Consider the following 56,976-nt stretch of genomic DNA (forward strand, 5'->3'; position numbering starts at 1 on the left):
GCGCAGCCGCGGATTGTCATCACGCCCGGAATGGATTTGATGTTCGATTTGACGTCGCATTCGGAAAGGCCCTTGTCCTCCCCTTCGGCCTCGTCCTTGCTCGTTGCGACACTGAGGTGCTTCTTGCGACGCTTCGCCGCCTTGTCTGGATATTGGGACAGCACGTCTTCGATAAGCTTCGCATGCAAAGCGCCGTCATTCTCATAGTCGAGGCCCATGGGACCTGCCCCTTTCAAGGTTCCGGTAACGCCTCGCCAACGAGGCCTTGTTTCGTAAGAAAGGGGCGCCAGGTCACGGTCGGCGCCCCCTGTCGGTAGCGGCAGTTACTGAGCGACGGCCAATTTCGCTTCCTTGGCCTGAAGCTCGGCAAGCATCTGCTCGTCCGTCTTCATGATGCCGAAGTCGAGCAGCATGTCCTCGAGCTCCTCCATGGTGATTGGGGTCGGGATGGTGCCCTGGCCCGAATTGACATGGATCTTCTCGGCCAACGCGCGGTACTCCCCTGCCTGTTTGGAGTCCGGCGCATACTGGATTACCGTCATCTTCCTCAGTTCGGCGTGCTGGACGATGTTGTCGCGCGGCACGAAGTGGATGAGCTTGGAATTGAGCCTGGCGGCCAGCGCCTCGGAGAGGTCGAGCTCGCGGTCGGTCTGGCGCTCGTTGCAGATCAGCCCGCCGAGCCGCACGCCGCCCGAATGGGCGTATTTCAGGATACCCTTGGCGATGTTGTTGGCGGCATAGAGCGCCATCATCTCGCCGGACATGACGATGTAGATTTCCTGGGCCTTGTTTTCGCGGATCGGCATCGCAAAGCCACCGCACACCACGTCGCCCAGCACGTCGTAGGAGACATAGTCGACATTGTCATAGGCGCCGTTTTCCTCGAGGAAGTTGATCGAGGTGATGACGCCACGGCCGGCGCAGCCGACACCCGGCTCGGGGCCGCCGGACTCCACGCACTTGATGTCTTTGTAGCCGATCTTGAGCACGTCCTGGAGTTCAAGGTCTTCCACAGAACCTTCCTGGGCGGCGAGATGCAGAACCGTATCCTGCGCCTTTGCGTTCAGGATCAGCCGGGTGGAGTCGGCTTTGGGGTCGCAGCCGACGATCAGGATTTTCTGTCCGAGGTCGACCAGGGCGGCTAGCGTATTTTGAGAGGTGGTGGACTTGCCGATGCCTCCCTTTCCGTAGAATGCGATCTGACGCAGACCTGACATGTTGCTTTCCTTCCTTCTTCCATCCATAGCGGCTACCCGCGACTTCAATGCCGGTCGGCAGATCCCGCCGCCTCGCACCGATCGTTTCAAAACTCGTGCCAATTTGGCCGGTTGGATCGAAGAAGAAATTTTATGATTGCTTTTCAGCTATTTAACATTTGGCAAAAATATTAAATTGGCTAAATAAACTTGTGTCGCGGGCCCGACAAAGGCGACAGGAGATGTCGGATGGTGTTGATTGTGACCTGTATACCTCGCAGACCGGAGAGGGTTGGGGATGTCAGGCAGCGAGTCTGAGCCGATTTTGATCGGAAGACCGCGCAACATCGATCCTGGCGGTTCTTTGTCCGGCTGCCTCGATCTCGAGACGATGGGGCAGGATCGGCCATGGTCAAAAAGGTTCCATCGTATGACTTTCAGAGCGCGGTTGTATCGACGGAAACGTGTTTCAGCATCGAGATCGCCAAGGTCGAGCGTGTGATAGTCAGGGTTCGATAGCCATTTGAAGCGCCGGTTGAGGTGAACCAATCCAGCCAGTGCTCTGCCACTCACAGTCATACGGCATAGCGTCTTCGCCATCCGACACGATGTAAGGCTCGTCGCCGGGCTTGCCTCGCGAAAAGCGGATCGCACTTTCCCGGGCAAAACCGTCGAGATCGCGGGCGGCGGCGAAAACCTCGCTATTGCCATTAGCTGCCTCGATCCGGCCGAGCGCAATTTCAACCGTGACTATCGGAGGAAGCGTTTCTCGTCGGCCTTGGCTTTTTCCATACCCTGAAGCCGGAAAATTTCCTCGACGGGGATGATGTCCTTATGGACGTTGTGCACGCCACCGTCGGCGATGATGCGGCGGAAGGTGTCCTGCATGGCGGTCGTGGCGGCGCGGATGCCGTAATTCCCGTAGATCACCATGCGGATATTGCCGAGCGCCTGGATGCGGGGCGCGTCGAGCTCCGGATAGGCATTCGGCACGATGGTGAGCGGCACATCGCCATCCCAGGCGCGCGCGAAGCTTTCAATCTCGGACGGATCCTTTTTCTTGGAATGAATCAGGATCATGTCCGCCCCGGCTTGCGTATAAGCCTTGGCGCGTGCGAGAGCTTCCTCCTCACCGAGACCGGCGATCAAGGCCTCGGTGCGGGCGATGACGAGGAAGTCAGGATCGGGGCGGGTGCTGATGGCCGCCTCGATCTTGCCCCGGAATTCCGCGACCGGGAGCAATTCTTGCCGTCCGCCCGCGGCGAGGCTGGTAACCTTCGGGAAGGTCTTGTCCTCGATCACGACGGCCGAGGCGCCGGCGTGCTCATATTCGGAGATGGCATGGATCACATTGATCGCATTGCCGTAGCCGGTGTCGATATCGGCGACGATCGGCAGCGACGACCGGCTGGCGATCGCACGCAGCATGTCGAGATGCTGCGTCATCGAAATGAGGCTCATGTCCGGCAGGCCGTAAAGGGCGGAGAGCTCGAAGCCCGAGGCCCAGAGACCGTCAAAGCCCGCTTCCTCAGCCAAGACGGCCGAAAGCGGGCTGTGGGCGGCCATGATATGGACGAGGCCCCGTTCGGCTATGCGGTCACGCAGCTGCTTCGCTTTGCTCATGGGTCTTCTCGCTTTCGGAAAGGGCGGTGCAGGCTGCGAGGATGCGGCCGCAGGCGCGCTTCAACTCGTCCTCGGATGCGGCATAGGAAATGCGGATATAGGGTGAGGCCATGAAGCCGCTGCCGGGCACGACCGCGACGCCGAACTCTTCCAGAAGATGCATGGCGAAATCCATGTCACTCTCGATCACCTTGCCCTTGCCGGTCACCTTGCCGATGACGCCGGCGCAGGAGACGAAGATATAGAAAGCGCCGTTCGGAACGCGACACTTCAGGCCCTCGGCATGATTGATCTGCTCGACAACGAGATCGCGGCGCTTGCGTAAGGCGGATACGAAATCGGCGATGTGGTCTTGGTTGCCAGCAATGGCTTCGATCGCTGCATATTGCGAGATCGAGCTGGTATGCGACGAGGTCTGGCCCTCGATCGTGTTCATCGCCTTGACGAGATCCTTTGGACCGGCACCGTAGCCAAGGCGCCAGCCGGTCATGGCGCTGGACTTGGAAACCCCGTTGACCGTCAGCACCCGGTCGATGAGGTCCGGCGCGGCCTCGGCCATCGTGGCGAAAGGCACGCCATAGACGAGCTTTTCATAGATATCGTCGGAAAGGACGTGGACATGGCTGTGTCGGCGCAGGACCTCAGCCAGAGTGGCCAGACAGGCCTTGGAATAGACCGCGCCGGTCGGATTGTTCGGCGAGTTCAGCATCAGCCACTTGGTGCGCGGCGTGATCGCCGCTTCCAGGTCCTGCGGCTTCAGCTTGAAACCCAACCGCTCGGGGCAGGGGACGAGCACCGGCTCGCCGCCGGCGAGCCGTACCATGTCCGGATAGGAGACCCAGCAGGGTGTCGGGATGATGACCTCGTCCCCGGCATCGAGGCTGGCGAAGAGTGCATTGAAGACCACCTGCTTGGCGCCACAGCCGACGGTAATCTGATCGATGTCGTAATCGAGCCCGTTGTCCCGTGAGAGCTTCTCCCGGATCGCCTCGCGCAGCGGCTTGACTCCGGCAACCGGCGTATAGCGCGTCTTGCCATTGAGGATGGCGGCGATGCCGGCCTGCTGGACGGGTTCTGGCGTGTCGAAATCCGGCTCACCTTGGCTCAGCGTGACGATATCGGCACCTTGTTCGCGCAAGGCGGTCGCCTTGGCGGTCATGTCTTTTGTCTGGGAGGGGCGGACGGCCTGGAGTCTTTTGGCTAGTAGGGGCAAATGGATATTCCTCAAACCAGGGGAGTTTATGCCCAGAGCTAGATGAGGCGCCCTTTGCTCGCCAGTTTTTGCATCGCGGAATGCGGGCAAAATGATCGCGTTTTGCGATGCAATTGCGCCAGGAAAATTATTTCGCTGTGCTCTCCTCCTCGGTCTTTTTCCGGCAGAGCCTTGTGAGCCAACGACAGAAGGCGCGGGCGAGATCCGGATTGCCGCTGCGATCGACCGCATAGGCCCGGTACTGCATGCCGCTCGGCGCGCGCGAGTCGGGAAGGACCTCAAGAAGCCCCTGTTTGATCAGGTCCGCGACGACGATATGCGGCGTCACCAGCAAGGTCTGGCCGGTCGTTACCGCCGGCAGCGCCAGGTAGTGATGGTCGTAGCGTGCCCCGGAGATGATGTCCGACGTCTTCAGATCCATGCCGCGGAGCCAGGTCGGCAGGATGTCCGGCCGCGCGGTGACGGCAATCAGCGGTGTGGTTCGCAGCGCTTCGAGGCCGCGGCCGGCGACACAGTCGGGCGACCCGACGCAGACGAGTTGTTCATCATAGAAATCCCAGCGATCTCCCGGTTCGGTCAGCGTCAGGTCACGGGTCAGGAGGACATCGAAGCTGTCGTTTGAGGCGGGGGCCGACAGGGTGCTGATGACGTCGACCGTGACGCCGCCCATTTCCTTCGAGAAGTCGTTCAAATTGGGAATCAGCAGCGTATAGGCGAACGTCGAGAGCGACGTCCTTACGACGAGCCGGTTGGCATCTTTCCTGTCACCACGGCGCATCCGCTTTGCCGTAAAGAAAATCGTGTCGAGCGGCTCGGCAACGGCGTCGGCGAATAGCCGCCCGAAATCCGTCAACTGACTCAGGCGTCCGTGCCGTTCGAGCAGCTTGGCGCCGAAATACTCTTCCAATACCGCGAGGTGGCGGCTCACCGAGCTTTGGGTGATGCCAAGGGTTTTCGAGGCCCGAGTAACGCTGTTGTCTCGTGCGACCTGCACGAAAGCCCGAACAGCATTGAGCGAAAGATCCTTTTCCTCGTCCAAAATCTCACCCCTACCCGCGCCCTCATCCATCCCGATTCGTAGGCCAATTATCGCAATATTCGATACATGTCACGCGCCTGTAACAAAACGCTTTGATCTTCTGCCGCGGTAATAGTTCAGTAAGGGGGTGGGTTTCCGCCGCGCTCGGCTGAAGAGGTAAAGTACTATGGCAGCCATCACTATCGAAAAAATAGAAAAATCCTTCGGCGCCACGCCTGTGTTGCGTGATGTCTCGCTCAAGATCGCCGACGGCGAGTTCCTGACGCTGCTTGGTCCCTCGGGCTGCGGGAAGTCGACGCTGCTGCGGATCCTGGCAGGGCTCGAGGTGCAGACCGGCGGTTCGGTCGCGATCGGTGAACGCGTGGTTGACGGCGTGCGGCCGAATTGGCGCGACGTGGCGATGGTGTTCCAGTCCTACGCGCTTTACCCGCATATGACGGTTCAGGAGAACATGGCAGTGCCGCTCCGGATGCGCCGGCTTTCCGCCTGGCAGCGCCTGCCGCTGGTCGGGCGTTTCCGGCCGGGAACGAAGGCGGTTGCCGCCGAGATCGAGACCGAGGTGATGCGAACAGCCAAGGCGCTCGGCATCGGCCATCTTCTGGCGCGCAAGCCGGGCCAGCTTTCCGGCGGCCAACGCCAGCGTGTCGCCGTCGGGCGCGCCATGGTGCGCCAGCCGGCTGTCTTCCTGATGGACGAGCCGCTCTCCAATCTGGATGCCAAGCTGCGGGTGCAGATGCGCGCCGAAATCAAGGAATTGCACGACCGCCTCGGCGTCACCTTCGTCTATGTGACCCATGATCAGTCCGAGGCCATGACCATGTCCGACCGGGTCGCGGTCATGCTCGACGGCGAGCTTCTACAGGTCGCTGCGCCGCAGGAGATTTATGCCAATCCCGATGACCTGCGCGTGGCCGAGTTCATCGGCTCGCCAAAGATCAACAAGCTCCAGGCACGCGTGCGCGATGGCGGACTGGCCGAAACGGCGGGTACGAGCTTCACCATTCCTGCGGATATTGCGTTGGGGACCGATGTTGCTCTTGGAATCCGGCCCGAGGCCTTCCATCTCGTCGAGGCCGGCGGCCACAACATCCTGACCGGTGCCGTACGCCTGGTCGAGCACATGGGCTCCGACCTTTACGTGCATCTCGACGTTCCGGGGACACACCATCCCGTCATCGCCCGCCTGCTTGCCGAGCGTGCGCCGCAGATAACATTCGGCCGGACGCTGCATCTCGGCGTCAAACCGGAAAGGCTGCTCCTCTTTGCCGGGGACGGGCGGCGCCTGCGTCCTCACGACCATAAAAGCGCCAGCCTCGTGAAGATGAAGGAGCGCGTGCAATGAGAAGCGCCTCGTCCGCCACAGCGGAAGCGATCACATCCCCAGCTGATCGCGGCGCTTCACAGAAGGCACTGCGCCGTCACCAGATTGCGGAGATGCTGGCAGCCTGGTCGCTCGCCGGCCCGGCGCTCCTACTGCTTATCGTCCTGTTCTTCCTGCCGGTCTTCGCCGTCATTGCCGTCGCGCTTACCGATTGGCAGTTCGGGGCAAGTTCGTTCACCTTCGTTGGCCTCGCCAATTTCCGCGAACTCTTAGCCGACGAGGTGTTCCGCGCCTCCTTCGTCAACAGCATCCTTTATGTCGTGATCGTCGTGCCCGGGACCATCGTTCTGGGTCTCGCCATCGCGCTGCTCATCGAAAGCGGCAAGTCGTTCCGCGCCTTCTATCGCGCGATTCACTTCCTGCCATTCATGGCAACGCTGACGGCCACGGCGATCGCCTGGGAGGCGTTGCTGCATCCGACCATCGGACTCGTCAACCAAACGTTTGTCAGTCTCGGCCTGCCGACGGCCAATTGGCTGCGCGACGAGAACACGGTCCTGCCGGTGCTCGCCATTATCGGCGTCTGGCAGAACCTCGGCTATGCGATGGTGCTGTTCTTGGCGGGCATGAAGTCCATCCCCCAGGACCTCTATGACGCCGCCGACATCGATGGCGCGGACGCCTTTCTCGACCGTCTGCGCACCGTAACGCTGCCGATGCTCGGGCCCGTCACCATGTTCATCTTCATTGTCGTGGCGCTGAAAGCCTTCGAGACCTTCGACACAGTGCAGATCCTGACCCAGGGCGGGCCCGGCCATGCCTCGGAGATGTTGCTCTACACGCTTTACCGCGAGAGCTTCCAATATCTGCGGACCGGCTACGGCGCCTCGGTCGCGGTTGTCTTTCTCTTCATTGTTGTAGCCCTCACGCTGATCCAGGCGCGTGTGATGGATAAGAAGGTTCACTACCAATGAGGGCGCAACGCCTTGCACCGCCGTCGGCCATCGTTCGCCATGCGGTCCTTTTAATCAGCGGCGCGCTTATCCTCATTCCATTCGTCTGGATGGTGTCGCTGTCGATCAAGTCACCGGGAGAAATCTTCCGCGCGTCCTTCAGCTTTTGGCCTGAGCAGTTCTATGGCATCGAGAACTACACCGAGGCGCTGACGAGTTCACCGCTGCCGCGCTACATGCTTAACGGCGTCGTGGTCTGCGCCGCAATCCTGGCGCTCCAGATCGTGATCTGTGCGCCGGCGGCCTACGCACTCGCCAAGCTGGACTTCCCCGGTCGCAACCTGCTCTTCGCGCTGGTGCTGATCGCCCTTCTTCTGCCGCACGAGATGCTGGCGCTTCCGCTCTTCATCCTCGGTGCCAAGCTCGGGATTCTGAACAGTTATGCGGGGCTGGTCTTCCCTTACGTGGTCTCGCCCTTAGGCATCTTCCTGTTCCGGCAGTTCTTCAAGACGATCCCCGACGACGTCGTCCATGCCGCCAGGCTCGATGGCTTCTCTGAGCTTGGGATAGTCTCGCGCATCATGGTGCCGATGGCGCTGCCCGCGATCATCGCCTTCGGCATCTTCTCCGTCGTCAGCCACTGGAACAGCCTGTTTTGGCCGCTGATCGCTGTGCGTGATCAGAACCTAATGCCGCCGCCGCTCGGTATCATGGTCTTCAAGAACGAGGAGGCTGGGAACGACTACGGTCCCCTTATGGCGGCATCTACCCTAGTCGTCCTTCCACTCATCATCGCCTTCCTCTCTGCTCAAAGGTGGTTCGTTGAAGGGCTGACCGGGGGAGCCGTCAAGTGAAGTTATGGCGATCCCTCAACTGACGCGGATCGAAGGCTACAAACAGATGAACCGAGGAGTTGGTTATGGAAATTAACAGAAGAGAATTGCTTTCAGGTCTCACTGCACTGACAGTCTTGGGAGCTGCGGGACGATCGAGCTATGCAGCGGGCAACGGTATGCAGTTCGGCACCGTATCGTCTGCGTCACTCAAAGGAATCAACGGCACTGCAGAGCAGGAATTCGAAGCTCGCTTCCCCAGCATCGAAGTCCGGCAAGTTCCGCTGGGCGACAATTGGGAACCCGCCGTCCAAACCTTGCTGCGCCAGGCAATTGTTGGTGACAAGCCCCATTTCGTTCAGCAGGCATTGAACTATACCAAGCTCCTTACCAGCCGAAAATTGGCGCAACCGCTCGACGAGTTCATCGAAGCAGACGGAGGATGGGAAGCGCTGGGTCTGCCGGCAGCAATGAAGGAAACCGTCTCGGTGGACGGGAAGGTTTACGCCATCCCCTATGCAACGACGATCCCGGTGCTGTACATCAACCGTGATCTGGTCAAGGCTGCAGGATCTAATCCAAACAGCTTCCCAAATACCTGGGCGGAAATATTCGAAATTTCCAAAAAGATCCATGGTTCGAAAAAGGACGTCATAGGAATCAATCTTGAATATGATTCCTCCTCAGCCTGGATGTTTCAGACTTTCCTGATGGGTTATGGCGGGCGAATGATGAGCCCCGACGACTCAGCGATAATGTTTAACAGCGACGCGGGCGAAAAAGCTCTTGAGCTCATCGCCGAATTTGGTCGCTCCGGTTTCGTCGATATGTCGTCTGCACAAGCAAGGCGGGCATTCAGTGCCGGCACTCTTGGCATCAACATCCGCACCGCCTCCGGTATTCCCGGGGTAGTGAAGGAGAGCGCTGGAAACTTCGACTTCGACATTAAGGCGCTTCCGGTTCTGTCCAAGGAGGGACGAATCCCCGGAGCCGGCAATGGTCTGATGATGCTGACCGACGATCCCGAGAAGCAGAAAGAAGTATGGGAATTCTTCAAGTTTATGTTGAGCGGAGCTGGCCAGAAGATTCTGGTCGAGAACTCCGGATATATGCCAGTCAATCAGAACGTGGCGAAAGCCGGCGGCGCGCTGAGCGACTTCTTTGATGCGCATCCCTTACAGAAAGCTTCGCTCCAACAGCTTGATCGTACTGTCGATTGGTACGCATTCCCAGGCGATAACTCGGTGAAGATTTTCGATGTAATGATCGAGTCTCAGCGCAAGCTCATTGCCGGTCAGACCACTCCAGAAGAGGCCATGGCCACTATGGTCGACGTGACAACAAAGCTGCTTGGCCGGTGAGTTGTTCCAGTGGGAGGCACGATTGCCTCCCAGCCCCAGACCACAGCGAAAATAGATGGGCGGAATGATCTACGATTCGGTGGCGGCACGGCCCCGTTTTCCGGAAGTCTGCTGGCTCATCCGAAACAACGCAATGGACAGAATGCTAGGACGAATGAAATGAATCCCATCAATATGAGCGGAAACCTGCCCCCGCTCGTACCTCACGTTTTCGACGACATCTACCGCGCCGCGATCGCCCAGGTTCTGGATGAGGGCTCCCCTAATTCACTGATAGGTGCCCACCAATTCTGCGGTTCCGAACGCGACCGGACCGCAGGCTCGAGATTTGCGGCTCTGCGGCTACCGGAGATTCCGTCTGAGGATCGGGTGGTTGTCGCCAATGGGACGCAAAGTATTTTGTCCATGCTTTTGCATAGCCTCGTGGGGAAAGGCGGCTGCCTTGCTATCGAAGCATTGAGCTACCCGACGATGCGCCAGTTTGCCGACATCTTCGCGTTTCGCCTGAGCGCCATACCGATGGACAGTGAAGGTATAGAGCCGGAGGCCTTCGAATCGATGTGCCGCAAGGATGCGCCTTCCGCCTATTATGCGCTCCCGACCCTTCAGAATCCGACAACGGCAATCATGAGCATGGAACGGCGACAAGCAGTTGCCGAAATCTGCCGCCGCTATAATGTCGCGATCATTGAGGACGACATCTATAGTCTCTTGCCGCGTGACATTCCGCCGCCGCTCTCGTCTTTCGCACCGGAGCTTTCCTGGTACATCCTTGGCACTGCCAAATCCATGGCAGCCGCACTCAAGGTTGCCTATCTCGTTGCGCCCAAAGCAAAAGACGTACCTAAGCTGTTCTGGCCCGGGGTACGCGCGACCTACTGGATGTGCGCGCCGATCAACGCAGCCGTTGCATCCAGACTGATCGAGGGCGACGGAGCTACCTGCATCATCGATGCTGTGCGCACAGAAACGCGCGAGCGACAGGCCCTTATTGCAGCCTGCTTTACTGGTGCCGATCTCCGTACCATGCCTGAATGCCTACATGTCTGGCTTCATCTTCCGGAAGAGCGCCCGGCGGAAAAGTTCGTCGAGCTGGTGGGCTCCCTGGGGGTCAATATCAGTCCCAGCGCCACCTATGCCTTTGGTAATCGCACACCACCAAATGCGATCCGCTTTGGAACCGGGACAGCCCGCGATCGAGCCACCTTTCAACGCGGCTTGGATACCATCATCCAGGCCTACAATTGCTGAGTAACGGACATGGATACAGCGCCAAATACCTCGATCTGGACGCGGACGGCAAGCAGGTTGGATATGTCCGGCTGCCGCTCGCCGTGCACACCGATCCGGAGACGATGTCGGATACAATTTCGAGGCCATACCCGTGGTCACCATTCGCATCAGCGAGAGCCCCCGCTGTCCTGCTGATGGCAGGTAACACAATTGCTTAGGTATTCCTGTCCTCTGTTATGCTCGCCTCGGCGATCCGATGAAGCCACTCGTGGTCTTCCGGCAGAGGGGGTGCTCGCTCGCATTGTTTATGGCGATCCACAAGGCCGTAGAAGCGACTTGCTTGACTACTGGCTCGAGGAGCAGGGGGGGCGTCTACTCACCCCGAGCTATCCTGGGGATCACCCAGTGTTTCCGGCGCGTTGCTTCACTGCCGAGCGGTTCGTTAATAGCACTCCATTAGTCGCGGTTGCGTGCTCGCCTTGGCGTACCAACTCCCAGGAAGCAACTCCATCACCAAGTCCGGAAATCATTGTCGACAACGAGCCAAGCATAAGATGCACTCCCCGCGGTTCCTCATCATCAGCTTCGATGGCTTACGTCCCGACCTCGTCTCCTCCGAGTTGACGCCGAACCTTTGCCGTTTGCAGTCGCTGGGCGTCACGCTGTCGAACCATCGCACGGTTTATCCCAGCGAAACCCGTTCGGCCTTCCCGAGCCTCGTCACCGGCGCCACCACCGGACGGCACGGCATGGTCGGCAACAAATATTTCGATCGCTCGATTTCGCCGCCGCGCTATATCGATACGTCGGACGCTGTGCTCTTGCGCAAGCTCGATCTCGAAAGCGGCGGCAAACTGATGTGTGTGCCGACGATGGGCGAAATTCTCGCTTCAGCAGGCCGAAGCCTTGCCGTGCTGGCCACGAACACGCCGGGCACGACCCGCTTCTTCCATCATAAGGCGGAGGATTTCGGGCATGTTCGTCTCTCGGGACATTTCCTGGAGGCATGCACACCTGATGATGTGTTGGCGGAAGCTGAAGCCCTTGTGGGTCCGCTAACGCCGGGGCCGCCCAAGATCGAGCCGGACAAGGCTGGGCAGGACTGGATCACGTCGGCCTTTCTCAAGGTGGTCTGGCCGAAGCATCGGCCGGATGTGACGATCCTTTCCTATGGCGAGCCTGACGTAACGTCGCATTTCCATGGAACGGGAGCCGAGGCGACTCGGGGCATCATCGCTCACTGCGACCGGCAGTTTGGCCGTGTTCTCGACTGGTGGGAGGCGGAAGGTCGTGCCGAAGGCGTACAGATCATCGCAGTCTCAGATCACGGTCATATCACCGGCCATACACGTGTCTCGGTGATCGAGAGCCTGCGGGACGCCGGCTTCCGGCCAGGCGTCGCGCCGGCGCCGGAGATAGATGTCGTGGTGGTGCCCGGACAGGTGGGCGCGCTCTATCTCGCCGAACCTACTGACGAACAGATCGTGCGGCTTGTGGCGACGATCACCAGCCAACCGTGGTGTGGACCGGTCTTCACACGTGAGCGAAACGAGATCGACGGAATAGCACCCGGCAGCCTTGGCAACCATCTGGTCCTTGCCGATCACCCGCACGCACCAGACGTCTCGTTTTCCTTCCGGGCGGATAACGGTGTCGACCTCTTTGGCCTTGACGGGAGAACCTTCTATGACAACGACCGCCGCACGGGCCTAGGCGTGCATGGCGGATTGCATCCGAAAGAGCTCGCTGCCGTCGGAATTGTCGCCGGTTCGGCATTCCCAGCGCCGGGTTCCGTCTCCATGGTTCCGTCGGGCATCTGCGATTTTGCTCCGACCATTCTACACCTTCTCGGAATTGCGCAGCCGGGCACTATGAGCGGGCGCGTTATGCGCGAAGTTATTGAGCCGGCATCGCGATCTGGCCAGAATATCCGTGGAGAGGCCTTCGAGGCCACGCTCGGCGGATTCCGCCAGGTTCTTCGGCGTGTCCATGTTGGAAGCACTACCTATATTGAGGGCGGAACGGCGGAAGCGTAAGGCTGTCCTGTTTCGCTGAGTGAGTGGCCGCTTAGCCGTCCCAACTATCCGCCTTTCCAGCCAGACGGACCTTTGGCAACCGGATTGGGATTTCGTCCGTTTGCGCATACTCGCGATTCCCCGAAACGGGCTGTGTTTTTTTGAGTAATGCGCTTTATTCAGACACGGCGTTCAATTTGGTAGTGTGGTTGAACGCCGGGCGGTTTCCGTTCTTCGGCCGCTTGCAAAACCCGTGCCGAAGGTAGAAACCCCATCGCAGTCGATCGGCCGTTGGCCCATAGGAGCGCGGCGTCTCTTCTGCGAAGCGTTCGTAGGCCGTGCTCGAGAACTGCAGATGCCAATCCCTGATTACGAAAGTCGGGATGCGTGGCCGTGGCTCGCAGGCGCCAAGAAGAGCCTTCCAACCGTTTGCTTGTGGCTTGATCCTCGCGCAAGAATGTTGCGACAGAAACGATCATGTCGCCAAGAAAGACGGTCAGGTGAAATTGTTGGGCCGCATAGGAATATACTGGTGCCGGTGCACGAGCGGGCAACAGACCGATCCGTCGGACTTCCTCGCATTCGACTTCCTCGACAAGTCCAACATGAAGCGCATCCTCTGTCATGTACATTCGGGGGAACACGGGTATGAACCAGGCCGCGCTAAGGCGTTGGTATGTGAGATCCGACAGTTCCTCGTTGATGGGCATTTTTTCCCCATGGCCTTTTCTTTTGGCTGGGCGTCATTGAGTTAAATTGCCAACGACCTCAAGGCCGCGTGTTAGAACCGCGCGATCGCTCGGAACCCCAAGACCGACACGAAAGCGCTCGGGACTTGAGTCGAAATCGACTTCGAAATCATTGCCCGACCCGATGCTGACTCCGTGATCTCGACATCCGAGCATCAGTTTGTTCAGCGTCATCCCGGGCGGCACCTGAAGCCACAGGTGATAACTGGAGGGATGGCCGGTGCTTGGCGCGAGATTTAGGATTTCCGTCGCGAGCCTGCGGCGCTCGGCGGTCTCTTGCCGCACGGTTGACAGGAGTTCTTCGCAGGTCGACGTCTCCAGCCATCGGGTCGCGATTTCGGCTACGATCGGTGCAACCATCCAATTGGTGGTGCGTACGCTAGGCCAAAATACCTCAGATAGGGCTTCTCCGCTCGGGCCGACGACGTAGGCAATGCGGAGTTGGGCGGCAAGCGACTTGCTGAGGCCCTGAATATACCAGCTCCGCTCGGGCGCATATGTTGACAGGGGTGGAGGCGCAATTTCCGGAAGCACGCCATAGATGTCGTCCTCGAAAACCTGGAGATCGGTGTCTCGGGCAATCTGCGCGATCGCCGCGCGGCGCTCAGGGGACGTGATTACCGAAGTCGGATTGTGGATCGTCGGCATGCAATATAATGCGCGCGCTTTTCTGCCTTCCTGCCGGCAAACACGCAGAAGGTCGTCGGGGTCAATACCGTCATGGTCGATACTGACACCCCGCAACTGAATGCCGAGAAGCTTCGCAAGGGGCTTGATGGCGGGGTATGTGAGAGATTCTGTCAGCAGAATTCCGCTTGGACCCACGTGTTTGGCCATCAACATGATCAGCGCACTTTGCGATCCGTTGGTGAGTATCGTTGTTTCCAAAGATGGCGGTGCCCCTAACCGTCGAGATAGCCACTTTACGCCTGCGAGACGATCGCGCTCCGATCCCAAGAATCGAGGAAAGCGGATGGCCGTAGCCACATCCGTTTCGACGATCGCGTTTAACGTGGCCTTCAAACGGCCGTTAACAATCGGACACGGCGGGGGGAAGTTTCGGCCGAAGTCGATGAGCTCTGACTCTGACGTATTTCTTGATGGATCCACCAATGGCAGGATTTTGTTCATGGTTTCCTCCGTTGTGTCCTCATCCCGTTTTTCAGCATTTGCCGAAGCCCGTATTCGGCTGGCCGAGGATCGCCAAAGCGACTGACACGCATGCGGCAACAACCGAGGCGACTGGCACTGCCTTGCCGCGTATGGCGGGTACTTGAACGGGTGTTGCCACATGAAGAGCCGCAAGGACGATGAACGCAACGCACAGCAGCGTTGCAAACATGCCATCCGGAACGGCCGGTTTGCCGAGCAAAAAGATAGCCACTAGCGGCGTGTCGTAGGACACGGGAATTCCCTGGAACCGGGCGTTAGACGTTAATCCAACGTTCGCGAAATAGCTAAGCCGGAGCGCGCCGGCCATTACCAAAGAGAGGACGGCGATAAAGGACAGAAGGCTTCCATTGCCGATCAGGACGATAACGGTGGACGGAAATAGGACGCCGTGAAAGAAATCCCCGAACCCATCAAAGGTCTTCCCAAAATCCGCCATGCCTGGCCGCCGACGGTTATCCATCTTGCGGGCGACATGACCGTCCCAGTGGTCAAGGAACCACATCCAGAGCATCGATGCGGTACCAAGCTCGATGCGACCGTTCAGCGCCAGGAAAAGTCCGAGGATCGCGAACACATAGCCCGCTGCTGTAATGGCATTGGCATAGTCTCGAAGGTAGATCAGCATGGGCATACTTCCTTGACAAAGCTCTTGGTGGCGGCACCGGGCGCCGTCGGCCCGCAAGTAGAAAAAGAGGGGGCGTGCGATCCAGGTAGTTCATTCCAGAGAGCGAGTGCCATCCGTAACGTGCCTTGGCCTACTCGGCCTCCAATTGCCTTCAATCAGGATGCCGACTGACGGCTTTTCAGGCCATTGAGTGCAGCGACGACTTTCTCCAAGGCCAGTTCGATTTTTTCCGGTGGCGCTCCGAATGAAAGCCGCAGTCCTGCCTCGTCGCCGAACGTGGTTCCTGCGACCGAAGCGACACATGCTTCCTCAAGAAGGATGCAGGCAATATCATCCACCGTCCGGATTGAGCTCGTCCTCGACAGCCTGGCGAGAAGCAGCGTGAGATCGAGATAGAAGAAAAACGAGCCATCGGCACGCGGTGGTGCGACGTCTTCCAGCTTTGAAAGGATTCTTAGTCCCGCCTTCCGTATGGTGGCGAGGCGCTGATGCATCTCCCGTTCATAGCTACCGTCGCCGAGTTCGAGGTGATGCAGTATGGCGTGTTGAGCAATCACATTCGCATTCGATGTGGTGTGGCTTTGAAGCTTCTTGGCCACAGCGACTATCTCCGGTGGTGCCGCGAAATAGCCGAGGCGCCACCCGGTAATAGCCAGCTCTTTGGAAAAGGCATTGACCAGGATGGTTCGCGAACGAATGCCCGCATGAGCCATGGTGATCGACTGATGACGTTCACCGGTAAAAACAAAACCGGAGTAGCACTCGTCGGAAACGATCCAAAGGTCGTAGTTTATTGCAAGATCACCGATTTCCTGGAGGGTCGCCCGGTCGTACACTGCTCCCGTCGGATTATTCGGCGAGTTGATGATAATCGCCATCGTCTTCGGCGTTACGGCGCCCCGGATGGCGCGGATTTCAGGAATATAAGAAGGCGGTTTGGCATCCACGAAAACAGGCTTTGCGCCGGCCAGGCGAACCTGTGATGGGAATGTCGGCCAGCAGGGACGAATAATGATGACTTCGTCGCCTGGATCGAGGAGCGCCAAGGCGGCGTCAAGCAGGCCCTGTTTCGCACCTGCGGTGATGACGATGTTGTCAGTGTCCCAGGCAAGCCCGGTTTCAATCGACAGTTTTTTGGCAACGGCTCTGCGGAGAGACGCGAGGCCGATGGATTCGGTATAACGGTTTACGCCGGCATTTATGGCGTCGATCGCACCTTCGCGAACCAGTTCCGGTGGTTCGGTGATCACCTCGCCGGCGGCCAGGTCCACAATCTCGCGGCCTTGGGCTGCCGCTGCCTTAACTGCTTCCCGAGCTGCCGCGGTCCCTGGTCCGGAAAGGAGAGAAATTCGTTGCGCCAACATGTCAGTCTCCTGTTGTTCGCCTCTGCCAGGCCTCAGCCTTTAGAACCGCTCGCAACCAGGGGGCGGGCTGCAGTCAGGCCTTCTGGCGCGAAGATCCTTTCGGCGATCAGAAGATCCTCCTCGCTGTCAATCTCGTACCATTTGAGATCGTCGCACCGGGCCGCCGCGATCTGCAGGCCCTTCTGCTGAACCAACTGAGATAGCAGCTCCTCGATGTAGGATTTAACGGCGCCAGCGCCGATGAGAGCATCGAGGTGCGGGATGATCGTTGTGCGCAGATCCTCGCCGGAAAGGCGGATGAGGTTAATGGTCTTGAACAGCTGCGGTGAACCGTCCGTTAGGTTTGCAGCGGTCTGTCCCATCCGCACTTCGGCAATATATCCGTGATCCGTCAGGATCACGGCGGAACCTTCCATCGATGCGCCGAACGGGGCAACGGCTGCTACATTTTTTGCCTCGCTTATTGCGAGGCAGTGAAGCGCGTCCGGCTCAAAAAAGACATCACCTTCGAGAAGATAGGTATCGCCCATCAAGAGGACGTGGCGTGCCAGCCAGAGCGAATAGGCGCTACCGGTTCTGTCGAAAACATCGGATTCGACATAACTGATCTCGAGACTTCCGAAGCAGTTGCCGCAGGAATATTCGATTGCGTCCTTGCGATAGCCGACGACGATAGTGACCGCTTCTACACCAACCATCTCGAGGTTTCGCAGTGCGTTGTGGAGGATCGGAGTGCCATTGACTTCAACCAAGGGCTTTGGCCGCAAGTCGGTCAGCGGTCGCAGACGCGAGCCGAAACCAGCGGCGAGAATAACGGCTTGCCTTGGATAGATGTCGGTCATTGGTTATCCCTTGGTGCGGTGCCTTTGCGGACTATTCGTAGTTCCCATGCGCTGAAGCCGGCAGCGAGACAGCCCAGGCCGGGTTCGGGCTTTTTAGGCGGAATGCCATAAAGCCGCGCTGCCCGTGGGCTGATACAGCCCGACCGGGTATTGTAGCGATCAACGCCCTTTCGGATGCGTCGATCGTCCTCCGCAAATCGTCGAGACCAGATCGCTCCAGATTTCGCTAGCCGTCAGATCGACGATCTCTCGGCTGGCGTCCCTGGCAGCCTTTTGGCGGCGCGCGCCGCCGCCGTTCCCGAGGATTTTAAAAAGGGTGTCCGTTGCGCCAGCACGGGCGCCTCCATCCATCTTTTTCGAGGAGCCGCTCGCCGTGGTCCTTGGCCGTCCAAGCATGTGCGCTCCCGTTTTCGTTTTGCTTTTTCAAAAGACGGGCTGGGCCTGCTACCGGACGCCGGTCGCCGTCTGGGGCAGATATTTCTCTTCCGCCGCTGAGAGTTCCTGGTAGTTGAGGAGATCGAAGAGTTCGTCGAGCGTCGCCACCTCGTCCTCGATACCGGCGATACTTTCTTCGCGGAGGATGCGGTCGCAGACCTGGCGCATGGCCGAGATCGCCGCGCGCATGTTATGGTTCGCCCAGATGACTGTGGAGATTCCGGCCGCCCGATACGCGGAGACCGGCGTGCGATAATATTTCGTAGGCACGATCACGACCGGAAGGCGGTTCTGCCAAGCGCGCGTGAAGGCGAAAATCTGCTCAGCGTTGGACTTGCGGGAATGAATTAGAATGGCATCGGCGCCCGCCTCAGCGTATGCTTGCGCCCGCGCCAGCGCCTCATCCTCTCCGTGGCCGGCGATGAGCGCCTCGATCCGGGCGACCAGAACGAACTCCGCATCCGGCACTTGGTCCTTCACTGCCTTAAGCCGGCCGCAGAACTCGGGAATATCGGCCAACGGGTGCCGATCACCGACGAACGAGTTCATTTTCGGGAACGCCGTGTCCTCAAGACATATGCCGCTCGCACCATGTTGGCGCAGCTTGCGGGCGACCATACGGGCATTGTTGAAGTTCCCGAACCCGCTGTCCCCGTCGACGAGGACTGGAATGTCCACCGTGTCGGTGATTCGCTCAACGACATCGACGACTTGGGACCAGGAAGCTTCGTTAGCATCTCGATATCCGAGGCTGGATGAAATCGAGAGGCCGGACGCCCAGAGCGCCTTGAAGCCAGCGCGCTCGGCAATCGCCGCCGAAAGGCCGTCATGAGCCTCCATTGCGAAGGCGAGTTCACTGGACGCGATCATTCGGCGCAAGCTCTCTCGCGTCTGCGCACCAGACTGCCTCTCCACCATGCGGTCTCACCTCCACCGACGCTGTCCAGCCGACAAGCCTGTCATCGCTGCCGCACGAAGTACTTTCAGAGGCGAACCGCTCTGCCCACCGATCGGCGATCTGCCACTGTCGTGCACCCATACAGAACCAATGAAGCAAGGCGCGTGCCGAATTGGCGAACCACCTGCGCCGCACCAGTTCTCCATACCGGCGGGCCAGGTCCCCTCTCGACCCTTGGTCGGGCTTCCGACATCCTCGTCCAACTTCGGACACAAGAGGGGCCGTGGGAGTGGCTATTCGTCTGCGCCGTGGCGGCCGTCCCGTCAGGCTGCCGATCAACGATCGCAAGCGAGATGGCCCAGAGAGCGGAAGACCGGCGATCCGTGCAGGCAAGGTGACCGACGGCGTTGGTCTTCGATCCCGACAATCGCCAGGCGGCTTGATTATTTATCCATGCCGCATGGACGAATTGTCGAGCATCGGCATGCGAGATTTCAGGACCCCAGTGGCCGCCCCGAACTTCAAGCCTTGACCTGACCAAGCGACTTGTTGATCGCTGGAATGATCTTGTCTCCCCAGAGCTCAATCTGGCGCAGCATCGTCTTTTGGTCGAAATCTCCCAATTGGGTCTGAATTGCGATCTGGTCCGGCTTCAGGATACTTATCTCTTCCAGCAGGCGATCGATGACGCGACTTACGCTGCCGATCGGCAGGTTCTGGCGCATGGTCTCGAACGACAGATCCTGCTGCGTCGGTGTTTCCTGCAGCAGATAGCCGTCCCGGCTCTGCTGGCGGCGCTGATGAAGTGCTTCAGATAGCCGGCGCTGGAAGCGGGCGTTGTCGAGATAGCTGTCGATCTCCGCCTGATCGTCGCTGGCATAGCAGCAGCGCAGAAGCCCTATCTTGGCGGCGGTGACATCCTTACCCCGCGAGGCCGCTGCTGCCACGATGGTCTCACGCAGCGTTCTCACGTTTTCCAAGCCGTTGTGGAACGCCGTGACGAAAAGATTGTGGCCCTCACGATAGGCCCGGCACATGCTTCGCGCGGACCCGCAGGCGATCCAGATCGGTGGGGCTGGCCTTTGGATGGTGCGCAGCGAAATCGCCGTTAAAGGTATCTTCTCATACTGGCCATTGTGCTCGAAGACCTTCTGGTTAAGGCCCTTGAGAAGGATATCCAGGTATTCCGCAAACACGGCCGGCGCCTGATCGACATCGACGCCGAAGCGCTCGAACTCGAACTGCTGGTATCCCGAGCCGACGCCGAGTTCGAGGCGGCCGTTCGAAACGATATCGGCAAAGCCGATCTCGGAGAGCAGGCGCTGCGGTTGATATAGCGGCAGCACACACACACCGGTGCCAAGGCGAATGGTGCTCGTAAGGCCAGCACAGTGCGCCACCATCATCAAGGGCGAGGGAACCAGGCTGTAATTGTTGAAGTGGTGCTCGGCGAACCAAGCGGTGTTGAAGCCAGCCTGCTCCGAAGCGATTGTCTGTTCTATGGAGTTACCGATGACGCTGTCGCACGATTGATGATAGCCTCGCTGGGCCGCCAAGATGAACGTCGCGAATTCCATGGCCTGTCCCTCGTTTACACAAAGTGGCCAATCAAGCCTTCGACTTGTGCCGATTGCGGGTGGGCCGCGGTATCGATCCGGCCTGGCGGCGACGTAGTCGACGATCTTGCGCAAAGCCGCTTATCGTTCGGCGGCCGCAGGAAAGCGCCAAAACCTGGCTAGTGATTCGACCCTGATGACGAGTTTTCCGTCACCGATGAAGACGATCACTTGGCAAGCCGCGCTTGGCACGTGCCATGCAGCCGCAGTCTCAATCCTCGAACCTCGTCGGCTTCGACGAACCGCAACCCGTCGCCGGCGAACATTCCGTTGGATTTTCTTGATCGGTTGGCTGGGCGTTTCGCGCGTCAGCCAACGAGGTCAAGCCGCCGTCCACGTAGAGGGTCGAGCCGTTTACGTATGAGGCATCAGGCGAGGCCAGAAAGAACACTGCCTCGGCGACGTCTTCGGGCTCTCCCATCCGCCCCATCGGGATGCGCCGTTTGATCGCTACGGAATCGATGCAGCCGGACTCGACCAGCTGAGCAATGTCAGGCGTACGGATATAGCCAAGAGCGACGGTTGCCGTTCGGATGCCGACCGACCCGAGTTCGGCCGCCATGCACCGGGTCAGAATGTTCATACCCGCCCTGGACGCCCCATAGGCATGGCGCGGCACGAAGGGCAGGAAACTATTGATCGATCCAAGATTGAGGATTACGCCGCCGGCGTCCATCGACTTGATCGCCTCGCGCGCGCAGGTGAAGGTGCCGGTGAGATTGACGTCCAGCACCCGCTCGATCTGTTGCGGGATTTCGATCCCTCGCACAAACGTATCGGCAATAGCAGCACAGTTGACGAGGACCTCGATGCGACCGAAGCGCCCCCGTATTTCCTCGAACAGCGCCACCACGTCGCTCTCGACCGCCAAGTCGACGGATTTCGCCACGTGCCTGCCGCCCAGCAAATCAGCGAGTTCTGCCGCCCCAGCACCATCTTTATCAGCAATCACGACTGTGTCGGAGTTCGCGGCGAACGACGGCGGCGCCTATACCGTTCGCGCCGCCCGTCACGACCACTGTGCGCGCGCCAGTTCGTTCGACCGGCCGGAAGAGTTCGGCTCGAGGCGTCTCGTCGACCGGCGGGTGCGCGTCGCCCGGCTGGTTGAACGACATCCAACCGCCGTCGACCGTCAGCACCGATCCTGTGATGTAGCCCGTCTGTGCGCTGGCCAAAAAACGCACGGCCCGAGCGATCTCGTCGGGGCGCGCCATTCGCCCCATGGGCACGCGGCGGCGCACGGCCGCGAGGTCCATCTTGCCCGCACGTTCCAGTTCCGCCACCATCGGCGTGCGCACGTATCCTGGCGCTACCGCCGTTACGCGGATGCCGCGCGAGGCCCACTCGCATGCAAGCGATCTCGTGAGAGCGATCAAGCCTGCCTTCGAGCTGGCATAGGCGTTGCGCTTGGGATTGCCGAGCACGCCCGCCAGCGAAGCGACGTTGACAATGGCAGCGCCGGGCTGCATGCGCCTCGCCGCTTCGCCGGCCATGATGAAAGGCCCGATCAGATTTGTTGCCAGCACGCGTCGGAAGGCCTCGAAACCGGTGTCGATAGTCGCAGCCATGGCGGGTCCTATCGCCGCGTTGTTGACGAGAACATCGATTTTCGCGAACTGCGCTTCGATGCGGCCGTATAGGGCGACAATGTCCTCTTCTCGTGAGACATCGCATTCGAGGCCCAGATGCGGATGGCCGAGACCGCCGGCCAGTTCAAGAACGCCGCTGCCAGGAAGGTCCACCGCAACGACGATGTCTCCGTCGGCGGCAACGATCTCGACCAGCGCACGGCCGATTCCGCCTGCCGCTCCCGTTATGATGACGACCCGTCCTGCCTGCTTCATATGAACCTCTCCGCAGCCAGCGTCAGAGATATCGACGCGAGTCAGCAGCAAGACCGGTCGCGGACGTCCTGGTGACGGCGAGTTTCCATACCGGGTAGACGCGTTGCGTTCCGCGACCGCTCCCGCGACGCGGCTCCGCAATTGGGAGCCTTGGAAAGCATTGTGGTGACATGCATGGCATTTTCATTTTGATGACGAGCTGCGGCGCTTCCTGAGCGCGTAAACCGGGTCATTGGGATGCGCTGCTCCGATCGGTTGCCGCAAGCCGAACCGTTCTGCATCGGGGACCGCTGGTGGGGTCTGCTCTTCGAGCCAATCGTAAACGACGGTCCGTTCGGCAATGCGCCACGCCCCTTCCCTCTTCTGAAAAAGATCGCAGTAACGGCCGCAGAGAAGCACCTGGCGTGCTTCTCCGTCATTGTCTGGTCCGCGTTGCAGCGCGGTGAAATAGCTTTCGACCACGGCCTCCGACGGGTCGATGAATTCGATCAAGACGTTCGTGATCTGGTGGATTAAGCGCGGTCCGGTTTTGAAGAGACCAAGCGCAAACTCAAAGAAGCCCTCGGCTGAGCCGCGATAGGCACCGTGATTGTCATGCGCATCGGGCCAATATGCACTGCGCAGCGCAGCCTCATCCGCGCGATCTATGCCGCGGCAGTACCGATAAAGGCAGTCGCGGATCGCCTCGCGGTCGCGCAGTTCGGTGATTTTTGCCTGGCCCATCGCTCTGTCGCAAATTTGAGATTGGAAGAGGCGTTTCGTGCCTCTAGGTGCGTGCAAGGTCGAACCGATCGGCAACTGAAGAAGCCAGAACGGAGACGAACTTCACGTGTCGCGTGCGTGTCATTGAGGTCTCGATGCCGGAGAGAAGGTAGGCAGGGAAGCGGCCGGACATCTTGCTTTGCGGTGTGGGGCCACGTCTCGTCGATTCCACCTAAGCTTCCCCAGTTCTTGGTTGCATGGCGGCTGGTTCGAACCGCGCTGCCGATGTGCGATCGACTTCCAGCGCACGTTCGGGGCAGGATCGCGCGCCTTGTGACGCAAGCAGTTGCTCCCCCTCCGCAACCTGAATGTCACCGGGCAGGATGTAGCCATCGTCATCAAGCTTGAAGATGTCCGGCGCTTGCGCCCAGCATCGCGCGTGACCCTGGCATTTGGCATTGTGGACGATAATGCGCATAGCGCTGCCTCCATTGTCTTGGCATGGCTCGGCGATGGTCATGACCAGTCCAGGATCAGATTTTCGATCCCGAACACATGGCCGCCACAGGTGATGGGCGCTGTACCCTCCTTGATCCGGAAGGTCGGTATGCGCGCCAGCCACTCCTCCAGGCCAATGACAATCTCGCGCCGGGCAAGGTGTGAGCCAAGGCAACGGTGGGGACCATAGCCAAAGGCGGCGTGGCGGTTGTGCTCTCGCGCCAGATCGACCGTGTTGGGGGATTCGAATTCCTCCGGGTCGCGATTTGCAATCATCGTGGCGCACGAAACATAGTCCCCCTTTCGGATCGGCGCGCCTTCGAAGTCGATATCTTTCGTAGCCACGCGGATCAACTGAATGGGCGGATAGGCCCGCAGCAACTCTTCGGTTGCGAGCAGGATGCGGTCCGGTTCGCTGCGCAGCAGTTCCTGATCCTTGAGGTTGCGCGCTAGATAAGCCAGGTCAAAGCCAATAGCTGCTGCGACAGTGTCAAGTCCCGCGACGAACACGAGCACGCCGATGCCACGGATCTCCCCGTCGGTTAGCCGGCGGCCTTCGATCTGTGCCTGCACGATGAAGGTCATGAGATCGTCGACCGGATCCTTGCGGCGATTGGTTGCAAGTTCATCGATGAAAGCCACAATCTTGCGGGCAGCCACAGGTCGTTCCACATCGTCGCCGTGGAGCAGATCTTTCGCCCAGCCGACAAATGTATCGAGTCCCTGATCCGGCAACCCCAGAAAGCGAAGGAAGATGCTGACAGTGAACGGAAAGGCAAAATCCTTCATGACGTCGCAGCTCGTGGCCGATGCGGTGATCCGGTCGATCAGGGCTATCGCTCGCTCACGGACAGCCGGTTCCAGTGCCGTCACCCGCTTGGGCGAAAGCAGCGGACTGAGCAGTGAGCGAAATGCGCCATGGGCCGGTGGATCGAGCTCAAGCGGGATCGTCGGCCAGGTTTCGCCCAGTATGGAGGAGAAGATGCTGCGATGGCTGGAAAAAGTTTCAGCGTCCTGCAGCACCTTACGCTGGTCTGCGGCGCGGGTGATGACCCAGGTGCCCCGGCCATCTTGCGTGTTGTAGGGGGAATAGAAGATCGGAGGCCCGTCATGGGCGCAAGCGACGGCTGCGTGTGGATCCCCGTTGGGCGTTGGTGGCATGCCTGGCGATGTGAACAGGCTGAAGTCTCTCACCATTTCGGGCGGGACATGATCTGGAACCGGGTTGATCGCCATTGCATTTCTCCTGCCGTCTAACCACTAACCAGGCCGCGCACCATGGCATCTTGGCCATCCAGCAAGCTTGTTGCCCTCTTGGCCAGACCGCTGCCTGCCCGCCAAAGAGCCGACGAGCGAAATCGTCGGAGACCCGGCGTTTTCCAGCTTCGAACGGCGAACCGGAATGAAGCTCTTGCTCCACAGCGGTTCGGGGTCGATCATCTCTTCGAGGATATCCGCAGCGCGGCACGCGAAAGACCGGTTGGCCGCCGAAGTGCTCGCCGGTCTCCTCAAGCGCCGGCGAGAGGGCAGGAGCAAGCACATTCTGGTCGAACCGTATCTGCAGGTCGATCGGTGGCCATTGGCCGGTGCCGGGCGGTTGTGACGGTGACGCCAGTCACGCCGGTCGATATTGCATTCCGCGGGCAATGCCCGTTTCGGATAGAATCTGAACTGACGCTGACCTGACATGCCGTCCTCCTTCATTGCATTGAGCGCGATATCACTCACGAATGGACGCCAGTCGGTATCTCCTGCCGTCTCACATGAGAGCTTCAAAAGTCGTGCCAACGGCGCGGAAAGAGCCCTGCAGGAGATTTTCTACATATCATTCAACAGCTTGAACGAATGCGCAGCCGCAAGCCTGGCGGAGCAAAGCCGTGTCCCGGACATGACAAACCCGACAGCAAGGTCGCGGCAGCTTCAAAATGCTCCGAGAGCACAAGGCGGCTTTTTCCGTCACCTTGGGACCGTGCCCGCCTCACGCAAGCGCGGTTCAGAAAGATCACATGGCCAGCTTGCTAATGGACGTGCTGGCTTTTTTGTACCCGTTGTCGATTTCGAAGCGGTCTCGCGAGCGTCGATAGGGCGAAGCGCGTGGGCCTGTCAGCCGTCTCAATCCTGAGAACGGAGGCCATAGGGACCCTCGTCAGGTTAACCCCGATCGACTCCTGTCCCTCGTTCCGAGTTTGAGCCCAGATTTTCGCTTCGAATACGAGCCACGTGTTCGCCGCGCCGGCGACCCGGCGACCCTCCGGTCCGACTTCCGACATTTTTGTCCAGCTTCGGACAAAGAGGGGCGCGGCTTGATACGCATAAACGGGATCCCCTCTGCCCAGAGCTCACGATCAGATGATTATGGGCGCGCTCGCTCTCGGCGAAGGCACGGTCTTGGCCGCTCAAGGCAAAGAGTGTCGCTGCAAAAAACAGTGTGACCCCCAGCCTGAAAATCAAATGGCACGGCGCTTGCGTCGTACTCGGCAGAACCCATCACAAGGTGGCCAGGAGTAAGACCATTGCTGACATCGCGACGCCCCGTACAAGCGCCTAGTGAAACCGTTCTCGTGCCGCCACAAATCGAGAACGCCCGTGCTCGCGAGCGGTTTTGCCATGGCTGATCCAAGGTCGACGCAAAACGCGCGGCGCTCGACCGAATTGCCGGCCGCGGTCGATGCCGTGTCAGTTTCAACCGAAAAAGCAGCGCACCAGTTTTCCTCCAGGAGCACATTGATGACCGTCAAAAAAAAGGTTCCTTTCGTCACCTTTCGCACGCGTGTTCGCGATGATTCCATCGAGGGACCAAACCCGCACCGCTGGGAAGACAAGACATCCGACGACTGTTTCAGCGGCAAGCGCATCATCCTGTTCTCGCTGCCCGGTGCCTTCACCCCGACCTGCTCGACCTTCCAGTTGCCCGATTTCGAAATGCTCTACGACGAGTTCGAGAAGGAGGGAATTGACGCAATCTACTGCGTTTCCGTCAACGATGCGTTCGTCATGAATGCGTGGGGCAAGGCCCTGGGGCTGAAGAAAGTCCAGCTCATCCCAGACGGCTCGGGCGAGTTCACCCGCAAGATGGGCATGCTGGTTGCCAAGGACAATCTCGGCTTCGGCATGCGCTCCTGGCGCTACGCTGCCGTGATCAACAATAGCGTGGTGGAGCAGTGGTTCGAGGAGGACGGTTTCTGCGACAACTGCGAGGCCGACCCCTATGGCGTATCGTCGCCGCAGAACGTCCTTGAAACGCTGAGAGCCGCCAAAGCCGTGACGGCTGCATGATCTAGACGAGTCAACGTCTCGAAAGTCCCCTTGCACAAGGCGAAGGGTCGCTCGGTAGGAGTTTCACGCTAGCCATGGAGTCCTCAGCAAGCCTGCTTCAGCGTCAGAAGCAATCGTTGGTTTTGACGCCGCAAATGATGGAATCCATTCGCCTGTTGCAACTGGCGCATCCCGAACTGCATCAGTTCGTCGAGCAGGAAATCGAGAAGAACCCCTTTCTGGAACGGGCATCAAACCGGGCGCCGAAGGACATTCCGTCGATTTCGGCCGGGAACCCGCGCATCGGGCCGACCACGGGCGGAATATCGGATCAGGCCTCGCAGTGGAAATCAATCCGCGGCAAAAACAATGTCCAACCGGGGGGAAACCATGCGTTCGAAGATACCTGGACGTCCATCGAAACATTGCACGACCATGTCGCTCGTCAGATCGCTCTCAGCGCATTCGCGCCGCTGGAGCGGCGAATAGCTGGCGAGCTTGCCGGTCATCTGGAAGACACCGGATACCTTCCGGTGAACCTTGCGGAACTGGCCCGCAGCCTGAATGTCCGGGAGGCTGTTGTGGAACGGGTTCTCGGAACCTTGCAGCAGTTCGATCCACCGGGTATTTTTGCGCGAACTCTCAGCGAATGCCTTGAGATACAATTGCGGCAGCTAGACAGGTTCGACCCGGCAATGGCAGCGCTGGTCGCCAATCTTGAAGCGCTGGCGCGACGCGATTTTCAAACATTGAAGCGCCATTGCGGTGTCGATGAAGACGACCTTCTCGACATGTTGCACGAAATCCGCGCGCTGGATCCCAAGCCCGGAAACCGATTCCAATCCGGAGGGCCTGAATCGATCATTCCCGACGTCTTGGTCCAGCCCTCTCCCGGAGGTGGGTGGCAAATCGAACTCAATCCAGACACGCTGCCCAGGCTGCTGATGAACCAAAACTATTTTGCCCAGGTCTCCCGCCTAAGCGCTCAAAATTCGAAAGATCAGTCATTTCTCAACGAATGCCTCCAAAACGCGAACTGGCTAATCCGCAGCCTTGATCAGCGCGCCAAGACGATCCTCAAGGTAGCGGCTGAAATCATCCGCCAGCAGGACGCCTTTTTTGAACATGGGGTCGCCCACCTGCGGCCTCTCAATCTCAGGACTGTCGCGGATGCGATCAACGTGCACCAGTCGACGGTAAGCCGGGTAACGTCGAACAAGTACATGCTGACCCCGCGCGGCGTGTTCGAACTGAAGTATTTTTTCACTGTCGCGATCGGCTCCTGTGAAGGCGGCGACGCGTACTCCGCCGAAGCTGTCCGCCATCAAATCAAGGCGATGGTTGCCGTGGAATCGCCCAACGAAGTGCTTTCCGACGACGACATCGCCACCCGGCTCAAGGAAACCGGGATCGACATTGCTCGCCGCACCGTTGCGAAATATCGTGAGGCGCTGAACATCCCGTCCTCCGCGCGACGTCGCCGGGAAAAGCGCGTGCGTCTTCGATGCCAATCAAGCCCGGGCGGCGGCGGCGACGAAAGCGGCTCTTAAGCGAGCCCGTTCTTGATCCGTGCCAAGTGGCTTTCGCCTTCCTCCGGGCCAAAACAGCTTTCGAAATCGCCGCATTCCCGACAGCTGGGCGCGGTGCATAGCGAAAAGCCTTCAGCCTCGCAGAGCTTACGATAGAAATACTTCTTCCATTTCATGTTTTTGGTGTTGCCGGCCGCCAGCGCCGGGAAATGCCTGGCCATTAAGCGGCTGAGTTCGGCCCGATTGAAAAGGCCAAGGTCCTGCCACAGATGGTCATTGCGCAAACTGCGCCTGGCGATGATCTTGGCGAAGAGGGTGCACGCCGGATCGCCTGGCCTGGCATGCCCAATAAGCAAGCCGCGCAGAAGCCCTTCCTCCATATCCGGCTCGGGATCGGTCAGCTTTTCCAGCGCGAAGGCGTTGACGGGAACAGCCGGGAAATAGCGTGTCATGACATCTCGCAGGTCGGCACGCGAAAGGCCGGTTGCTTCGGTGGCGGTCGCCTTGCCGGCCTCGACCTCCTCGAACGCGAGGTAGAAAACACAGGCAAGCACATGCCGGTCGAACGCCGCCGCCTGGTCTGTCGGCGGCCATTGGCTGGTGCTGAAACAGCCACGGTGATGGGCGAATGTGGCGCCGTTCTGCTGGTCTTGTTCCCAGCTCATGCAGCAAGCTTGTCGGCCGCAAGGTGGGTCTGGCAGTTCTTCGGGCAGACGCGGCCGCAGGCGCCGCAGCCGATGCAGAGGCCGGCATGGTCGACGATCATGACCATGCGGTTGAGCTCGCCGTCGAAGTCGTCGTCCTCGCCCGCGCAGATGCCGAGGATTTCGCCTGCGTCATCGACGCCATGAAGGTGCATGACCTCGCGCGAGCAGACCTTGAAGCAGCGGCCGCAGCCGATGCAGGTCGCGCCATCGATCGCCGTCAGATAGTGCGGCGTCCAGGGAGAGCCGTCGCGGGTGACGAAAGCGCCCGTCATTGTGAATTCTCCAACGCTGCGAGTTCTTCCTTTGCCGCATCCAACTCGGCAAAAACCTCGAAGGCTTTCCAGGCGACCGCCTCGATCTCGGTCCAGTTGACCGGAAGGTCCTCGGCAAGGTCGTGCAATTCCATCTTGGCGGCTCCCGCGCGCGACTGCAGCTTGCGGACCTTCTTCTGCAACAGCGCAAGGTCTGACATGATCCCCTTCCTCGCAAGCCGGTCGTTACGCCCGCGCCATGTCGGGACGCGCTTCGATGGCCACGAGCGCATCGCCGGCGCGCCGGCCTCGGCGGGTTTCCGGAACGTCTCGAAGCCGAACCGGTGATGCCGATGGACGCTGCAGCCAGCTTATGCAATCCCGCGCGGCGAGACGCAGGTCCGTATCCTTCGAGTTCGGCATAAGAGCGGTTGAGCGCAGACGACAATCAAGATCTTGTTCCCGACGTCGACGCGGGCGGTGAGCGCATATTGTGAGGGTGTCGATTTGGCGACGCCCCTATGCCAGAGAAGGCGGATCTCGCGTGGATCCGGCGCGTTGCTTTCCTTCGCTCCATTGATCGCATCAACCAGGATCTAAATAATCGCGAGGCGGCTGCCGCCCCAGGAGGAAGCCTCAAGCGCCGTGCCGGGAACGCAGGACGCAGCTCATAAAAAGTTGTCTTCATCCCATTCATGGGTTTGCTCAACAGCGCGGCAGGAAGACAGGCCGGCACCAGGCGTGTCGTGAATTGGACAAGCCCGACGACAGGTTGCGGCCGCCTTTTCAGGAACGGCCCGACAGGATTGCTGGGGAGGCAAGCTGAATTCACGCCGCGTTCAACCGTGTTGCACATTGGTCTCATCGCACCCCTTTGTCAGTTCCAAGGCCTGCCGCTCGAACAGGCGGCGGTAGATGCCGTCGCGACGGATCAGCGCGGCATGGTCGCCCTGCTCGGTGATGCAACCACGGTCGAAGACAAGCAGCCGGTCGAGTGCCCGCACCGTCGAGAGCCGGTGCGCAATGACGAGCGTGGTGCGCCCGACCATGAGCCGCTCCATCGCCTTCTGGATCAGCACCTCCGATTCCGAGTCGAGGCTTGATGTCGCCTCGTCCAGAATGAGGATCGGGGCATCGGCGAGGAAGGCGCGCGCTATCGCCACACGCTGGCGCTCGCCGCCTGAGAGCTTCACGCCGCGTTCGCCGACCAGCGTACCGTAGCCGTTCGGCAGGCGTGCAATGAAGTCATGCGCGCTGGCGAGCCGCGCCGCCTGCTCAATGTCGGACCGAGAAGCACCCGGCCGCCCATAGGCTATGTTCTCGGCCAGCGAGCGGTGGAACAGGAGGGGCTCCTGCTGTACGATCGCGATCTGCGAGCGCAGCGAACCCTGCGTCACCCGCGAAATGTCCTGCCCATCGATCAAGATTCGTCCAGCATCCAGGTCGTAAAGCCGCTGGATGAGCTTGACGAAGGTGGTCTTGCCGGAGCCAGAGGGGCCGACCAGACCGACCCGCGCGCCGGCCTCAATCGAAATCGACAAGTCGCTGTAGAAGGGCGACCAATGATTGCCGTAGTGGAAATGGACGCTCTCAAAATCGATGTGACCCTTCGTGATCCGGATCGGCTTGGCGCCCGGAACATCGGCCACGTCGGGCGGCTGGCTGTAGGTTTCGACCAGTTCCTCCATCTCATTTGCAGAGCGCTGGATGTTGCGCACGTGCATGGAAACATCTCGCAAGTAGCCATACAGGACGGTGAAAGACGCGAGCACCAAGGCGATGTCGCCTGGGGTAGCCTGGCCGCGCGACCACACGAATAAGGCATAACCGATCAAAGCCGCTCTCATCGCAAGAAGCATGATTCCTTGGAATGCAGCACTGACCGTTCCGCGCACCCAAGTCCGGCGGGTGCGGTGCCGCCACTTGGAGATGACTTTCGCGAGGCGATGATCTTCCCGCACCTCGGCGCCGAAGCCTTTGACCACCGCGTTACAGCTGATCGCGTCGGCAAGCGAGCCGCCAAGCCTCGTGTCCCAGTTGTTTGCAAGACTTGCCGCTGGCGCCACATAGCCGAGCGACAGGATAATGATCAGCGCCACATAGCCAACCGAGCCGCAGGCGATGATCAACCCCATCATCGGCCAATACCAGCCGAGCAGAACGCTCGACCCCACGAGCATGATGAGCGACGGGAACAACGCGAAAAGGATCGTGTCGTTGAGGATGCAGAGCGCCCACATGCCGCGCGTGATCTTGCGTACCGTCGAGCCGGCGAAGGTTTTCGCATGCCAATCGGTCGAAAAGCGCTGGACGCGATGGAACGCATCGCTGGCGATGTCCGACATCATCTTCAGAATGAAATCATTGTAGGCAATGAAGGCGACGTTGCGCATGACGACGGCGCCGAGTGCGAGCGCAATCAACATTGAAAAGGCCGCAAGAGCCGCATCCCACACGACGGCGTCGGCTGCCGCTCCCTGGGCGACCGCGTCTACCAGCCGTCCGGAATAGAGCGGCATCAGAACGTCAAGGAGCGTTGCGACAAGCACCGCAATCATAATGATCGCGAGCCGGACCGGCTGCCTGTTCCAGTGGCGTATGGTGAAGGCGAAAACGTCGCGAAAGGCGGCGCCGCGCAGATCGATGTGAAAACGCCGCGTGGCTTTGTACGAGCGCAGCAGGACGCTCGGTCTCAAGAAACCTGAAATGGAAGGTCTGCGTGAGGACGAAAACATCGCTCGGAATGCGGGGGGCTGACCTGGACCTGACATGTTGCTTTCTTTCCTTCGTTCCATCGATCGCGATGTCACCCGCGAGATGAATATCGGCCGCGGGCACGCGCTGCCCTACGAGGAGAGAACCGCAAAAGCCGCGCCAAAGGCTCAGAAAGAAGCTCAGAAGAATTTTCTGCATATTCTACAATGACAAACGAGGTCTCAGCAGGGCAACGGGGGCGTAACAGTGCCGTGTCGCGCACTCGACAAACCCGACAGGACGCCTCGGTCGCGCGGGCATCCTTGGCGAACGGCCCGACAGGATTGCTCCTCACGCGAGGCGGAATCTACGCCCGCCCGATTCAACGGCGTTCCGCGTTGAACAATTCCCGCCGATGTCGGACATGCGACATAGCAGTGTTAGAGCCATCATGTTGTTTTGAAATGATTCCCTTCTTTGGCACGGTCCATGCGTAGCTGTTCGCGAACGCGTCCGGCCTGAAGGAGAGACAGTCCATGATCAAGCGCACCGAAAACGCCGTGGCCTAAAGACCGCGCTTGCCGGGGGCCGAGCCGGCGCAACGCTGGCGCACCAAGGTCGAGGCGGGTTGCCGCGCCGGCGCCAAGAAGCGCGCAGGCCGAATGTGGCGGCGGCAACTCCTTCGGCTAACCATCATCATCATCATCATCATGACAGACCGGGCGTGCGCCTTGTGTGATTGCGCTCAGGAGAAGGATCACATCCATGAGACCTGTTTATCTGGACAACAACGCAACGACACGGGTCGATCCTGAAGTCGTTCAAGCAATGCTGCCGTTTTTTACCGACCAATTCGGCAACCCTTCGTCGAGCCACGATTTTGGCGCTTCCGCCGGGGCGGCGGTGAGAAAGGCGCGCCTGCGGGTGCAAACGCTGATCGGAGCGGAGTTCGACGACGAGATCACCTTCACCTCGGGCGGGACGGAAAGCGACAACGCCGCGATCCTCTCGGCGCTCGAGGTGATGCCTGAGCGCACAGAGATCGTGACTTCCGCAGTCGAGCATTCGGCCGTGCTGACGCTTTGCGCCCACCTTGAGAAGACGCGCGGCATCAAGGTGCATAGGATCCCGGTGGATCGCCACGGCCGGCTCGACCTCGACACTTATAAGGCCGCCCTCACCCCGCGCGTGGCGATCGTCTCGATCATGTCGGCGAACAACGAGACCGGAACGATCTTCCCGGTGGTCGAGCTTGCTGAGTTGGCCAAGGAAGTCGGCGCCCTTTTTCATACCGACGCGGTGCAAGCGGTCGGCAAGCTTGCGATCGACTTGAAATCGACGGCAATCGATATGCTGTCTCTCTCCGGTCACAAATTACACGGACCGAAAGGGATCGGCGCACTTTATATAAAGCGCGGCGTGCGCTTCTGTCCGCTGATCAAGGGGGGAGGCCAGGAGGGCAACCGCCGCGCGGGCACGGAGAATACGCCAGGCATCGTCGGCCTCGGCGTGGCAGCCGATCTTGCCTTGAACTTCATGGACGACGCGAACACACGGGTAAAGGCGTTGCGCGACCGCCTGGAGAAGGAACTTCTCCAGTGCATCCCAGACGCCTTCGTCGCCGGCGATTTGCTAAAGCGGTTGCCGAATACCGCAAACATCGCCTTTGGAGATATCGAAGGTGAGGGCATACTGCATTTCCTCAATCGCGAGGGCATCGCCTGCTCCTCCGGCTCTGCTTGCGCCTGCGGCTCGCTGGAGCCGAGCCACGTCTTGGTGGCGATGAATATCCCCAATAACGCGGCACACGGCGCAATCCGTTTCTCCTTTTCGCGCAACAACGGCGAGGAGGACGTCGACCGCGTGCTCGAGGTCATGCCCGGGATCGTTAAGAAGCTGCGTGAGCTTTCCCCATCTGCCAGCCAGGCGAGAGGACTTCAATCAACTCCAGGCCTGGGCGACAAGGCAAACCCGACCACCGTTTCCGGCCCAGGAGAAAGCAATGCGCAGTTGTTTCGCTGAAAGCCGTGCCATCGATGTCACCGACATCCTCGCCCGGCTGAAGAGCCTGTCGGCTGCGGAGGAGTTCTTCGCAGTCCTTGGCATCTCTTATGATCCGAAGGTGCTCAATGTCTCACGGCTGCATATCCTGAAGCGCATGGGCCAATATCTCGCTGAAGAGGATTTCGCCGGTCTTCCCGACGGGGTGATCGCCGCGCGGGCGCGTGCGACATTGGAACGCGCCTATGAGGATTTCGCGACATCCTCGCCACTCACCCACCGGGTCTTCAAGGTGCTCAAAGAGCACGATCCCGACAAACCGGCCACTCGGGACCACACCTTTGTCCCGTTCGAGTCGATCCTGAGGCGGTTCGGGACAGAATGAACGCGACACGAGTGCGACGCGACAATGTCGAAAAGCCGACAAACTCGGTCATCACGACGGCACCGTTCGGAAGAAAACAACCCCATGTCAAAAGGAAACAGAGCAACGCAAAGCGGTTGGCACGAATGATGCTGCGAAGGAGATGAACGCCAGGGCCGCTTGCGGATTGGAGCCGAGAAAGACGCAATGCACATTGTAATCTGTATCAAGCAGGTGCCGGACTCCGCGCAGATACGTGTTCACCCGGTGACGAACACGATCATGCGCCAGGGCGTGCCGACCATCATCAACCCTTACGACCTGTTCGCCCTCGAAGAGGCACTGAGATTGCGCGACGCCCATGGCGGCGAGGTCACCGTGCTTACGATGGGTCCGCCGATGGCAGAAGATGCGCTGCGCAAGGCGCTCACCTATGGCGCCGACCGCGCGGTACTCTTGACCGACCGCTGTTTTGCCGGCTCCGACACGCTGGCGACGTCCTTCGCGCTTTCTCGGGCAATCGTGAGAATTGGCGAGACCTTTGGCGCGCCGGACATCGTCTTCGCCGGCAAGCAGACGATTGATGGCGATACCGCCCAGGTCGGGCCCGGCATCGCCAAGCGCCTCGGCCTCCTGCAGTTCACCTATGTGGCGAAGATCGACTCTATCGATGTCGATGCGCGCGAGATCACCGTCAAGCGCCGTTCGGAAGGCGGTACGCAGATGCTGAAAAGCAGGCTGCCTTGCCTCGTCACAATGCTGGAAGGCACCAACGAAATCCGCAGGGGCTCGCTCGACGACGCCATGCGCGCCGCGCGCAGCCAGATCGTGAAATGGAGCGCGGCCGAAGCTGGCATTGACGACCTCAACAAATGCGGCCTGCGCGGCTCGCCGACGGTCGTCAAGCGCGTTTTCGCCCCTACCACGCGGGCGGAAAAGGCGACGCAGATCGACATGACCGACAAGACGCAGCACGACCTCGCTGACGAACTGATCGCCTCAATCTTTACCCGCCAGCCAGCGCTGGAACACGAACTCGCCTTCGACGGCGGCCAGTGACGGGACGGCAAGGAGAGATGATGTCGAACGCTAACCGCGAAGCCCCTCCTTCCGCCGGCCGTGCCGGCATCAAGAGGGAATTGCCTGAGCACTTTAGGGACTATCGGCACGTCTGGGTTTTCATCGAACTGGAACGCGGCGAGGTCCATCCCGTGTCCTTCGAACTGCTTGGCGAAGGCCGCAAGCTCGCCGACAAGCTAGGCATCCAGCTTGCGGGGATCGTGCTCGGACCGCCGGGTGAGGCCACGCAGCATGCCATTGCCGAGGCCTTTGCTTACGGCGCCGACCTTGTCTATCTCGTCGAGGCACCGTTGCTTGCCGACTATCGCAACGAGCCTTTCACCAAGGCGATGACGGATCTGGTCAATACCCACAAACCGGAGATCCTGCTTCTTGGTGCCACCACGCTCGGCAGGGATCTCGCTGGCTCAGTAGCGACGACCTTGCTGACAGGGCTCACTGCCGACTGTACCGAACTCGATGTGGTCGACGGTTCGCTCGCTGCGACCCGTCCGACTTTCGGCGGTTCCTTGCTATGCACGATCTATACGCTCAACTACCGGCCGCAGATGGCCACCGTACGACCGAGGGTTATGGCCATGCCACCGCGGACGGATAAGCCGGTCGGGCGTGTCATCCGGCACAAGCTGTCAATGACCGAGGAAGAGATCATCACCAAAGTCCTTGGCTTCAACCTCGATCGCCAATCGGCAAAGGCAAATCTCGCCTACGCCGACATCGTGGTTGCCGGAGGCCTCGGTCTGGGCTCAGCGGAGAATTTGCAGCTTGTGAAGAATCTAGCGCGGGCAATCGGCGCCGAATATGGCTGTTCGCGCCCGCTGGTCCAGAAGGGCTGGATGCCGGCCGATCGGCAGGTTGGCCAAACGGGCAAGACCATCCGGCCAAAGCTCTACATAGCGGCCGGGATTTCCGGCGCCATTCAGCATCGGGTTGGCGTGGAGGGGGCTGATTTGATCGTAGCCATCAACACCGACCCGAACGCCCCGATCTTCGACTTTGCCCACCTCGGCATCGTCACCGACGCAATCCGTTTCCTGCCGGCATTGACGGAAGCTTTCACCCGGCGGCTGTCGCCGCACAGCCACGACAAGCTTGCGAGCTAAGGGAGAGGGCCATGATCGAGGAAGAATTCGACGCCATCGTCGTCGGGGCCGGTATGTCCGGAAACGCGGCCGCCTACACCATGGCAAGCCAGGGCCTGACGGTGCTGCAGTTGGAGCGCGGCGAGTATCCGGGCTCCAAGAATGTCCAGGGCGCCATCATGTACGCCGACATGTTGGAGCAAATCATTCCGGATTTCCGGGATGATGCGCCTCTCGAGCGGCATCTGGTCGAGCAGCGATTCTGGGTGATGGACGACACCTCCCACACCGGGATGCAGTATCGATCGGACGATTTCAACGAGGCGAAGCCCAATCGCTACACGATCATCCGCGCCCAATTCGACAAGTGGTTTTCGCGCAAGGTGCGCCAGGCCGGCGCGACGGTGCTGTGCGAGACGACGGTGACCGAACTTGTCCGCAATGCCAGCGGCAAGGTGATCGGCGTGCGCACCGACCGGGCTGGCGGGCCGATCTACGCGGACGTCGTCGTGCTCGCAGAAGGTGTCAACGGACTGCTCGGTACACGGGCCGGCCTGCGCAAGATGCCGAAGCCAGAAAGCGTGGCGCTCGCTGTCAAGGAAATGCATTTCCTACCCGATGAGGTCATTGAGCAGCGGTTCGGCCTCCAGGGCGACGAAGGCTGCGTGATCGAAGCGGCGGGCACGATTTCCCGCAGCATGGCCGGACTGGCCTTCCTCTACACCAACAAGGAGTCGATCTCTCTCGGCATCGGCTGCCTCGTCTCCGATTTCGCCCAGACAATGGAGAGCCCTTACGTCCTCCTCGACAACTTCAAAAACCATCCTTCGATCCGGCCGCTGATCGCGGGCTCGGAAGTCAAGGAGTATTCCGCGCATCTCATTCCCGAAGGTGGCTACAAGGCAATTCCGCAGCTCTTCGGCGACGGTTGGGTGGCGGTCGGTGATGCCGCCCAACTGAACAACGCTATTCACCGCGAGGGTTCGAACCTTGCCATGACTTCCGGTCGCATCGCGGGCGAGGCAATCATTGAGATCAAGGGCCGCAACCAGCCGATGATCAGGAGGAACCTCGCCCTCTACAAGACCATGCTGGACAAGTCCTTCGTAGTCAAAGACCTGATGAAATATAAGGACATGCCGGCCCTGATACACACCAATTCCCGCAATTTCTTCATGACTTACCCGCAGTTGATGTCGCAGGCCGCGCAGAACTTCATGCGGGTCGACGGAACCCCGAAAATCGAGAAGGAAAAGGCGACCACTGCTGCCTTCATCAAGGCGCGTTCGCGCTGGGGGCTGATCAGCGATGTGGTCCGCCTGGCACTCGCCTGGCGCTGAAGGAGAAACAGGATGACGATGGCCGTGACGAAGTTACGTGTCGAGGAGAAGCTTTATCAGAACCGCTATCTGGTCGATCCGGGCCGCCCGCATATCAAAGTGCGACCGCATGAGAGGCCGAGCGCGAACCTGCTCGCGCTGACACACATCTGCCCGGCCAAGTGCTATGAGTTGAACGACAAGGGACAGGTGGAGACGACTTCCGACGGCTGCATGGAATGCGGCACCTGTCGCGTGCTGTGCGAGGCCAGCGGTGAGATCGTGTGGAATTACCCGCGCGGCGGCTTCGGGGTTCTCTTCAAGTTCGGATGACTGGCGCAAAGAGCGGGAAACGAGAGGCTCGCAATGCGGTCAAGACCGCCAATATTGTTCACAATTGCCGAAAGGCTGAAAATACTATGTTTCTGGAACTCAAAATACAAAAAAGGGCTTGGGAGGAGCACGTTGGACAACCCTTGAGGTGTTTGCATGGCTCACATGCTTCCAGATCAGGTCGGTGAAATTGCATCTCGGAACACCCCGCCTGAACCTGCGGTCGAAGCGGCGCGCAATGCGGACAGCTTGCTCAGGGGAATCTACGAGATATCGAAGATTCTGACTGCCCCGACCCGGCTGGAGATTACGCTTGCCAATGTCGCGAATATCCTCTCCTCGTTTGTGCAAATGCGTCATGGCGCAATCGTCGTCCTGGACGCTGAAGGAGAGCCGCAGATTAGCGCAACTACCGGCGGCGCTGTGCCTCAGTCAGCCGCCGGCAGCGTCATACCCCAGGCTGTAATAGACAAAATCGTCGCTACTGGAGTGCCGATCGTCATACAAGACACAAGCACGTCCGAGCTATTTCAGGCTGATCCTCAATCGAGCAGCGGCACGGTCGCAACTGCGTTTATCGGTGTCCCGTTAAAGGCTGAGGAAAGGATCTTCGGGACGCTGTCGATCGACCGCGTCAGGAACGGTACCACCTGGTTCCGCTACGAGGAGGACTTACGTTTCCTGGCCATGGTCGCCAATCTGGTCGGCCGAACCATTCGCCTGCATCGCACTTTGAGCACAGCTGGTCAGCGACCTATCGAGAAGCAACCGAGACCAGAGCAGTCGCTCGACGAGGACAGGACCCATTCGGCCCGACATCCGCATGTCAAGATCGACGGAATCATCGGAGAAAGTCCCGCACTCAAGCAAGTGCTGGAGATCGTCTCGGTCGTGGCCAGGACCAATTCCACCGTGCTTCTGCGAGGCGAAAGCGGTACTGGCAAGGAGTTCTTTGCACAGGCCATCCATAAGCTTTCACATCGGAGGGAGAAATCCTTCGTCAAATTGAACTGCGCCGCACTGCCCGAAAGCGTCTTGGAATCGGAGCTCTTTGGCCACGAGAAGGGCGCCTTCACCGGAGCTATCCTGCAGCGCGCCGGCCGGTTCGAATTGGCGAATGGCGGAACCCTGCTGCTTGATGAAATCGGCGAGATTTCGCCTGCCTTTCAAGCCAAGCTGTTGCGCGTCTTGCAGGAAGGAGAACTTGAGCGAGTGGGCGGCACCAGGACCCTAAAGGTTGACGTGCGGCTCATATGCGCCACCAACAAGGACCTCGAGATGGCTGTCCGGAATGGAGAGTTCAGGGCCGACCTTTATTACCGCATCAATGTGGTGCCAATAGTCCTGCCTCCCCTCAGAGAGCGGCCGGGCGATATTCCACGTCTTGCCAAAGCTCTCCTCGATAGATTCAACAAGGAGAACCATCGCGATCTTGCCTTCACGCCGTCGGCGCTTGACCTGATCTCGCAATGCTATTTCCCTGGCAACGTGCGTGAGTTGGAGAATTGTGTGCGACGGACGGCCACACTTGCGCGTTCAACGACAATAACTGCGTCGGATTTCGCCTGCAAGAACAGCCAGTGCCTGTCTTCGCTTCTGTGGAAAGGAGTCGGCCGTTCGCACGGCGCCTATGCCGTCGACGAGTTCGCACGTGGCAATATGATGCCGGTTGGATCGCCGCTGCCTGCCATGCGAGTCGGCCCCTCACAGAATGAGGCATCGCCCGGCGAGACCTGCGACCCCCACCATCCCGTTTGCCCTGCAATGAACCCGCGTCTGACGGAACGCGACCGGCTGATTGATGCGATGGAGAAAGCCGGCTGGGTTCAGGCCAAGGCGGCTCGTGTTCTTGGTCTCACGCCGCGGCAGGTCGGCTATGCTTTGCGCCGGCATCGTATCGGAGTGAAGAAGTTCTAAACGTCCCTGGTGACATCAAACGTGGGGGCGCGGTTGCTGCCCGCACCGGGCGTAACTGAGACAAGACGTCACTTTTCGCGTTGCTTTTGACCGTTGTCGGCGACCTGACAAAACCGTGTCGCAGGAAACGGACACAATTGGACACAAACGGCGGACGTAAAAGCCAACATGACGGATAAGACCGCTTTTGGAGTTGGCATATCTCTTGCGCTCTGAAGTGCGATGTTCACACCACGCACGGAGCCGCTCCATGTCCGCACCGATGATTTCGCTACAGGGCCTTTCCGGCACGACAGTCTTCGATCAGTCGCCGGCGAGAGCGAAATCCGGTGGCTGCGCATCTTCATCCTGCGGCTCCTCCGCGAAGCCGCACGAGATGGACTCGACCGTCTGGGAGAAGATCAAGGATCATCCCTGCTTTTCAGAGGAAGCGCACCACTATTTCGCGCGCATGCATGTGGCGGTCGCCCCAGCCTGCAATATTCAATGCAACTACTGCAATCGCAAATATGACTGCGCCAACGAAAGCCGGCCTGGGGTCGTTTCGGAAAGGCTGACGCCCGACCAGGCGCTGCGCAAGGTGATCGGGGTTGCCAACGAAGTGCCGCAGCTTTCCGTGCTTGGCATCGCCGGACCGGGCGATGCCTGTTACGACTGGAAGAACACAAAGGCGACATTCCAACGGGTCGCCAAGGAAATCGCCGACATCAAGCTGTGCATCTCAACCAACGGGCTCGCGCTGCCAGACCGCGTCGCCGAGCTTGCCGAAATGAATGTCGATCACGTGACGATCACCATCAACATGGTCGACCCGCGGATCGGTGCCAAGATCTATCCGTGGATCTTCTATGACAACCGCCGTTATACCGGCGTTGAGGCAGCCACGATCCTGCACGAACGACAGATGTCGGGGCTGGAGATGCTGACGGCGCGCGGCATCCTCACCAAGATCAATTCGGTGATGATCCCCGGCGTAAACGATGAGCACCTGATCGAGGTGAATAAATGGGTCAAGGAGCGCGGCGCGTTCCTGCACAATGTCATGCCGCTGATTTCCGACCCGGCGCACGGTACGCATTACGGCCTGAGCGGGCAGCGCGGCCCCAAGGCAATGGAGCTGAAGGCGCTTCAGGATCGTCTCGAAGGCGGCGCCAAGTTGATGCGCCACTGCCGGCAGTGCCGGGCCGATGCTGTCGGCCTGCTCGGCGAGGATCGTGGCCAGGAATTCACGCTCGACCGGCTTCCCGACAAGGTCACGTACGACGCCAGCAAGCGCGAGACATATCGGGCAGTGGTCGCGCGCGAGCGGGGCGACCGCATGGCGGCCAAGAGCGAGGCGCTCGGGATGGTCAAGACCGCGGGCTCCGGCAAATCGCTTCTGGTCGCGGTGGCGACCAAGGGTGGCGGCCGCATCAACGAACATTTCGGCCATGCGAATGAATTCCAGGTTTATGAGGCCTCGCCGAAAGGGATCAGCTTCGTCGGTCATCGCAAGGTCGAGCAGTATTGCCTCGGCGGCCGGGCCGAGGACAAGAGCCTCGACGGCGTCATCTCTATGCTCGAAGGCGTAGACATCGTGCTGTGCGCGAGAATTGGAAATTGCCCCGAGGATCGTCTCAAGGAAGGTGGGATCCGAGCAACGGATGCTTACGGGTATGACTACATCGAGACCGCGATCGGCGCGCTTTACGCCGCCGAGTTTGGGAGTGAGCCACTGGCTGCGACGGCCTGAGCCGCCTCATTCTAACCGAACCGGAGTTGAAAATGGCTTTTAAGATCATCGCTTCCCAATGCACCCAGTGCGGTGCCTGTGAGTTCGAATGCCCTTCGGGCGCGATCAAGTTCAAGGGCGAGACCTACGTGATCGATCCGATAAAGTGCACCGAATGCGAGGGGACCTTCGAAACGCAGCAATGCGCCTCGGTATGTCCGGTGTCGAAGACTTGCGTCCCCGCCTGACCTCCATTTCGGCTACCGACACGGTCGAGGCGCCTCCGCAGGACCATTGACCTCCTGTTGGAAAGCTGCAGCCGAGAGAAAGGAACGGCCATGAGCCTCGGACGCGAACAGGACATCGAAATCCGTACACCGCCGCGATTCATGCCGGGTGAGCGGGTCCGCGCCACACGCCACATAAAAAATGACGGCACCTATCCGGGCAAGGAGATCGGTGAAAATCTGGTGCGCAAAGGCGACGAGGGTTATGTGCGCGACATCGGCACCTTTCTCCAGCAGTTCTACATCTATGCGGTCGAATGGGTCGATCGCGGCACCGTCGTCGGCATGCGTGCGCGTGAACTCATGAGCCTTGAGACGGCCCGGACTCCTTCCAGTGCCGAAATCGGTGCTGGCTTTAACAAAGGAACGGCCCGATGAGGGTAATGATCCGCAGGACCGGTGCTGGCTTGTCGGCATATATTCCCAAAAAGGATCTCGAAGAGCCGATCATCAAGGTCGACAACGAACACTTATGGGGCGGGGCTGTGACGCTGAAGAACGGCTGGCGGTTAGTTCTGCCCGACCTTCCGTGGGACACGCCTTTGCCGATTACCGTCGAGGCAAGGAAGATTTCCGGCGAGGACTGACCTTCGGGTTGACACAAAGAGAGCGGCAAAGGGATACGAGCATGAACACAATGACCTCGGGCCATCTCGTCGTCATTCGGGACAGTTTTGCCGAAAGGCAGCTTGACCTTTTGAAGAAAGCGCTCGCGGCCGATCAGGTCATTCCCTATCTCGGCCCGGGCTTGCTTGAGATCCGCTCCGCGGGACCGCCCGTACCGCATACCCCCGAAGCCGTTGCCGCAGCGCTCAACAAGCGCACGCCAGCCCCTTCGAAGATTCGCACCAACATGTGGTCGGTAGCGCAGTATATCGAACAGCGCCGGCACCGCCGGACGCTTCAAGTTTGGATGGCCGAAATATTCGCGGCCCCGGTGGTGCCGACCATCTTGCATGCCTGGCTTGCAACGCTGCCGCTCTCCGTGATCGTCGACAGCTGGTACGACGGTGCCATGCGCGCGGCTCTAATACAGACCCGCCGAACCGACGTCGTCGAAATACAGGGCGTAACACGGGCGCACGAGATCGGTGACATTTGGACGAAAGCCTACGATTTGTCCGGGATATTACTCGAATCCGCACCAGCGGCGAAGACGGTTCTCTACGCCCCTCACGGCGGTGCCAGGCCGGCCGCAAACTTCCTCGTCGCAGATTCCGACTACGTTGAAGTGCTGAGCGAAATCGACATCCAGACGCCGATCCCTGACCTGGTGAAGGAACGGCGAGCCAGCCGTGGTCTTTTCTTCATCGGCTGCCGCTTCAACGATCAGATGCTGCGCACCTATGCCCGGCAGATCATGAAGCGCTCCAATGGCCCACATTTTGCGGCAATCGATACAGCGACGCTGACCAAGAACGAGCGTCGTTTCCTTGCGGCAAGCGCAATCACGGTCATTGACATGCCGACGGGTCAGGCCGCAGCCCGTCTCGTCGGACTGGGCGAGACATTGCATGAAGCCAAACGGGGTATCGTTTGAGCCATTCCCAGACGCCTCAACATTGCCGAAAAGGTAAAACGGGCAATTGACTTCCGGGCTTTTCAACAACTCCGAGAGGCGCTCTGAAAAGCTACGACGGTTATTTCATTCGAGGCTGCAGCGGATATGGCATTCGATGCTGCGGATGAACACAGCGGCGACGGGCTCGAACCAGCCGAGCAGAGCATAGTCTGGCGCCAGGGTTGTCGCGGCGAGCGGTCGCAGCTGATCGGCTTCACTTGGCGGTAAAAGCTGTGGCACGGCGCGATGAGCAGGGCCGGTTGGGGTCGATGCCAATCGAGCTAAGGCCAAGCGTGCTCACCGCATAGGCGGCCACCTGCCACTGCCATATAGGCGGTCACCTGCCACTGCCATCCCAGAGCGTCAGGATGATCGCGTTGCGCGACAGCTTGGCGCGCCGCAGACGCGAGCGATTGGTTCAGGGCAGCCCGCTTCGCCATCAACGAGACCCGCTGCTGCATGAGTTGTAAACGCCCGCACCACGGCGCCGCGAATCCGCGCTTGTGGCGCCATGACCTGAGGCGAGTGAGTTCGGCGCTAACAACGCAGACTGAACCAATCCGATCAGCCCGGCCCATGCCGGAGAGCACGGCGACCAATGCCGCCAGCTCCCCCACGCAGGGGGACACGATCCCGCTTGCGGCTAAGCGCGAGTTGAAAAGCATACGTCGACGCCCGCCATTTCCGCATGCACCGCCTTGGATAAGGCCTGCCTCGAGGCATGATGCGGGCCTGGTTGGCTTTCCTGTCGATGCCAGCTTCGTAAGCAGCGGCTCCCGCGAGGTCGAGCAGTTCTAACTGGCGGCTTGAGTTGACGGCGCTCACGCACAGCCGTTCCAGGTGCGGCCGGTTATGCGGCCTTCCCCCTTCCCATTGGCTTGGGCAAGCTTCTGGGTGATCCTCTGCGTCGCCGGTCGCAGAGAGGTCCGGTCTGCCACGTCAGCACAGGCCAATATGGCGGCCGCCTCGGTATGTATGCGTCCCTCTCTTCTGTTTGGCCTGACTGAACAAGCTTGCACCCGGTCGGACATGCAGTCCAACCAGGATGCGCCCATCCACATCAAGCCCCATGAATGCGAAGAAAATCCTCATACGTCGCTTGCAACCCGGCACCAAGAGACGTTTTGGCTTTCCAGCCAAGGTTACGCAAGCGCGTTACGTCCAGTAACTTGCGCGGAGTACCGTCTGGCTTCGTCGTGTCGAATACCAAATTGCCCTCCCAGCAGACCGCCGCCTTGACGAGTTCCGCCACCTCGCGAATTGTGACATCCTCACCAACGCCAACATTAATCAGGGGCGCAGTGTCGGGGGCTGTCAAGGCGTCAAAATCCGAATCTGGCAGGCCAAGCAGGAACGCAATGGCATCGCCTACATCCGACGAATACATAAACTCTCGTCGAGGCTTTCCGGATCCCCAAATCTCCACCGAGGTGTCGCCGTTTATTTTAGCTTGATGAAAACGGCGTATCAGGGCAGGCAGAACGTGGGAATTTTCGGGGTGATAATTATCGCCGGGACCATATAAGTTGGTCGGCATCAACGCGAGATAGCGTGTCTGGTACTGCCGGTTGAAAGACCAGCATGATTCGACTCCTGCGATTTTTGCCAAAGCGTAGGGACGATTCGTCGCTTCAAGCGGACCGGTTAGAAGGTATTCCTCCCGTATCGGCTGCGGACAGTCGCGTGGATAGATACACGAGGAGCCAAGAAAAATCATCCGTTCGACGCCGGACGCGTAAGCGGCATCAAAAACACTGAGTTGAATCGCTAAGTTGTTATGAAGGAAATCGACAGGCGAGCTCGCGTTCGCCAGTATACCACCAACCTTTGCGGCGCACATAACGACGTAGTCAGGCCGCCGCGACATGAAGAACTTGCGCGTCTCGCTCCGATCAAATAGATCCAGTTCGTCGTGCGTACGTGTTATTATCTCATAGGATCCTAATGCCTCGAGAGCTCTCATTGTGGCGGATCCGACAAGGCCGCGATGGCCTGCTACATAGACTTTCTTCATCTTTTTGTTTTCCATTGATAACGCTCCGGGCGCTCCTTAAGAAGGCCACCATAGCACTGACAATAAGCCAGCATGGCGCCGCGGTTGTCAGCATAACTCTCGTGGACTGTGTGAATAATAACCCTGCTTCATCAGCACTGCGTCACGCTCTGCCATGCGCAAATCTTCCCGAACCATCTCCCTAACCAATTCGATGAAGGAGATTTTGGGCTCCCACCCAAGTTTTTCTTTCGCCTTGCGGGCATCGCCGAGAAGTGTCTCGACTTCTGCAGGACGAAAATAACGGGGATCTACTTTTACGATCAGAGCTCCCGTCTTTGCATCGTACCCCTCTTCGTCGACCCCTTCCCCCACCCAACGAACATCGATGCCGAGTTCAGCGGCCGCGACGGTGACGAATTCGCGCACCGAATGTTGCTCACCGCTAGCGATCACAAAGTCTTCAGCTTGCTCCTGCTGCAGCATCAACCACTGCATCTGGACGTAGTCTCGAGCGTGCCCCCAATCGCGACGCGCATTAAGGTTGCCCAAGAATAGAGTCCGCTGCATTCCAAGCTTGATCCGAGCCAGGGCGCGCGTGATTTTGCGCGTTACAAATGTTTCTCCGCGCGCGGGTGACTCATGATTAAATAAAATGCCGTTACACGCATATAAATTGTAAGCTTCTCGATAGTTTACGGTGATCCAGTGAGCATACAATTTGGCAACAGCGTAGGGTGATCGGGGGTAGAACGGTGTCGTCTCGGTCTGTGGCGTTTCCCGCACCAGCCCGTAGAGCTCAGACGTCGAGGCTTGGTAGTAGCGCGTATGCTCGACGAGCCCCAGGATCCGAATTGCCTCGAGGATACGCAGCGCACCCAAGGCATCGGAGTTCGCGGTGTATTCTGGTTCTTCAAAGGAGACTGCAACGTGGCTCTGAGCTGCCAAATTGTAAATTTCGTCCGGCTGAACCAGTTGGATGACGCGCGTAAGGCTCGACGAGTCTGTCAAGTCCCCGTGGTGAAGTGTAAGATCAACGCCACCTTCATGAGGGTCATGATAGAGATGGTCTATACGGCCCGTATTAAAAAGAGACGATCGTCTCTTTATCCCATGCACAGAATAGCCCTTTTCTAAAAGCAATTCTGCGAGGTAGGAGCCGTCTTGCCCCGTGACTCCGGTGATTAAAGCGACTTTTCTCTTTGACAAGCTTGAATCCTTTTTGATTTTGACGCGCCCATGAAAATGCTCGCCTGCGGCGGGATTGCGTGGCGAGAAAGGGGCACATTGGGCAGGGCGAACGGGGGCCTCTGCGCGAAGGCAAGGGAGAGTTCGAGCGGCATGCCAGCCTTTCATGGAGCCGGGAAACATTTGAAAGAGTTGTCGACCAAGATCAAACGACGCGGGTCGTTCAAATCGAATTCGACAATTCGTGGCACGAAGAGGCGGGCATAGCGGGTGAAGGCGCTAGTCGGAGGAAAGCGAATAACAGTGTCGCATCGACCGAGGAGATACATCTCAACGAGAGCGGAAAAACCCCCGTCGGTGCCCAGTGCTGCACTGTGTAAGGAGCCGGCCTGATCCGCCTGGAAGCGTTTTGGGACGGTGAAAAGTTCGGGAAATACGCCCGACAGGTGATCAACAACCTTGGCGCTGTCTGTACACAAGAACACCCTTACAGGTCTTGAATGCGGTTGCGCCTTGGCCATACGAATAGCAGTGCATACCTGCTCTAAGGCAACCTTCGGATCAGCCCAGTAAGGTGCGTGATCCATAATATCTTCGCCGTTGCCGTGGCGGACATGGACTCCAATTATGCTGTGCCCGTCAAAATGTTCCTGGTAGAGCGCTTCAATGCGATCCTCAATTTCGACCCTCGGTGTGATGCTCCTAAATATGGTTCGCTCGGCCTTTTCATCGCAGCGCCACATCAAGCAAGCATCACACACTACCGTGTTGGCTTCACAATCATCTTGGGCCTGGAAAAGATCGTTAAGCTCGTCACGTTCTTGGAAAATCTGTTCATCCGGACGGTACACGCAGTCGATGGATGGCTTGTTCCACCATGACGGGAAGAAGGGACCAGGGAATGAGACGTGGTTGATCTGGTCATCGCAAATGACCCGTACACCACCGATATCTTCAATTGGCTTGAAGAAAGCTGGAAAGGCATTCGCAAACGGGTTGTCAAGGTAACAAGAGCCGCGCCAATCTATTGCTAAAGCTCGTCCCGTCCGATGTGCGTAGTCCCAAGCCGACGCGAGAGACCACAGGCAATCACCGAGACCCGTGCGCCGTCGAGAAACAACGAACCGATCGTTCCTTGAGCGATCAACAAGCATCTAAATTGCCTCTCTCCAGAACACCACAAGCCTCAGCTTTGCTGCTGCCTTTGAGGCAAACGCCTGCGCAATTCGGGGAAGCTTGTCGTGCTGCGCCAATGCGATGTAGCTTGCGTCTATCGCGGAAGTGCCTGGCCGCGATGGACGCGCGCCTGGGCTGGTCTTCGGCGCAGACCAGAAAATGCTCTTCGGAGCCAACGCAAACATCAACCACTGTCCTTAAGGCTGCTACATTCTTGAATTCTTTCTATGCAACGTGCCGTAACATCGGTAAAATCGTCTGTTTCGATGAAACGCATCCACGCCATGGATGGCTAGTGACATGGGTTCCAGGGCGTTGGCTGTGAACCTCTCGTTGTGCTCTACGCGCCGCTAACCCAGCGGAACCTCACGGTGACAGCACGCAGCATCGACCTAAGTGAGCCGGCCTTGAGCGCGGGCCGCGGCCACGATCCCAACGATCTCCTCTGTGTGCGGGCAAGAAGATTGAGCTTCGACTGGGCCAGGTTCTGCATGGGAGCGCCACAAAGAAAGAGGCGATCCGTCGAGCGATAAGCGAGCCTGAGGTCGCTTTCGAAGCGCTATGCCATCAAGCCCAAGACGGTCGCGAAGTGGAGGAGCGGAGTTCGACCGCCGATCTGCTCACCGGCCCCAGGGAGCCGAGATCGAAGGTTCTGTCTGCCGTAGGAAGACCGTTGTTGTGGCCATCCGCCGCAACACGCTGCTGCCGCTGGACGAATGCCTCTACGCCTTGCAGCCGACGATCCCGCATCTGACGCGCTCTTCATTGCACCGATGTCTGCAGCGCAAGCATCGGCTTCTTCCACATTGATATTGCGGAGGTCCCAACCGAACAGGGCAAGCTAAACATCAAGGCCTTTGTACCGCGGCACCGCCTGTCGCGAACCTTCGCGCCCCCTCTGTCCCGCCGGCACCAAAGGAGACCGTCGCAGCGCCGTTGTTGCTAGATCACATTCAATTCCCTAAACGCCCGCCCTTCGGCGACACGGATGTACCCAAACGCGGAGCAATCGACCGTGCGGTAGCCGCCATGCACCAGCAGCTCCGCCAGCGCCTTGCCGACCGCCGGGGCCTGCTGCAGACCGTGGCCTGAAAATCCGTTGGCGAAGAGAAAATTGCCGACTTCGGGATGCGGGCCGATCACCGCGTTCTGATCCAACGTGTTGTAATCGTAGTGCCCGGCCCAGGCGCGGGTAGGCTTGATGGCCTCGAAGGCCGGAATGCGGGTCGCCAGCACCGGCCAAATCACCTCTTCGAACAGCGGCCACTCGACCTCGAAATCCTTGGGATCGGCCGGGCCGTCGCCCTCTTCAGGCTCGGCGCCGCCGGTGAGATAGACCGAGCCTTCCGGCCTGACATAGATGCCGGAGGGATCGACCAGCAGCGGCATGTCGGCATATTTTTCGCGCGCTTCGAAGACGAAGACATTGCGCTTGCGCGGCTCGACCGGCAGCGCCAGCCCGGCGAGAGCGGCGACCTTGCCGGCATTCGGCCCGGCGGCATTGATGACGGTGCCGGCTTCGATCGTCTCGCCATTGTCGAGCCTGACGCTGGTGACACGGTGGCCCTGTCGCTCGATGCCGATGACCGAGGCGGTCATAAAGTCCACGTTCTTGCTGCGCAACGCCTTGCGGAACAGCGTCAGCATGGCATGCGCGTCGAACCAGCCTTCGCCGCTGCGGCCATAGGCGCCGGCGGATATTCCTTCGGTCGACAGCCAAGGAAAGCGGCGCGTAAGCTGGTCGGCGTCCTCCAGCACGATGTCAGCGCCCTCGGCCATCTGCGCCTCGTGATTGGCTTTGAGGATCGGCAGACCGTTCTCGCTGGCGAGAATGAGAAAGCCGCCCTCGCGAAAACCGATGTCGGCGTCCGCGCCGAATTCCTCCTTCAGCCGCCGGAACAGTTTCAGCGTGAACTGCGACAGGCGGATGTTTTCCGGGATCGAGAATTGCTGGCGGATCGAGGCCAGGGACAGCGTCGTTGCCGCATGCGCGAATTGCGGATCGCGCTCGATCAGCGCGATCGAGCCGGAAAACCCCTCCTCGCGCAGATAGTAGGCGATCGAAGAGCCGACGATGGCTCCTCCGATGATAACGATGTCGTAACGCACTTTTTTGTCGCCTTTCCGGTAACCGCCCGTGTCGATCACACAGCCGTCAGCAGATGTCGAAGCGCGTGCCGGGGCCGGGCGCGGGCCTAGCGAGTTGAAATGGGTTGCCACATGCGCTTGATCCAGCGGCCCTCACGCGGCTGCCGGTCCTGCTTCACGCAGCAAGTCGTCGACTGTGTCCGTCTTCTCCCAGGTGAGCTCAGGCTCTTCACGGCCGAAGTGTCCGTATGTCCACGTCTTGCGGTATATCGGGCGCAAGAGATCAAGCATCTTGATGGCGCCTTTCGGTCGGAGATCGAAAACATGCGAATCCAGACATAAGCCTTGATCCCCTGCCCCCTGCTCGAGATCCTGCCCTCGTCCTTCATCAACGCCCTGGCTAATGTCGGGCGAGTGCTCGGTGAGAGCCAGAACGATGCGCAATTTCGACCATCAAAGCCGATGGCATCGTCGTCGTAGCCAATATCGAGTATCGTATCGCGGGCGACTTGGGTGTAATCGATGTGCGCAAGGCTGGTACCCTCCTCCTGCTGACTTTGTCATTTCGCGCTCTTCGCAAATGCTGTTTGGCGGCGGAACATAAAACGACACCAGATTTCTGTCGCCACAGATCTCGAAAGTTGTGATGAGCGTACCATTGACAGCGATTTGCGCTCGCAAAGATTCCATGAATTTCTTTGAAGGATCTGTTGCAACGCTAAACAAGAACGCAACGAGATTGGCGAGGGGCTGGTAAGACGGCAAGCTGGAACTGGTTGGAAGAGCGCGTCAGATGCGGAACGTCGCCTGCAACTCGTAGAGGCAATCGTCGAGCGGCAGCAGCCTGTTGCGGCGGAAGGCCACAACAACGGTCCTCTTCCTCGGCAGACAGAACTGTCGCCTCCCTGGGGCCGGTGGACAGATCGGCGGTCGAATTCCGCTTCTCCACTTCGCGACCGTCTTGGGGTTGATGCCATAGCGCTTCGAAAGCGACCTCAGGCTCGCTTCACTATGTTGTATCGCTCGACGGATCGCCTCTGTCGTTGTGGCGCTCCATGCAGAACCTGGCCCATAGTGCATCCTTTGAGTCGGATGAGAATGGCGAAATTTCTTTTCCGCGACATGCGAGCAAGAAGGCTTCAGCCAATGGCGGTTTTTCGATAATCGGCCGCGTCTATCCCATGTCGTTTCAGCTTGTCGTAGAAGGTCTTGCGGGGAACTCCCAGGACTTCGATCGTGCACCTCACGTCGCCGCCGCATTCCTGCAAGGCATCGCGGATGACAGTCGCCTCATAAAGGCTGACCTTCTCGGACAAGGGGAGGCTTGATACCGCTTGTTCCTTTCGACCTGACGCAATGGGCGTGCCTAGCCCTTCGAGTCCCAATGCAACGCGATCGGCGAAATGCACGAGTTCACGGACATTGCCGGGCCAATTGTGGCTCACGAGGCGATCGCGCACGCCAGCGCTTATGTCCGGAACTGGCCTGCTGAAGCGTTTGGAGGCGCGTTCCAGGAAATGCCCAAAGAGCATCGGGATGTCTTCGCGCCTTTCGCGAAGCGGCGGGATACGGAGCGTCACCACATTGAGCCGGAAATAAAGGTCTTCCCGGAAATCTCCGCGAGCGGCCGGATCGCCGAGATCGGCCTTCGTAGCCGACACGACACGAAGGTCGACGCTGCGGGTTTCGTTCGTGCCGAGCGGCGTGATCTGCCGGGTCTCAAGCACCCTCAGGAGCTTCACCTGGAGTGCTGGCGGCATCGACTCGATTTCGTCGAGGAAGAGCGTCCCTCCGTTCGAATGCTCGATGCGACCGGTCCTGCGCCTCTGCGCGCCAGTAAAGGCGCCTGCCTCGTGCCCGAAAAGTTCGCTATCGATGACGCTTTCGGGCAGCGCTCCACAATTCAGGGCAACGAAGGGCTTCGTGCGTCGTCTGCTCCAGCGGTGAAGCAGATCCGCGACCACCTCCTTGCCCGTGCCCGTCTCGCCTTCCACAAGGACATCCACATCGGTATCGGCGATCTGGCGGAGAGTTTCGCGCAATCGAATCATGGCCGGTGCCTCCCCGATCAGCGGGATATCGCCCGCAGATCGGACAACCGCATCCCTAAGACGTCTGTTTTCCAGGACCAGGCGCCGTTTTTCCGAAGCGCGATGCAGCGTCACGAGAAGCCGGTCGTTCGCATATGGCTTCGAGATGAAATCGTAGGCGCCATCCTTGATGGCGGCAACGGCCAGCTCGACGTCGGCATGCCCGGTGATCAGGACAACCGGAATTTCCGGGTCGATCGCCTTCACTCGCTCGAAGAGCTGAAGTCCGTTCAGCCCGGGCATACGGATGTCACTCACGACAGGGCCATCGAAGTTCCCGTCGATTCTGGCGAGTGCGGCCTCGGCCGAACCGAACACGCTCGGTGAGAACGAGGCAAGCTTCAGCATCTGCGTGGCTGCGCGAAGCACATCCTCGTCATCGTCGATAAAAATGACCGGTCCTGATTCAGCACTCATGCCGCTCGCCTCAGCTCGACCGTGAAGGAAGTCCCTCTCCCGTGGCCGGCATCATCATGCCGCAACGAGCCGCCGAGCTCACGTGCGATCTCTTGCGAAATGACCAGGCCAAGACCGAGACCCTTTTCCTTGTTGGTAACGAACGGCATGAAGAGGCTCCCGCGAATGTCGGGGGCAAGGCCGGGGCCGTTGTCCCGAAGGGAAATAGCGACCATTTCCCCGTTTTCGGCGAGCGCTATCTCGACGCGGGGCTCCGGTTGATCCTTCAGAGCGTCAAGCGCGTTCTGGAGAAGGTTGACGAGTATCTGCTCCAGTCGCATGCGGCTTGCCATGACAATTGGAGACGGATCGATCCGCTTCCGTTCAATCGTCACCCCGGAATCGCGAATTCGGCCTGAAAGAAGCGACAGAGCGCCGTCGATCGCGTCGTCCGCCAGTATCGGTCCCATCGATCCGCTGGCGCGGCGGGAAAAGGACCTTAGCGTTTCAGTGATCGTGCCGATCCTGCCGGTCATGGCGACGATCGAGGTCAGATTCTCGGCGGTTTCTTGCGACCGGCCGATCCCTAGAAGACGCGCGGCATTTTCAGCATAGGTGCGGATTGCGGCGACCGGCTGGTTGATCTCGTGGGCGACCCCGGCCGTTATCTGTCCCAGGATTGACAAGCGGTTCGCCTGGGCGAGTTCGTCGCGCAGGCGACGCACTCTCGCTTCAGCGTTCTCTCGCTCGGCGATCTCACCGGCGAGCGCTGCGTTCGAGCTCTGGAGCTCCGCCGTGCGCAGTTCGACGCGATGCTCCAGTTCCGCATTCAGCAACACAAGCACTTCTTGCCGCTGCCGGGCCGCGCGCCGCCGTCGAACAATGATGAAAATGACGAATCCAACGAGAACGAGGGCAAGCAGCGTTGTCACGCGGGCTGTCATGACCGCCGAGGAGATCTCGGTGTCGGCGGGGATGAGCAACGACATGCGCCAGCCCGGAACTGCTTTGCCGAGATCCTGCGAAACCGCAACGAAACCGGCTGATCGACTCTCAGGAGTTGCGGTGACCAGGTTGTCGCCGCGGCGGGAAAGCGGCACCGGCTCGAAAGTCACGCCCGGTAGCTGTAGACGATCGCGAGCGGTTTGCTTCTCCTTTGCGGAAAGCGGTGAGAGAGCGCCAAAACGCCATTGGGGCACGCTCGTGGTAAGAACCACGCCTCGCTCATCGGTCGTGAAGACCACGAAGCCGCTCTCCAGCCAACGCGACTCGACGCGGTCGAGCTCCACCTTCACCACAACCACACCGAGCGGCCCCTCCGGCCCATCGACCCGGCTCGACAGATAGAGACCAGGGCGCGCGCTAACCGTGCCGAGCGCATATTGCATAGCCGCGCCATCCGCCATCGCCTCGATGAAGTAGTGGCGGAAGCGGTAATCGCTGCCGACGAAACTGGTCGGCTCGCCGGCGTTGCTCGCAGCAACCGCTACGCCCTCAGAATTAATGATGTAGAGTATAGAAGAGCCGGCGTCGCGCGCGATGGCGCGAAGCTTCTCATCAAGCGCGGCTTCGTTGGCAGTGCTCGGACTGCGAAGCATCTCCTGAACGGCACCGTCGCGTGCCAGAACCAGCGGAATCATTCGCTGCTTCTCGATCTCTCCTTTCAAACTGTCGGCTGCAAGCGGGAACGCGGCAAGAGCACGGTCGCGTAGGGCATACTCTGCTCTGGTGCCGGCGATGCGTCCCGTTGCAAAGACGACGAAACAGAGCGCCGCACCAAGAATTGCAAGCAAAACCACAAGCCAGAGAGATCGACCGCCGGATCTACCAGGGAAGACCAATGGGGCGCGCTGGAAGGCGCCATTACCCATGTCTTCTTCTTCTGCCATCGTATTCTTAAAACCGATCATCGACGAACCATAGTGCGGGGTTCTGCCAGAAGGGAAGGCGATCCGTGCGGAAAACCGCACAATCTTGCTGCGCGATTTGTTGAAGATACCTGAGGCTCCGGCGATTTCCGCGCTCTCTTGGCTTGGCACGGCTCTTGCGGTCAACAACGCAGCAGCGTTCGACCGGGGCGCCGCGATGGGAGAAGCCGCGGGGAGGAACAGCCCGCCCCAAACCGGTCAGGGAGAGAAAACTTACATGTTGACCCCACTGGCTCCAAGCGTAAAGCGCGCACCCCGCAAGACCCTTTTTGCCAAGCCTTACGTGCAGGTGCTTGTCGCAATCCTCCTCGGAGTTGCGGTTGGCCATTTTTATCCGCAAATCGGAGAAAACCTGAAGCCGCTCGGCGATGCCTTCATCAAGCTCGTCAAGATGATCATCGCGCCCGTTATCTTTCTGACCGTGTCGACTGGAATTGCCGGCATGAGCGATCTTCAGAAGGTCGGCCGTGTTGCCGGCAAGGCGATGGTCTATTTCTTCACCTTCTCGACGCTCGCGCTTATCGTCGGCCTCATCGTCGGCAATGTCATTCGGCCTGGCGCCGGCCTCAACATCGATCTGACCTCGCTCGACGTCCAAGCCGTCAATGGCTATGCCTCAAAGGCCCATGAGCAGTCCGTGACCGGCTTCCTCATGAACATGATCCCGACCACGATTGTCGGCGCCTTTGTGGAAGGCGACATTCTACAGGTGTTGTTCTTCTCCGTCCTCTTCGGCATCGCGCTGGCGATGGTCGGAGAATCGGGCAAATCGGTTCTTTCCTTCCTTCAGGACCTCACTGCACCCGTTTTCAAATTGGTCGGCATCCTGATGAAAGCCGCGCCGATCGGTGCTTTCGGAGCAATGGCCTTCACGATTGGCAAATATGGCATCGGTTCGGTAGCCAACCTTGCGATGCTGGTCGGGACCTTCTATCTCACGGCCTTCCTCTTCGTATTCGGGGTTCTCGGTGCAGTCTGTCGCTACAACGGCTTCTCGATCTTTTCTCTTATCCGCTACATAAAGGAAGAGCTGCTGCTGGTCCTCGGAACGTCCTCCTCCGAGGCTGCGCTGCCCTCTCTCATGGAGAAAATGGAAAAGGCCGGCGCCAAGCGCTCGGTCGTGGGCCTGGTTATCCCGACCGGATATTCCTTCAATCTGGATGGCACCAATATCTACATGACCCTCGCGGCCCTTTTCATCGCGCAGGCGACGAATACGGATTTGTCAGTTGGCGATCAGGTCCTGCTGCTGCTCGTCGCGATGCTTTCCTCCAAGGGTGCAGCAGGTGTCACAGGTGCCGGCTTCGTCACGTTGGCCGCTACGCTCTCCGTAGTGCCGGCAGTTCCCGTTGCTGGAATGGCGCTGATCCTTGGCGTCGATCGCTTCATGTCGGAATGCAGGGCACTGACGAATTTGGTCGGTAACGCGGTGGCATCGCTCGTCGTCGCCCGCTGGGAAGGCGAACTGGATCAGGCGCAATTGAAAGCTGCATTCTGCGGCCACCAGCCTGCCGAGACATCAACCGGCCAGCCACTGATAACGCCCGCGCCGAGCAACTCGGCAGCATCGCTGCCGGTTGAATCGCCTGGCTGGTCCCAAACGCCGGACGATCGGGCCGCGGGTTCCAAACAAACTCTCGCGGGCCGATGAAATCAAGAAACCCGAAATGCAGTGGGTGCAAAATCATCTGCGCCTTGCGAAGGTCTTGCACCGGTCACGACACACAAGCCATCGATGATGCGCTTAATGCCTCCGAAGTTTGCGACGGTTCGTGGAACCGGGCGCGGAGCTCGATCGGAGCCGTCGGCACGGCTGAACAATTCGCCCACGCTCTACGTTTCGGCTTCTACCTCGCACCACGCCACGACAAGAATTCGGTAGCGAACAGGATCAATGCAGGAATGACAGATTTTACTGAACCGACCTTTGCCGGATTTCTTCTTGATGTCGTTTAATCAGACTCGAACAATGGCGAAGCGACCTATAATTGCTGATATCGCCCGGGAAGCAGGGGTAAGTGTTGCCACCGTTGACCGAGTTCTGAATGCCCGTCATCCGGTGCGGAAGGAGACTGCGCAGCGGGTCTTAGCGGCCGCACAGGCCATCGGATATCACGCCGCAGGTCTTATCAAGCAGCGCCTGCAGCCGGACCTGCCGCAATATCGGCTTGGCTTCATCTTGAGAAAACCGACTCACCACTTCTACCAGGGCTTCGCGCGTGAGGCCGAAGTGGCGGTCAACGCGGCGAAGTGCTTCCATGGCACTTCGCTCATCGAATTCGCGCCGTCGCACATGCCGTGCGACCTTGTTCCACTGCTCAAGGAATTCGGCGCGCGCTGCCACGCGATCGCCATGGTGGCGCCGGACCATCCGGCGATCACGGCAGCCGTCCAAGAACTCAAGGCAAAAGGCATCCCCGTTTTCTCGCTGCTTTCCGATTTCGCCGAAGGTGTTCGTGAGGGTTATATCGGCCTCGACAACCGCAAGGTCGG

General features: G+C 59.5%; 51 protein-coding genes and 3 pseudogenes (2 of these 54 cut by a window edge). 26 read left to right on the plus strand and 28 right to left on the minus strand.

The genetic code is table 11. The features are described from left to right. Both nifD and nifH read right to left on the minus strand, forming a co-directional pair. Positions 1–218 carry the 5' portion of a nitrogenase molybdenum-iron protein alpha chain gene (gene nifD, locus A3AU_RS0132275; protein WP_027056530.1) on the minus strand. The gene continues 1,288 nt to the left of window position 1, outside the view, so 218 of the gene's 1,506 nt are visible here — the first part of the coding sequence; it begins with the start codon at positions 216–218; its stop codon lies beyond the left edge, outside the window. Positions 219–323: 105 nt separating this feature from the next. Continuing rightward, entirely contained in the window at positions 324–1,217 is an 894-nt protein-coding gene (gene nifH / locus A3AU_RS0132280) for a nitrogenase iron protein (RefSeq protein WP_006331760.1), read from the minus strand. Between nifH and A3AU_RS1000000139400 the strand changes: the two genes are divergently transcribed. After that, a complete protein-coding gene (locus A3AU_RS1000000139400) occupies positions 1,216–1,353 on the plus strand; it encodes a hypothetical protein (protein WP_154674713.1) in 138 nt (45 codons plus the stop codon). The two genes, nifH and A3AU_RS1000000139400, sit on opposite strands and share 2 nt — an antisense overlap. Before the next feature lie 593 nt (positions 1,354–1,946). Here the strand turns inward: A3AU_RS1000000139400 and A3AU_RS0132285 are convergent. The 3 genes from A3AU_RS0132285 to A3AU_RS0132295 all read right to left on the minus strand — a co-directional run bounded on the left by A3AU_RS0132285 (position 1,947) and on the right by A3AU_RS0132295 (position 5,071). Next, positions 1,947–2,819, minus strand: coding sequence for an isocitrate lyase/phosphoenolpyruvate mutase family protein (locus A3AU_RS0132285; protein WP_027056531.1), 873 nt, complete (start codon positions 2,817–2,819; stop codon positions 1,947–1,949). Further along, positions 2,794–3,978, minus strand: coding sequence for a pyridoxal phosphate-dependent aminotransferase (locus A3AU_RS0132290; protein ID WP_081709753.1), 1,185 nt, complete (start codon positions 3,976–3,978; stop codon positions 2,794–2,796). The genes A3AU_RS0132285 and A3AU_RS0132290 overlap by 26 nt, the downstream gene beginning before the upstream one ends. Before the next feature lie 181 nt (positions 3,979–4,159). Continuing rightward, positions 4,160–5,071 carry a LysR family transcriptional regulator gene (locus tag A3AU_RS0132295; RefSeq protein WP_027056533.1) on the minus strand — a complete coding sequence of 304 codons (912 nt, stop codon included), beginning with the start codon at positions 5,069–5,071 and terminating at the stop codon, positions 4,160–4,162. A gap of 166 nt (positions 5,072–5,237) precedes the next feature. Here A3AU_RS0132295 and A3AU_RS0132300 point away from each other — a divergent pair, with 166 nt between their 5' ends. The 6 genes from A3AU_RS0132300 to A3AU_RS0132325 all read left to right on the plus strand — a co-directional run bounded on the left by A3AU_RS0132300 (position 5,238) and on the right by A3AU_RS0132325 (position 12,808). Further along, positions 5,238–6,413 carry an ABC transporter ATP-binding protein gene (locus tag A3AU_RS0132300; protein WP_027056534.1) on the plus strand — a complete coding sequence of 392 codons (1,176 nt, stop codon included), beginning with the start codon at positions 5,238–5,240 and terminating at the stop codon, positions 6,411–6,413. Positions 6,414–6,505: 92 nt separating this feature from the next. Continuing rightward, entirely contained in the window at positions 6,506–7,366 is an 861-nt protein-coding gene (locus A3AU_RS0132305) for a carbohydrate ABC transporter permease (protein WP_081709754.1), read from the plus strand. Then, on the plus strand, positions 7,363–8,199 hold the full coding sequence (locus tag A3AU_RS0132310; RefSeq protein WP_027056536.1) for a carbohydrate ABC transporter permease: 837 nt from the start codon (positions 7,363–7,365) through the stop codon (positions 8,197–8,199). Before A3AU_RS0132305 ends, A3AU_RS0132310 begins: the two co-directional genes overlap by 4 nt. 65 nt (positions 8,200–8,264) lie before the next feature. Then, the gene (locus tag A3AU_RS0132315; RefSeq protein ID WP_081709755.1) at positions 8,265–9,539 is read left to right on the plus strand and encodes an extracellular solute-binding protein; all 1,275 of its coding nucleotides are present in this window, start codon (positions 8,265–8,267) and stop codon (positions 9,537–9,539) included. A 159-nt stretch (positions 9,540–9,698) separates the two neighbouring features. Continuing rightward, positions 9,699–10,790, plus strand: coding sequence for an aminotransferase-like domain-containing protein (locus tag A3AU_RS01000000136655; protein ID WP_051355532.1), 1,092 nt, complete (start codon positions 9,699–9,701; stop codon positions 10,788–10,790). Between the two features lie 536 nt (positions 10,791–11,326). Continuing rightward, positions 11,327–12,808 carry an alkaline phosphatase family protein gene (locus A3AU_RS0132325; RefSeq protein ID WP_027056538.1) on the plus strand — a complete coding sequence of 494 codons (1,482 nt, stop codon included), beginning with the start codon at positions 11,327–11,329 and terminating at the stop codon, positions 12,806–12,808. 158 nt (positions 12,809–12,966) lie between these two features. Here the strand turns inward: A3AU_RS0132325 and A3AU_RS1000000139405 are convergent, their stop codons facing one another. The 11 genes and pseudogenes from A3AU_RS1000000139405 to A3AU_RS0132385 form a co-directional block, all read right to left on the minus strand. Beyond that, positions 12,967–13,497, minus strand: a complete 531-nt coding sequence (locus A3AU_RS1000000139405) for a GNAT family N-acetyltransferase (RefSeq protein WP_154674714.1) — start codon at positions 13,495–13,497, stop codon at positions 12,967–12,969. Between the two features lie 33 nt (positions 13,498–13,530). Beyond that, positions 13,531–14,667 (minus strand): aminotransferase-like domain-containing protein, encoded by a 1,137-nt coding sequence (locus A3AU_RS0132335; protein WP_161633560.1) that lies wholly within the window; start codon positions 14,665–14,667, stop codon positions 13,531–13,533. Between the two features lie 31 nt (positions 14,668–14,698). Beyond that, a complete protein-coding gene (locus A3AU_RS0132340) occupies positions 14,699–15,334 on the minus strand; it encodes a CDP-alcohol phosphatidyltransferase family protein (protein WP_027056541.1) in 636 nt (211 codons plus the stop codon). Between the two features lie 155 nt (positions 15,335–15,489). Then, positions 15,490–16,698, minus strand: a complete 1,209-nt coding sequence (locus tag A3AU_RS0132345; RefSeq protein WP_027056542.1) for a pyridoxal phosphate-dependent aminotransferase — start codon at positions 16,696–16,698, stop codon at positions 15,490–15,492. A 32-nt stretch (positions 16,699–16,730) separates the two neighbouring features. Next, positions 16,731–17,540 carry a phosphocholine cytidylyltransferase family protein gene (locus A3AU_RS0132350; RefSeq protein ID WP_027056543.1) on the minus strand — a complete coding sequence of 270 codons (810 nt, stop codon included), beginning with the start codon at positions 17,538–17,540 and terminating at the stop codon, positions 16,731–16,733. Positions 17,541–17,984: 444 nt separating this feature from the next. Beyond that, positions 17,985–18,893 (minus strand): phosphoenolpyruvate mutase, encoded by a 909-nt coding sequence (gene aepX / locus A3AU_RS0132355; RefSeq protein ID WP_027056544.1) that lies wholly within the window; start codon positions 18,891–18,893, stop codon positions 17,985–17,987. 501 nt (positions 18,894–19,394) lie between these two features. Next, a complete protein-coding gene (locus tag A3AU_RS0132360; protein WP_027056545.1) occupies positions 19,395–20,450 on the minus strand; it encodes an LLM class flavin-dependent oxidoreductase in 1,056 nt (351 codons plus the stop codon). Positions 20,451–20,700: 250 nt separating this feature from the next. Continuing rightward, positions 20,701–22,333, minus strand: a pseudogene (locus A3AU_RS1000000137150) (SDR family oxidoreductase). 183 nt (positions 22,334–22,516) lie between these two features. Beyond that, positions 22,517–23,056 (minus strand): nuclear transport factor 2 family protein, encoded by a 540-nt coding sequence (locus tag A3AU_RS0132370; RefSeq protein ID WP_027056546.1) that lies wholly within the window; start codon positions 23,054–23,056, stop codon positions 22,517–22,519. Positions 23,057–23,267: 211 nt separating this feature from the next. Then, a complete protein-coding gene (locus A3AU_RS0132380) occupies positions 23,268–23,513 on the minus strand; it encodes a ferredoxin (protein ID WP_027056547.1) in 246 nt (81 codons plus the stop codon). Positions 23,514–23,551: 38 nt separating this feature from the next. Next, positions 23,552–24,769 (minus strand): cytochrome P450, encoded by a 1,218-nt coding sequence (locus tag A3AU_RS0132385; protein WP_027056548.1) that lies wholly within the window; start codon positions 24,767–24,769, stop codon positions 23,552–23,554. A 166-nt stretch (positions 24,770–24,935) separates the two neighbouring features. Between A3AU_RS0132385 and A3AU_RS0132390 the strand changes: the two genes are divergently transcribed. The 3 genes from A3AU_RS0132390 to rpoN all read left to right on the plus strand — a co-directional run bounded on the left by A3AU_RS0132390 (position 24,936) and on the right by rpoN (position 28,338). Continuing rightward, complete coding sequence (locus A3AU_RS0132390) at positions 24,936–25,136, plus strand: hypothetical protein (protein ID WP_027056549.1); 201 nt, start codon at positions 24,936–24,938, stop codon at positions 25,134–25,136. A 1,124-nt stretch (positions 25,137–26,260) separates the two neighbouring features. After that, positions 26,261–26,809 carry a peroxiredoxin gene (locus A3AU_RS0132395; RefSeq protein ID WP_027056550.1) on the plus strand — a complete coding sequence of 183 codons (549 nt, stop codon included), beginning with the start codon at positions 26,261–26,263 and terminating at the stop codon, positions 26,807–26,809. A gap of 74 nt (positions 26,810–26,883) precedes the next feature. Continuing rightward, positions 26,884–28,338 (plus strand): RNA polymerase factor sigma-54, encoded by a 1,455-nt coding sequence (rpoN, locus tag A3AU_RS01000000136665; protein WP_051355533.1) that lies wholly within the window; start codon positions 26,884–26,886, stop codon positions 28,336–28,338. Here rpoN and A3AU_RS0132405 read toward each other — a convergent pair. From A3AU_RS0132405 to A3AU_RS0132425, 4 genes are all read right to left on the minus strand, one after another. Continuing rightward, on the minus strand, positions 28,335–28,982 hold the full coding sequence (locus A3AU_RS0132405; RefSeq protein WP_027056551.1) for a nitrogen fixation protein NifQ: 648 nt from the start codon (positions 28,980–28,982) through the stop codon (positions 28,335–28,337). The two genes, rpoN and A3AU_RS0132405, sit on opposite strands and share 4 nt — an antisense overlap. After that, entirely contained in the window at positions 28,979–29,296 is a 318-nt protein-coding gene (fdxB, locus tag A3AU_RS0132410) for a ferredoxin III, nif-specific (RefSeq protein WP_027056552.1), read from the minus strand. The genes A3AU_RS0132405 and fdxB overlap by 4 nt, the downstream gene beginning before the upstream one ends. Continuing rightward, a complete protein-coding gene (locus A3AU_RS0132415; RefSeq protein WP_027033180.1) occupies positions 29,293–29,496 on the minus strand; it encodes a CCE_0567 family metalloprotein in 204 nt (67 codons plus the stop codon). Before A3AU_RS0132415 ends, fdxB begins: the two co-directional genes overlap by 4 nt. A 618-nt stretch (positions 29,497–30,114) precedes the next feature. Further along, positions 30,115–32,010, minus strand: a complete 1,896-nt coding sequence (locus A3AU_RS0132425) for an ABC transporter ATP-binding protein (RefSeq protein WP_245235627.1) — start codon at positions 32,008–32,010, stop codon at positions 30,115–30,117. A gap of 34 nt (positions 32,011–32,044) precedes the next feature. Here A3AU_RS0132425 and A3AU_RS1000000139410 point away from each other — a divergent pair, with 34 nt between their 5' ends. The 13 genes from A3AU_RS1000000139410 to A3AU_RS01000000136670 all read left to right on the plus strand — a co-directional run bounded on the left by A3AU_RS1000000139410 (position 32,045) and on the right by A3AU_RS01000000136670 (position 43,603). After that, a complete protein-coding gene (locus A3AU_RS1000000139410; protein ID WP_154674715.1) occupies positions 32,045–32,200 on the plus strand; it encodes a hypothetical protein in 156 nt (51 codons plus the stop codon). 534 nt (positions 32,201–32,734) lie between these two features. Next, positions 32,735–33,991, plus strand: coding sequence for a cysteine desulfurase NifS (nifS, locus tag A3AU_RS0132435; RefSeq protein ID WP_027056554.1), 1,257 nt, complete (start codon positions 32,735–32,737; stop codon positions 33,989–33,991). Then, positions 33,972–34,355, plus strand: coding sequence for a nitrogenase stabilizing/protective protein NifW (nifW, locus tag A3AU_RS0132440; protein WP_027056555.1), 384 nt, complete (start codon positions 33,972–33,974; stop codon positions 34,353–34,355). Before nifS ends, nifW begins: the two co-directional genes overlap by 20 nt. 186 nt (positions 34,356–34,541) lie before the next feature. Continuing rightward, the gene (locus A3AU_RS0132445; RefSeq protein WP_027056556.1) at positions 34,542–35,393 is read left to right on the plus strand and encodes an electron transfer flavoprotein subunit beta/FixA family protein; all 852 of its coding nucleotides are present in this window, start codon (positions 34,542–34,544) and stop codon (positions 35,391–35,393) included. Positions 35,394–35,413: 20 nt separating this feature from the next. Beyond that, on the plus strand, positions 35,414–36,517 hold the full coding sequence (locus A3AU_RS0132450) for an electron transfer flavoprotein subunit alpha/FixB family protein (RefSeq protein WP_027056557.1): 1,104 nt from the start codon (positions 35,414–35,416) through the stop codon (positions 36,515–36,517). 11 nt (positions 36,518–36,528) lie between these two features. After that, the gene (locus A3AU_RS0132455; RefSeq protein WP_027056558.1) at positions 36,529–37,836 is read left to right on the plus strand and encodes an FAD-dependent oxidoreductase; all 1,308 of its coding nucleotides are present in this window, start codon (positions 36,529–36,531) and stop codon (positions 37,834–37,836) included. A 12-nt stretch (positions 37,837–37,848) separates the two neighbouring features. Continuing rightward, positions 37,849–38,148, plus strand: coding sequence for a ferredoxin family protein (locus A3AU_RS0132460; RefSeq protein WP_006333856.1), 300 nt, complete (start codon positions 37,849–37,851; stop codon positions 38,146–38,148). Between the two features lie 156 nt (positions 38,149–38,304). Then, entirely contained in the window at positions 38,305–40,065 is a 1,761-nt protein-coding gene (gene nifA, locus A3AU_RS0132465) for a nif-specific transcriptional activator NifA (RefSeq protein WP_027056559.1), read from the plus strand. 250 nt (positions 40,066–40,315) lie between these two features. Beyond that, complete coding sequence (gene nifB, locus A3AU_RS0132470) at positions 40,316–41,797, plus strand: nitrogenase cofactor biosynthesis protein NifB (RefSeq protein WP_027056560.1); 1,482 nt, start codon at positions 40,316–40,318, stop codon at positions 41,795–41,797. A gap of 32 nt (positions 41,798–41,829) precedes the next feature. Then, positions 41,830–42,024 (plus strand): 4Fe-4S dicluster domain-containing protein, encoded by a 195-nt coding sequence (locus A3AU_RS0132475; RefSeq protein WP_027056561.1) that lies wholly within the window; start codon positions 41,830–41,832, stop codon positions 42,022–42,024. Positions 42,025–42,114: 90 nt separating this feature from the next. Next, on the plus strand, positions 42,115–42,441 hold the full coding sequence (locus tag A3AU_RS0132480; protein ID WP_006333875.1) for a nitrogen fixation protein NifZ: 327 nt from the start codon (positions 42,115–42,117) through the stop codon (positions 42,439–42,441). After that, complete coding sequence (gene nifT, locus A3AU_RS0132485) at positions 42,438–42,650, plus strand: putative nitrogen fixation protein NifT (protein WP_027033171.1); 213 nt, start codon at positions 42,438–42,440, stop codon at positions 42,648–42,650. The genes A3AU_RS0132480 and nifT overlap by 4 nt, the downstream gene beginning before the upstream one ends. A gap of 41 nt (positions 42,651–42,691) precedes the next feature. Continuing rightward, positions 42,692–43,603, plus strand: a complete 912-nt coding sequence (locus A3AU_RS01000000136670; protein WP_006333887.1) for an SIR2 family NAD-dependent protein deacylase — start codon at positions 42,692–42,694, stop codon at positions 43,601–43,603. Positions 43,604–44,684: 1,081 nt separating this feature from the next. On the opposite strand, the gene A3AU_RS0132505 is transcribed toward A3AU_RS01000000136670, so the two are convergent. From A3AU_RS0132505 to A3AU_RS0132515, 3 genes are all read right to left on the minus strand, one after another. After that, the gene (locus tag A3AU_RS0132505; RefSeq protein ID WP_027056563.1) at positions 44,685–45,653 is read right to left on the minus strand and encodes a GDP-L-fucose synthase family protein; all 969 of its coding nucleotides are present in this window, start codon (positions 45,651–45,653) and stop codon (positions 44,685–44,687) included. 72 nt (positions 45,654–45,725) lie between these two features. Further along, entirely contained in the window at positions 45,726–46,826 is a 1,101-nt protein-coding gene (gmd, locus tag A3AU_RS0132510; protein WP_027056564.1) for a GDP-mannose 4,6-dehydratase, read from the minus strand. A gap of 143 nt (positions 46,827–46,969) precedes the next feature. Next, a complete protein-coding gene (locus A3AU_RS0132515; protein WP_027056565.1) occupies positions 46,970–47,959 on the minus strand; it encodes a nodulation protein NodZ in 990 nt (329 codons plus the stop codon). A gap of 497 nt (positions 47,960–48,456) precedes the next feature. Between A3AU_RS0132515 and A3AU_RS1000000137155 the strand changes: the two are divergent. After that, a pseudogene (locus A3AU_RS1000000137155) lies at positions 48,457–48,849 on the plus strand (transposase family protein); the annotation flags it as partial. 74 nt (positions 48,850–48,923) lie between these two features. Here A3AU_RS1000000137155 and A3AU_RS0132530 read toward each other — a convergent pair. The 5 genes and pseudogenes from A3AU_RS0132530 to A3AU_RS0132545 form a co-directional block, all read right to left on the minus strand. Next, positions 48,924–50,090: an NAD(P)/FAD-dependent oxidoreductase gene (locus A3AU_RS0132530; protein WP_027056567.1), complete on the minus strand. Its 1,167-nt coding sequence runs from the start codon at positions 50,088–50,090 to the stop codon at positions 48,924–48,926. 132 nt (positions 50,091–50,222) lie between these two features. Beyond that, the gene (locus A3AU_RS1000000141075) at positions 50,223–50,513 is read right to left on the minus strand and encodes a methionine adenosyltransferase domain-containing protein (protein ID WP_027056568.1); all 291 of its coding nucleotides are present in this window, start codon (positions 50,511–50,513) and stop codon (positions 50,223–50,225) included. A 334-nt stretch (positions 50,514–50,847) separates the two neighbouring features. Continuing rightward, a pseudogene (locus A3AU_RS1000000138675) lies at positions 50,848–51,142 on the minus strand (IS481 family transposase); the annotation flags it as partial. A gap of 66 nt (positions 51,143–51,208) precedes the next feature. After that, positions 51,209–52,576 carry a sigma-54-dependent transcriptional regulator gene (locus tag A3AU_RS0132540; protein WP_027056569.1) on the minus strand — a complete coding sequence of 456 codons (1,368 nt, stop codon included), beginning with the start codon at positions 52,574–52,576 and terminating at the stop codon, positions 51,209–51,211. Next, on the minus strand, positions 52,573–54,426 hold the full coding sequence (locus A3AU_RS0132545) for a sensor histidine kinase (protein WP_051355540.1): 1,854 nt from the start codon (positions 54,424–54,426) through the stop codon (positions 52,573–52,575). The genes A3AU_RS0132540 and A3AU_RS0132545 overlap by 4 nt, the downstream gene beginning before the upstream one ends. A gap of 274 nt (positions 54,427–54,700) precedes the next feature. Between A3AU_RS0132545 and A3AU_RS0132550 the strand changes: the two genes are divergently transcribed. Together A3AU_RS0132550 and A3AU_RS0132555 are read left to right on the plus strand one after the other, a co-directional pair. Then, positions 54,701–56,134, plus strand: coding sequence for a dicarboxylate/amino acid:cation symporter (locus A3AU_RS0132550; RefSeq protein WP_027056571.1), 1,434 nt, complete (start codon positions 54,701–54,703; stop codon positions 56,132–56,134). 318 nt (positions 56,135–56,452) lie between these two features. After that, on the plus strand, positions 56,453–56,976 hold the 5' portion of the coding sequence (locus tag A3AU_RS0132555) for a LacI family DNA-binding transcriptional regulator (RefSeq protein WP_027056572.1). Its footprint extends 508 nt past the window's final position; the window shows 524 of its 1,032 coding nt (coding positions 1–524); its start codon is at positions 56,453–56,455; its stop codon lies off the right edge, out of view.

The sequence above is a fragment of the Mesorhizobium erdmanii USDA 3471 genome, from assembly GCF_000472705.1.
GTDB classification, from domain to species: domain Bacteria; phylum Pseudomonadota; class Alphaproteobacteria; order Rhizobiales; family Rhizobiaceae; genus Mesorhizobium; species Mesorhizobium erdmanii.

Bases quoted from the DNA above. Each gene is read 5' to 3' on its own strand.
- A3AU_RS1000000139400 (WP_154674713.1), top strand. From the start codon at position 1,216: ATGTTGCTTTCCTTCCTTCTTCCATCCATAGCGGCTACCCGCGACTTC.
- nifH (WP_006331760.1), bottom strand. From the start codon at position 1,217: ATGTCAGGTCTGCGTCAGATCGCATTCTACGGAAAGGGAGGCATCGGC.
- A3AU_RS0132285 (WP_027056531.1), bottom strand. From the start codon at position 2,819: ATGAGCAAAGCGAAGCAGCTGCGTGACCGCATAGCCGAACGGGGCCTC.
- A3AU_RS0132290 (WP_081709753.1), bottom strand. From the start codon at position 3,978: ATGACCGCCAAGGCGACCGCCTTGCGCGAACAAGGTGCCGATATCGTC.
- A3AU_RS0132300 (WP_027056534.1), top strand. From the start codon at position 5,238: ATGGCAGCCATCACTATCGAAAAAATAGAAAAATCCTTCGGCGCCACG.
- A3AU_RS0132305 (WP_081709754.1), top strand. From the start codon at position 6,506: ATGCTGGCAGCCTGGTCGCTCGCCGGCCCGGCGCTCCTACTGCTTATC.
- A3AU_RS0132310 (WP_027056536.1), top strand. From the start codon at position 7,363: ATGAGGGCGCAACGCCTTGCACCGCCGTCGGCCATCGTTCGCCATGCG.
- A3AU_RS0132315 (WP_081709755.1), top strand. From the start codon at position 8,265: ATGGAAATTAACAGAAGAGAATTGCTTTCAGGTCTCACTGCACTGACA.
- A3AU_RS01000000136655 (WP_051355532.1), top strand. From the start codon at position 9,699: ATGAATCCCATCAATATGAGCGGAAACCTGCCCCCGCTCGTACCTCAC.
- A3AU_RS0132325 (WP_027056538.1), top strand. From the start codon at position 11,327: ATGCACTCCCCGCGGTTCCTCATCATCAGCTTCGATGGCTTACGTCCC.
- A3AU_RS1000000139405 (WP_154674714.1), bottom strand. From the start codon at position 13,497: ATGCCCATCAACGAGGAACTGTCGGATCTCACATACCAACGCCTTAGC.
- A3AU_RS0132335 (WP_161633560.1), bottom strand. From the start codon at position 14,667: ATGAACAAAATCCTGCCATTGGTGGATCCATCAAGAAATACGTCAGAG.
- A3AU_RS0132340 (WP_027056541.1), bottom strand. From the start codon at position 15,334: ATGCTGATCTACCTTCGAGACTATGCCAATGCCATTACAGCAGCGGGC.
- A3AU_RS0132345 (WP_027056542.1), bottom strand. From the start codon at position 16,698: ATGTTGGCGCAACGAATTTCTCTCCTTTCCGGACCAGGGACCGCGGCA.
- A3AU_RS0132350 (WP_027056543.1), bottom strand. From the start codon at position 17,540: ATGACCGACATCTATCCAAGGCAAGCCGTTATTCTCGCCGCTGGTTTC.
- aepX (WP_027056544.1), bottom strand. From the start codon at position 18,893: ATGGTGGAGAGGCAGTCTGGTGCGCAGACGCGAGAGAGCTTGCGCCGA.
- A3AU_RS0132360 (WP_027056545.1), bottom strand. From the start codon at position 20,450: ATGGAATTCGCGACGTTCATCTTGGCGGCCCAGCGAGGCTATCATCAA.
- A3AU_RS0132370 (WP_027056546.1), bottom strand. From the start codon at position 23,056: ATGGGCCAGGCAAAAATCACCGAACTGCGCGACCGCGAGGCGATCCGC.
- A3AU_RS0132380 (WP_027056547.1), bottom strand. From the start codon at position 23,513: ATGCGCATTATCGTCCACAATGCCAAATGCCAGGGTCACGCGCGATGC.
- A3AU_RS0132385 (WP_027056548.1), bottom strand. From the start codon at position 24,769: ATGGCGATCAACCCGGTTCCAGATCATGTCCCGCCCGAAATGGTGAGA.
- A3AU_RS0132390 (WP_027056549.1), top strand. From the start codon at position 24,936: ATGAAGCTCTTGCTCCACAGCGGTTCGGGGTCGATCATCTCTTCGAGG.
- A3AU_RS0132395 (WP_027056550.1), top strand. From the start codon at position 26,261: ATGACCGTCAAAAAAAAGGTTCCTTTCGTCACCTTTCGCACGCGTGTT.
- rpoN (WP_051355533.1), top strand. From the start codon at position 26,884: ATGGAGTCCTCAGCAAGCCTGCTTCAGCGTCAGAAGCAATCGTTGGTT.
- A3AU_RS0132405 (WP_027056551.1), bottom strand. From the start codon at position 28,982: ATGAGCTGGGAACAAGACCAGCAGAACGGCGCCACATTCGCCCATCAC.
- fdxB (WP_027056552.1), bottom strand. From the start codon at position 29,296: ATGACGGGCGCTTTCGTCACCCGCGACGGCTCTCCCTGGACGCCGCAC.
- A3AU_RS0132415 (WP_027033180.1), bottom strand. From the start codon at position 29,496: ATGTCAGACCTTGCGCTGTTGCAGAAGAAGGTCCGCAAGCTGCAGTCG.
- A3AU_RS0132425 (WP_245235627.1), bottom strand. From the start codon at position 32,010: ATGTTTTCGTCCTCACGCAGACCTTCCATTTCAGGTTTCTTGAGACCG.
- A3AU_RS1000000139410 (WP_154674715.1), top strand. From the start codon at position 32,045: ATGTTGCTTTCTTTCCTTCGTTCCATCGATCGCGATGTCACCCGCGAG.
- nifS (WP_027056554.1), top strand. From the start codon at position 32,735: ATGAGACCTGTTTATCTGGACAACAACGCAACGACACGGGTCGATCCT.
- nifW (WP_027056555.1), top strand. From the start codon at position 33,972: ATGCGCAGTTGTTTCGCTGAAAGCCGTGCCATCGATGTCACCGACATC.
- A3AU_RS0132445 (WP_027056556.1), top strand. From the start codon at position 34,542: ATGCACATTGTAATCTGTATCAAGCAGGTGCCGGACTCCGCGCAGATA.
- A3AU_RS0132450 (WP_027056557.1), top strand. From the start codon at position 35,414: ATGTCGAACGCTAACCGCGAAGCCCCTCCTTCCGCCGGCCGTGCCGGC.
- A3AU_RS0132455 (WP_027056558.1), top strand. From the start codon at position 36,529: ATGATCGAGGAAGAATTCGACGCCATCGTCGTCGGGGCCGGTATGTCC.
- A3AU_RS0132460 (WP_006333856.1), top strand. From the start codon at position 37,849: ATGACGATGGCCGTGACGAAGTTACGTGTCGAGGAGAAGCTTTATCAG.
- nifA (WP_027056559.1), top strand. From the start codon at position 38,305: ATGGCTCACATGCTTCCAGATCAGGTCGGTGAAATTGCATCTCGGAAC.
- nifB (WP_027056560.1), top strand. From the start codon at position 40,316: ATGTCCGCACCGATGATTTCGCTACAGGGCCTTTCCGGCACGACAGTC.
- A3AU_RS0132475 (WP_027056561.1), top strand. From the start codon at position 41,830: ATGGCTTTTAAGATCATCGCTTCCCAATGCACCCAGTGCGGTGCCTGT.
- A3AU_RS0132480 (WP_006333875.1), top strand. From the start codon at position 42,115: ATGAGCCTCGGACGCGAACAGGACATCGAAATCCGTACACCGCCGCGA.
- nifT (WP_027033171.1), top strand. From the start codon at position 42,438: ATGAGGGTAATGATCCGCAGGACCGGTGCTGGCTTGTCGGCATATATT.
- A3AU_RS01000000136670 (WP_006333887.1), top strand. From the start codon at position 42,692: ATGAACACAATGACCTCGGGCCATCTCGTCGTCATTCGGGACAGTTTT.
- A3AU_RS0132505 (WP_027056563.1), bottom strand. From the start codon at position 45,653: ATGGAAAACAAAAAGATGAAGAAAGTCTATGTAGCAGGCCATCGCGGC.
- A3AU_RS0132515 (WP_027056565.1), bottom strand. From the start codon at position 47,959: ATGCTTGTTGATCGCTCAAGGAACGATCGGTTCGTTGTTTCTCGACGG.
- A3AU_RS0132540 (WP_027056569.1), bottom strand. From the start codon at position 52,576: ATGAGTGCTGAATCAGGACCGGTCATTTTTATCGACGATGACGAGGAT.
- A3AU_RS0132545 (WP_051355540.1), bottom strand. From the start codon at position 54,426: ATGGGTAATGGCGCCTTCCAGCGCGCCCCATTGGTCTTCCCTGGTAGA.
- A3AU_RS0132550 (WP_027056571.1), top strand. From the start codon at position 54,701: ATGTTGACCCCACTGGCTCCAAGCGTAAAGCGCGCACCCCGCAAGACC.